Genomic DNA, 56,426 nt, shown 5'->3' with positions numbered 1-56,426 from the left:
TGCATACTCTCTTCCGAATATCCAACTGGTGACAAAACCAAAGACCAGAATGCCTCCAACAGCAATGATTTGCGCCAACATACTGAAGTAAGCCGGCCAATTCGCTTCACCCAGAATTTGAGCTTTTTCCCCTACCAACCCCGAACGTTCCGCAAGTTCAGGGTTTTTCAAAATGAACATAAAAAATCCACCCATTAAAGGAGCAACAGTAAAAGCCGCCAAAGTAATCCAAATCATTTTCGACTTGCGTACCTTCAGATTCTCAATCCAGAATGCTGTAAGTAAATTATTCACTGCCTCCCTCTCCTTTTTTGCCAATCGCCCTTAAGAAATAGGACTCCAGATTCTCTTCCTCCACCACTAATCGAGTTGGGGGACATCCTTTATTGACGAGCAAACGAGCGATATTGTCGGGATTTTGAATAGCGGATTGGTCATTGCTTTCGATTAATCCTTCTTCGTTCAGGAAGCAGTTGGTTCCCGCTTCCGACAAAGCCGATATAGCTAATTTTTTATGCCGGGAGTCGAGCAATAGACGCTGTTTCAAAAGCCGGCTTAGTCGGGATGATTCCACTTCCTGAAGCAGGCAGCCTTCATGGATAATACCGATTTTGGTAGCTATTTTTGCCACTTCACCAAGCAGATGGCTTGAGATGAAAATCGTCTTATTCTCATTCACGGCTAAATGCTGAAGCAGTTCCCGCACTTCGACTATGCCTGCCGGATCTAGTCCGTTGACCGGCTCATCCAGAATTAAGATAGCGGGATTGTGCAAAAGGGCTTTAGCAATTCCGAGACGCTGGGCATTGCCTAACGAAAGGTGTTTTGCTTTCTTGTCTGCATATGCCGCTAATTTCAGGTGGTCCATTACCCGCAAAATTGCCATAGGGTCGGATATCCTGCGAAGCCGGCAAAATATATCCAAATTTTCTTTGACGGTCAGTTCTGGATAAGCATACGGCGTTTCCACCATATATCCCACTTTTTCCCACAAACTGAAATTCGACAATTTAACTTGCTGCCCATTGAGAAAACAGCGCCCATGTGTCGGCCGGATTAATCCAAGCAGCATTCGGATAGTTGTCGTCTTTCCTGATCCATTCAGCCCGATAAAGCCGTAAATTTCCCCTTCGGCTACTTCCAAAGAAACATTGTCCACTGCTCTGATTTTTTGATAATGTTTTGATAAATGCTCCGTTTGAATAATTTTCTTCATAAGCCACCTCTTTCATCATTCAAAAACCTGAAATTCTCCTGTTTGAATTGAGGGCTTTATGCACACATTATGATCTTATTAACAAGAAAATTCAATTTATCATTTGCTGATCCGCCGCAGATTGAATATCTTGTATAAAAACGGGAATACAGAAAAGGAACTTTAAAATCAAAGGAGGCAGCTGCATGGATATCAAACATGAAAACGATCGATTCGTGGTAATGGAAGACTCAGAGGAACTTGGGTTTATCTCCTATGTTGCAAACGGGGATGTATTGACCGTGAACCATACCGAAGTTTCACCTCAACTGGAAGGCCAAGGTGTAGGAAAAAAACTGGTAGAGCGGGTTGTCCAGTATGCCCGTGAAGAAGGCAAAACCATCGATGCCCAATGCCCGTTTACCAGCGCCGTTATTGAAAAAAATTCAGAATTCCAGGACGTCCTGGCAAAATAATTCGAGCATCCGCGAAAGCGGGTGTTTTTATTTTGCCCGCCGCCCTGTTTCAGACGGCTCAGTGCGGGAACAATAGGAATAAGCAATTGAAGAGAAAGGGGGTTTTTAAGTGGAACAGTCACTTGAAGAGGCAGTGAAAATACACGCTCGTCCCTTTGATCCAAATGAAGATTTGTCTCCGATTATCGAAGCGATCGGAGACGCAAAAATTGTCATGCTTGGTGAAGCAAGCCACGGGACGTCGGAATTCTATACGGTCCGAGCCGAGCTATCCAAACGCTTGATCCAGGAAAAAGGTTTTTCGATTATCGCCGTAGAGGGAGACTGGCCATCAGCCCAGCAAGTAAACCGCTATATTAAAGGCTATGGGAATACTGGAAAAACTCCCCATGAAGTCTTGCAGGCTTTTACCCGCTGGCCGACCTGGATGTGGGCCAACGAAGAAATCGCCGATTTTATCGACTGGTTAAAGGAGCATAATGCACAAAGCGCCCACAAAACTGGATTTTATGGAATCGACATTTACAGCTTATGGGAATCTATGGACGAAGTTGTCCATTACTTGACCCATACCAATCCCGCTGGCGGGGACTTAGAGCTGGCCAAAAAAGCATTTTCCTGTTTTGAACCATTCAACCGTGAACCGGAAGGCTATGCCATTTCATCTGCTAATTTCTCAACCGTTTGCATCGATGAAGTCACTAAGCTGCTGTCTTCCATCCGAGCCAACGAAGAACATTATAGGGATAAGCAAGAAAGCGATTTGAATCTGGAAATCAATGCATTGGTCACAAAAAACGCGGAGGATTATTACCGGGCAATGGTAAAGAGCGGTGAAGTTTCCTGGAATATCCGCGATGAACATATGGTGGAAGCGATCAATGAAGTCCGTGATTACCATGGAAAAGACGCCAAAATCATTATCTGGGAACATAATACGCATATCGGAGATGCCCGGGCAACGGATATGAGAAATGACGGCATGCTCAATGTCGGGCAGGTTCTCCGTGAACAAAACCGGCCGGAAGATGTTTTCGCAGTAGGGTTTGGCACTTATGAAGGGACCGTAATCGCATCGGAAGCGTGGGGTGTTCCCTATAAGGTGATGGATGTTCCGCCTGCCCGCCTCAATTCCTGGGAAGAAATTCTGCACCGCACCGGAGCTCACAATAAATACCTCATTTTTGATGCCAACAACTTTTCATTGTTTGATCGATGGACAGGCCACCGGGCTATCGGAGTGGTCTACAACCCTAAATACGAAGCACGCGGCAATTATGTGCCCTCAAGAATTCCCAGCCGCTATGACGCTTTTATATTCATTGACCAGACTAAGGCGTTGACTCCTTTAGAAGTTAGAAACCCTATTCTTTAAATAAAAATTGATGAAATCAATAGCATAGCAATACACGAAAGGAGACCAAATAGCGATGAAAAAACCTATGGTTCTCTTATTGTTTGCTGCAGCCGCCATTCTATTGATACTATTTAATTTTCAAAACGACATAGGAACCTTCTGGGACAACCTGCTGAAAGAAAGTGAGCAATCCGAAGAGGCAATTCCGGCAGTAGACCAGAAAGTCCAGGCAGAAGAAGAAGCCTCGCTTGAGAAAATGTTTGAAGCGGAAAAAGAAGTGGTCATCCATATAGAAGGCATGGAAGAGAAAGTGAAAATGCAGTTGAACAAAGGAAAAAATGAAGACTATGTGATTTACATCGATGAAGAGCGCTACAAAATGATTAAAGGCGAAGCCGATGAACCGGATGTCATTATTACAAAAGAACCGCTCCCTGACCAATATCCGGAAGTGTTGATGACAATCGAACAAGTGCCAGAAATAGAACCTGACACTCTGGTTGATCAAATTGAAGCTGGTTTAAAAGAAGAGTTTCCGGATCTCCGGGAAGTCGAACAAGTGACTGAACCGGTGGAAGGCTATCAGCTTCATGGCATTGCAAACGGAGGACAGAAATGGGATGATCCGGTCGTCCATGTATATGTCATCAGCAATGGCCAATCCGGCAGTTTCGTCATTACGGAACGTTACTTCCTTGAAGCTGCAGAAGGGCATGGTGCCCGCTTCTACGCTACGCTGCAGGAATTCCATATTATTAAACCTGAATAAGTCAAAAAGGATGGCCTGGAACTGTGTCCCGGCCATACTTTTTTTGTTTATTAAATTTCGCTATCTGTATTATGGATGGAATACAGGTAATTCCAGCTATCCGACTTATATAAAGCATGGAAAGTCAATTTGTTTCCTGTTCCTAAGGTCACCATATCCTGTTCAATAGCCACGACCATTGCCGTCGAACCATTGTCTAAGTTCAAGTAAACGTCCCCGATAGAAGGTTTAATCGCATTTTCTTCTCTCAGCTTCTCTTCCAGCCGGGCATCTTCTTCTAACTGAGCCGGCGAAACTTTTGACTTGTCCAGATAAGTGATATCATTACTTCCTTCTTCTTCTCCCGGAACCATTACGAAAAACTCTTTGGCTTTCACTGTGTTTTGGCGAGTTGTCACGACATCCCGGCCTTCTACAGATTCTACTTTTTCAAACTCGTTCAGTGAATAATGATCCATATAATCCGGATCAGGCTTTACAATAAGGATATAGCCGCCTGGCTCTGCCGGAATATCGCCCCGGAGTGTGTACCTGGCTCCTAAGAACAGGAAAGAATCCAGATGCTTTGGTTTGTAATAAGTGATATCTTCCGCTTTGCTTGCGACTTGCTCCATGTCCTTTATCCGGAACATCAATACAGATTGCCTTGCTAACGGCTTCACTGAGTAGACTTTATGCAGTTCATTATTAAAATAAACAAGCTGTCCCTTTCTCACTTGAAGTAATTTCATTTTTTAGCCTCCGATACTATCATTGCTTCTGGCTTCATTCTAGAGGAAAAAACAAGAGAAGTCCATGCATCCACTCGAATTGTCTCGTTCAATGTGGTATAACGGGAAAAGAAACCTGTAAAGGAAGTGCCCGCATGGAATATGAAAGCCGTGATGAATATATTATCAAAAAGTACCAGCAAGATGAGAATACCATGATCCAGCTTTTCGTCCACTGGTGCATCAACCACCAATTGGACCCTCTTTCGCTCTATACACGCGCTTATCCCTATCAGGAAAAAAACGAAGCGCTCTTAAAGGCAGCAGAAGAAGCGGCAGCTGAACCTGAAGAAATTGAAATTAGTACTGGCACTTTGCTGGAAATTTTGCAGATGTTCGGCAATGACGACCTCGCTTTTGTGGTATCAGAAGAAATTGAAAAAAGTAAAGATTGAGTGCAACAGACACCCATCTTTACTTTTTTCTTTTCCGAAGCTCTTTCGCTTTGATTTCAATATAACTGGTGCGCAAGTTTTCATAACGGTTGGACGCTACATTGCTGTAAATTTTATCGAACTTCGAGTCATCTTCAACGGGTTCAGTTGCTTCTGTTTCGGTTTCTTCGGGTTTCAATTGCTCTTCTTTCCGCTCTTTTTCCATACTCCATCTCCTCTTCCCTTTTGTACTAGTATTTTCATTAAATTTCCCCTTAAGCTTGCAGTCTTAAACGCCAATAAAAATGGACATCACTGATCATTCGTGATGTCCATATTATTTTATGCAGTTACTTTTGCGCCTTTTAATTGTTTGCCTAGGAATTTCGCCAATTCCAGCATGCCATACGTTCCATAAGCCGCTTCGGCATCGGAATTATAATTGGTATTCGTGTTTACATCATAAGTGAAAACTTCACCGTCCGCATTGCGAATAAATTCAATCCCTGCCACTGCGATATGGTTTTGGCGAAGAAATTCTTCGTATTTCAAGATGATCGAATCATCAAATCCTTTAACCACTTGGAATTTCGGTTTTTCTTCCACTTGTTCACCGACCGGGCAGAACAAGTCATCAATGCGGCAAGCATCTGCTGGGCAAAGTTCAAAGCCTTCAGAAGTATCGACCTGCACTGCATAGACGAATTTTCCGCCGACAAATTCGCAGCGCGTGATAAACGGTTCCGGCGCTTGAATATACTGTTGGACCAGCGTAATGCCATCGATTGATGGTTCAAAACCACCGCCGTTTAAGTATTCATGCAAAGCTTCCATGGAATGGAATAATTGCACGCCCAGCCCTTTTCCAGCGCGATTGTGTTTGATGATGAAAGACGATTCATCCAGTTTTTCCGCTGCTTTCACGATTTGTTCCTTGCCGTTGGCTGCAATCGTTTTAGGCGTGCGGATGCCTGCAGCATTCAAAGCCATATACTGGTTCACTTTACTGACTTCAAGGCGCAGCGCACGGCTGCCGTTAAAGACTTTTCGGCCATGATGCTCCAGCCAGACAAGCAGCGATTCCGCAAGTTCCGGTGCGTAGCGATGACCTCTGGTATGGGAAGAAGCACTCATTCGGCTATAGAACACACCTTCCGGCGGAGCTTCGTTCAAGTCAACAAGCCCTTCGTTGATAAACCAGTTTTCATATGGCAATTCCAATTCATCCAGACGTTTGAAAAGGTGGGTTGTCCATTCTTCGTTTTCATGAATTACATATATTTTTTCAGTCATTTGGGTTCCTCCTAGTTGGAAAGTGTTTCGATGGTTTTGCGTTTTTCTTCCACCAGCGGCATCACTTTTTGTGAAAAGCGTTCCATCTCTTCCAGTTGCGGCGAGAATTGCAGCAGCAATAAATCCAGTCCAGCTTCTTCATAAGCAAGAATGCGGTCTGCAATCTGCTCTGGCGTGCCAATCAAATCCGGGCGCAACCCGCGATTTGAAACCGAATAGTCCTCCAGTTTCACTTGCTGTTCCAATTGCGATTTTGAGACAAAGTCATTGTAGCCAACATAGCCGCTGGCATCTTTCATATCCACGATGCGGGCATATTCCGCCTTCACTTCTTCTTCCGTATCACGGCACACGATATAAGCGGCCATGCCGAAAGATTGCAGCGGAGCTTTTCCGGCTTCTTTGCGCAGCTTCTTCATGTCTTCGATTTTCGTTTTGATTTCTTCGACGGTGCCGCCATGCATAACATAAGCATCACACGATTCCACAATCGACTTTTTGCCTCGAGGGCTTTCCCCTCCTGCATATAAAATCGGGTTGGGCTTTTGGACCGGTTTTGGTTCTAAGCGGGCGTTCTGGATATCGTAATACTTTCCTTTAAACGAAAATTCCTTTTCAGACCACATGCCTTTGACGACCTGCAGGAATTCGTCTGTCCGGTCATAGCGCTCATCATGCTCTGTAAACTCACCGCCGTATTGGCGCGCTTCTTCTGCCCACCAAGCGGAAACGACATTGAGAGTAAAGCGGCCATTGGAAATTTGGTCAATGTTAGCGGCCATTTTTGCAGTAACAGCGGGATTATGGAAGGCGGGGCGAATTGCCGTCATGATTTCGATTTTTTCTGTTACAGCAGCGAGTGCCGCAGCAGTAGACCAAGCTTCAAGCGAATCGGCTTCCATTCCTTTTATATCATTCAAGTTCAGTTCAGCGATCAATGTGGTATCGTACCCCCACTTTTCAGCTGACTGCACCACTTGTTTTGCATAATCAAATGTTGCCGGCATCTTCTCATCTTCTACATTGCGCAGCCATCCACCGAAAATCGGCAGCCAAAAGCCATATCTCATCTTGATTCGCTCCCTTTATCTTTGAAGTTCTAATCCTTGAAACTTTCAATTTATTCAAAAGAACTTCTTGATTATACTATAAACCCAGGTATTCTTACCAGTAAACTAGGTTATAAAATTTCACTCTCTTAAGACGGTAATATAGGCTTTTTTTCGGCTGCTCATTAATCTTTTATGCACTTTCTTATCACTATTTTGAAAACGATTCCGGCATTACGACTGCTTTTACTTCGCCTGTTGCGCAAAGCGTTTCATCGGCGAATACTTGTACCGCCACTTTAAATTTCTTTGGATGTATTTCTTCCACCGTGCCGATTGTTTTTAAAACTACCCCTTCAGGAGTCGGTTTTAAAAAATCCACATGTAAAGAAGCGGTCACAAAACGCGGCGGTTCTTCTCCGCTTCCAGGTTCAAAACCATTTTTCCGGTGCAAGGCAAGCGCAGCTGAACCGGTTCCATGGCAATCAATCAGGGAAGCAATCAACCCTCCGTAAACAAATCCCGGTATCGCTTTATGGGCAGAATCCGGCTTGTATAACGTAACCGTTTTTTCTCCGTCCCACCTTGTCCGGAAATGATGCCCTTCTTTGTTTAGACGGCCGCAGCCGTAGCACCAGGCAAATTCTTCCGGATAATCGTCTTGTATAGCATTCATGATTGCTTCATTCATTTGAGTCCCTCTTTTCTATGTATTTATTGATTTTACTCATCTTTTTTTAGTTTATCACATTGTTTTATGAATATAAAAATTATTCAGATTTCAAATTCTGCTTAGCCGATTTAAAAATAAAAAGGAAAAAGCATGATCCTTTTCATCAGATCATGCTTTTCCTTTTTCTGTCCCTCAATAAACCACAGAGGGATTTCGCACGCGGAAAATTTTTATTCAATTCCTTCTACAACTTGTTGATGCTCTGACGAATTTTTAACTCTCGCCAATGCAATTTGTTGCGCTAACTGTCATTTGCCATTAAGGCTGGTGCTTCGCATATACATCTCAGCGAATTTTTGTTTCTGCAGTTAGACGTTTAGGTGCACTTCCACAAAAAACTTACTTTTTTTACTGATTTGATACACTTCTTTCGGAGAGAAACCATCGGTACTATCGGTCTCTGACAAGAGTAACTATCGCCAGTAAAGCAAAATTTTCCGCCAAGGCTGTGCAATTCATCGTTTGGATGCGTTCATAAACTTACTTCGTTTATACGCGTTTCCCTACGTTAGTTCCGCCTTGTACTATATATATTCCACATCCTTTTATTCTTAAACCTGTTTTTTAAGAATTTTTAAATTTATTTTTAATTTTTTTTACTTTTTCTGTACCGAACTATATACTGGATATTAGTTCGATAACCGTAATAAAAAGGAGAGATACAATGGCTAAAAGTTTACCGCTGCGTTCAGAAGTGCCTGTAGAAGAGACGTGGAATTTGGAGAGCTTGTTTGCATCTGATCAAGCTTTCAATACAGCTTTGGACAGCCTGGAGCAGGAATCTGCTGCGTTTCAGGAACAGCATAAAGGAAATATCCAAAATACAGCGTCGGTCATTGAAGTGCTGACAGCTTATTTAGCGCTTTTGGAGAAACTGGTTCCCATTAGTACGTATGCAAGTTTGGCTTTAAGTACTGACCAGACAAACGACGTCGCACAAATGCGTTCCAGCAAATACAGCTCAGTCGCTGCAAAGATCAGCAGCCGTTTGTCGTTTGTCACAAGCGAACTTTTGGAGCAGCCGGAAGAAACACTGAAAGCTGCCATGGAGCAATCAGCTGATTTCGAAGTTTACCTGAAAAAGCTGATCCGCAAAAAACCTCATCAGCTGCATCCGGAAGTGGAAAAAACATTGGCCGCCTATTCTTCTACATTCAGTGCGCCTTATGGTTTGTATAACACCACTAAAATGGTCGATATGGCTTTTGAAGATTTTGAAGTGAACGGCAAACGCTACCCGCTCAGCTATGTATCTTTTGAAGGAGATTGGGAAGCGGAACCTGATGCGGAACTTCGCCGGACAGCCTTTACTGCTTTTTCGAATAAATTAAAAGAGTATCAGCATACGACAGCGAAGACTTATGATATGCAGCTGCAGATGGAGAAAACAACTTCTGATCTGCGCGGCTATGAAACGATTTTCGATTATTTATTGTTCAATCAGGAAGTGGATCGCTCGCTGTACAACCGCCAAATCGACTTGATTATGGAAGAACTGGCTCCACATATGCGGAAGTATGCGAAATTGCTGCAGAAAGCACATGGCCTTGAGAAAATGACATTTGCTGATTTGAAAATTTCCCTCGATCCTTCCTATGAACCGGAAATCACGGTGGATGAATCCAAGAAATACATTAACGAAGCACTTGGCATTATGGGAGAAGATTACCTGGAAATGGTGGAACGCTCATATTCAGAACGCTGGATCGATTTTGCTCAAAACACCGGGAAGTCCACCGGAGCGTTTTGTTCAAGCCCCTACGGCAACCACCCGTATATCCTGATTTCTTGGACCGGACGCATGAATGAAGTGTTTGTATTGGCTCATGAACTTGGCCATGCCGGGCATTTCTATAACGCCAACCGCGAACAAAATCTATTTAACGCACGCCCTTCCCTTTACTTTATCGAAGCGCCATCGACGATGAATGAGATGCTGGTGGCAAACCACCTGCTCCAGAATTCCGAAGATCCGAAATTCAAGCGCTGGGTGATTTCATCCATCGTAGCCCGAACGTATTACCATAACTTTGTCACGCATTTGCTGGAAGCCGCTTATCAGCGGAAAGTATATGAACGCATCGATGCAGGCCAAAGCGTCAATGCCGGTGTCTTGAATGCCATCAAGCGGGGTGTTCTGGAAGAGTTCTGGGGAGACGCAGTGGAAATTACGCCAGGCGCCGAACTGACTTGGATGCGCCAGCCCCATTACTATATGGGCCTATATCCATACACTTACAGCGCAGGGCTTACGATTTCCACACAAGTTTCAAAGCGGATTTTGAACGAAGGACAGCCTGCGGTTGACGAGTGGCTTGAGGTATTGAAAGCCGGAGGCACAAAAACGCCAGCCGAACTTTCAAAAATGGCGGGAGTCGACATCACCACCGAAGAGCCTTTGCGCGATACGATTGCCTATATCGGTAAATTGATCGATGAACTGGTTGTTTTAACAGAAGAAATTGAAGAAGTAAAAAAATAAAAAAAATGGAGGAGCACCGTCTGGGGCTCCTCCATTTTTTTATTTAGCGCGATCTTTTTCTCCAAAGCAGATACTGTTCTACAGCAATCGCAGCTAATGTCCCTGTAATGAGTCCGTTCGAAAATGTGGCGGCAACTACCGCTGGCAGCTCGGCTACACTTTCCGGCGGTAAAAACATGAAGCCTACTCCAATCATTAAGCCAAAAGCAGAGACTTTATAAGCTTGCTGGCTGTCACTTTCTTCTGACAGTTCATCAAAAGCCATTTCCACCATTTTTGTAAAGATGGCAAAAATCACTGCATAAGCGACCGGTGCCGGAAGTGCCGCCAGCAGCGTCATCAAATTCGGAAACAGGCTGATGAAAGCAACAATCAATCCACCTATGATAAACGGCTTTAAGGAAGGGTTCCGGGTTGCACTGACAAAGCCTGCGGCGCCTGAAATTGGTACTGGCCCAATTGCAGAGAACACCCCGGCCAGCATATGATTGATGCCGGATGCTACAGAAGCCTGCTTAACGCGGTCTTCCTGCTCAATGGAAAATGTATTTTTCAGCACCATTTCCATTACCCGTACGGATGCCATCATATTGGCAATGAGCAGGATGGTGAGAAACAGCGCAGTAACGAACATGCCGCTGTCCCAAATGAGCGGACCGAACACGAGCATTTCTGGAAACGCCACTACCGCATTCGATGTAAAAGTAATTTCCTTTGTTTTACCTAACAATCCAAAGATCAGCCAGCCTGCTGTAATTGCGAGCAGAATTGAGTAGCGGTTGACCCAGGCAATTTTGTGTCCCATCAGAAAAAATGTGATGCCTACGACTGCGATGCCTCCAAGCAAAACTAGCAGATCCACCGGCTGTCCTTCCTCAACTATGCCAAGCAAACCGCTTATAATGGATTCGCTCAATTGCAAAACAAGCAGCACCAAGTAAACAAATGTGATGGTTGGCGTGAGCAGGGATTTCATCTTCCTTACCACTCCGGTATAAGCGAAAATGATGAACAACAAACCGCTGTAAAGCAATCCGCTTTGCAGCGCTTGCAATGACGTCTCCATGGAAGGGTACATGACGCCAACCAGCCCGGCATAAATAACGAATATCCCCCACCATAATCCCGCTGGTCCTTCATTAATGGGCATTCTGTGCCCAAGCCATGCTTGTACCAGACAAGCAATGCCAAGGATAAAAATCGTCCGCTGGACAAATAAAGCGGTATCTCCGCTGTCCATTCCAAATACATTAGCGATGGCGATCGGAGCTGCAATAGACGAAGCCAAAAGAAACACCGCCCATTGTACTCCCCCAAATAAATTTTTCATCATCTCATTGCTCCAATTCCTGCTGTCTGCTATTTCATTTCAGTATACCCACTTTTTTCTCCATTAAAAAGAAGCCCTGATCGACTCAGGACTTCTTATCGCGTTCACTATTATTTTTTCCAGCAGAAATTTTGCGTTCTTCCGGTAATTCAATCTGGTTTTCCTGTTCACTGACAGCGTCGCTATTTTTATGATAAACAACAGGATACCCTTTTTCCTCCAGCTGTTTCACTTGTTTTCGAGATGCTCTTACTAAAAGCCATACGATTAGAATCGATAAGAGAAAAATAATGACTACTGAGATAATCCCAGGAATGTATTCTGATTTATCTTCAGGAAAATATAAAAAATCCATCGCTTTGTTTCCCGCCTTTATATGTTGAAGTTTCTCTTCATTATACAGGAAAGCAAATTCTACTTTAGAAAGGAACGTGAACATTTAGTGGCGAACTTTTGGCAACTCGCGTAACTATCCGGACATAACTTGCCAGGTGCCCTTTAAGGAAACGGACAGGCGTGCAGAGAGCGACTGCTCTGCCGTAAGAGAACCGGCTGCATCACATGCCTTCCTGTTAAAATTTCAGGATACTTTTCTGATCCTTGCAATGCTCCTGATATCAAAACTATAAGCTTCCGTTGTTCCCAGCATTTCACTTCATCCGTTAAACTCCAACATAAAAACCGGCTGCCTTCCGGAAAATTTCTCTTCCTTAAAGCAACCGGTTTGTTCAAAGTTCTTTAGTTGGACTCTGATACAACCGTAAATCGTTTGTTTATGTGTTTAGGATTTTCAATTTCATCCACTAATGCAATCGCATAGTCCGGATAGCTGACATAGCTTTTGCCTTTTTTGTTGACCATAATGCTGTCTTCACCAATTTGGTAATGGCCTGTACGCTTGCCTTCGGCATCAAAAAATGCAGCAGGGCTTAAGAAAGTCCAGCGAATTCCTTCAGCCTCTTCCAGATCGGCCAAGTTTTGCCCTTGGTTTGATGCAATCGCTTTAAAAGCATCCGGGAATTCCGGTGTTTCAATTAAACGGGTAGTTCTCGCTTCATCCACGAATAAGCTTCCGGCCCCGCCAACTACGATTAATCTTGTTTCCGGTGCGTCTTTCAGCGCCTGAATTAACTTTCTTCCTGCTTCTACATGCTGTTCCGCTTTTTCAGGCGGTACACCAAAAGCATTCACGACCACGTCAAACTGTTTTAAATCTTCAGCTGTCAGACTGAATACATCTTTTTCCAGATAAGCAATAGCCGCGTCTTCCATTTTCGAAGCATCTCTGACTATTGCTGTCACTTCATGTCCTCTTGAAACCGCCTCTTTTAAAATGAGGCCCCCTGCTTTTCCTGATGCACCGATAATTCCGATTTTCATCCTATTCGCCTCCATTGTTATAGTTGATCTACCGCTTCTTTTAATAATTCAAATGAACGCTTTCTCTTTTCCTGATCGTAAATATAAGAAACTGCCATCAATTCGTTGATTTGCAGCTCTTCAACAAATGGCCGCAGCTGGCGGCTAATTGTCTCGCGGTCGCCTATAAATGTATATTGTGACATACTGCGCGCTATGTTTTCTTCATACAGGCTCCATTTGCCGTCCATTGTATCAACCGGCGGCTGAAGAAGGTTTTTCGTACCTCTCACCACATTCAAATAAAACAATTGGCTGGAAGTCGATAGTATTTCCGCTTCTTTGTTCGTTTCTCCCGCTACCACATTCACGCAAACAATGACATAAGGTTCTGCCAAGTATTCAGAAGGCTGGAATTGACTGCGGTAAATCTGAATGGCTTGTTTTAGCTGCTGCGGCGCAAAATGGGCTGCAAAAGCATAAGGCAGACCGAGGCGTGCAGCAAGCTGCGCACTGGAAGTACTGGAGCCAAGAATAAAGATCGGCACTTCCGTTCCAACTCCAGGATAAGCATGGACCATGCCTTGGTGCTCAATCGGCTTCAAGTAATTCTGCAGTTCCACTACATCCTGCGGAAAGGCATAGGCTGTCTCTTGAGTGGTTCTGCGCAAGGCATGAGCCGTTTGCATATCCGTCCCCGGCGCGCGGCCAAGGCCTAGATTGACGCGATTCGGATACATCGTTTCCAATGTCCCGAATTGTTCCGCCACAACAAGCGGTGTATGGTTCGGCAGCATAATTCCTCCGGATCCTACTTGAATTGAGTTTGTATGATCCAGTACTTTGGAAATTAAAATCGATGTTGCGGAACTTGCAAGTGTCGGCGAGTTATGGTGTTCTGACAGCCAAAACCGGTGATACCCAAGTTTCTCGACATGCTGTGCCAAGCTGACCATATCTTCAAGTGCATTTTTTGCCGTTTGTCCTTCTGAAATGGCCACTAAATCCAGAACAGATACTGGCAATGTATTTATATTTTGGTCCATCAAATAACTTCCTTTCCATTAAAACTGCTATTTAACCATAGAACCAAAATATATTGAATACAAACTATCTGCTCGCCTTGTCGGTAATGCCAAAGTTTACTGAATCATTGAATTCAGGCAGGAGCACTCCGTTCACCTGCCAAAACCCTTCAGATGAAGAAAGCACATTAAAGCCATGACATCCTTCAAAACTCTTCTTTAATTAATTGTTCCCCGGTTTTTCATTGAAAACACATGAAAGAATTTCTATTGCCGGCTTTAATTTAAATTTCGCTGGAATAGCCAATCTTCGCAAATTGCACTTTTCCCGTATATGAAGTTTGAGCGGCTTCAAGAATCTCTCGGATATCGCCATATTGCGGCAGATGCGTCAGCCATAATTCTTTAACTCCAGCCTGCTCAGCAAGCTGCCCGGCTTGGCTTCCGCTCAGATGCCCTTTGATGATGCCCACATATTTTTCATATAAATTTGCTTCTGATATCAGCAAATCCGCATCTTTAGAAAAGGCAACCAACTCATCTTTCCATTCCGTATCTGCTGTGAAAACGACTGATTTTCCTTCTGCTGAAAACTTTAGTGCTAGACAATAAACAGGATGGATTGTTTCGCAAAAAGACACTTCCCACGGTCCAATCTGCACCTTTTGGGAAACGTCAATCACTTGCCCTTCTGTCACACCTTTATAAGATAAACTCTGAAACATTTCTGGGTCCCGGTCATGGCCATAAATTGGAAATGGCGTCTTCCACTCCTTTAATTGCATTCCAACCATGGCCGCATGCTGCAGCACCCCGATATCGGCAATATGGTCAGGATGGTAATGGCTGATGACCGCTGCATCCAAATCCCGCAGTTCCGTATAATTCTGAACGGCAGCCAAAACTCCGCTGCCGCAGTCTACAAGGCAGCGGAACCCGTCGTGTTCAAGCAAGAAAGAAGAAGTAGCCTCGTTTTTATTCGGATAACCTCCCCAAATGCCGATTGTTGTGATTTTCAAAAGAATCGCTCCTTTGCTGTTGTTTCTTTAGTATAACGGATTTGAAGACTATTCATCTTGTTTAATTCAAGCACCTTAGTGGTATGTATAGTAGTGAGATTAAATTTAACTAAAAAATCTGGAGGGATTATTTTGACAGTTAAAATGACCGTAGAAAATGCATTGCAAGCAAAAGCAGAAATTGAAAAATTAGAAGCCCAGGGCTTTACACACGATGATATTTATGTTTTTGCCCACGATAAACGCCGAGAAGCGGATATTGCTGATGCTCTAGATACTGAAAAAGTCGGCATGGTAGAACAAGGATTCTTAAATAACTTGAAAAATATGACGGTATCACGCGGTGATCAATTACGTGCCGAAATGGCAGCGGCTGGCTTAACCAAAGAAGAAGCCGAAGAGTATGAAGAAGAACTCGACAAAGGCAAGCTTGTTATCATTGCCAATAAAAATGCTTAATGTTTCTTAAAAAACCACCTTTCTTTTTGAAAGGTGGTTTTTTTGTGGGCATTAAAGGTTATATTAAAATAACTCGGCAACTACTGCCTTGATTTTTATTTCACCTAACTTAAACCGCTATATCCTCTGGAATCACAATTCCATATCTATAGTTGTATTGCATTATAAAAGCGTTTTCATTTTATACCTTATTCTATATTGTCACACTCAATAAATTTTGTTATATTTGAATAAGGTTAATTTTCTAATTATAGAAACAATAGTTTTCTGTGATTAGTAAATAACTTCAAGGGGGATATTTATGAAAAGTTTAAAAATGGCAAGTGCATTCATCGGCATTATCGTCGGAGCAGGTTTTGCGTCCGGCCAAGAAATTCTGCAATATTTTACAAGTTTTGGTATCATGGGAATTTTCGCCGCTTTCGTCTCGACCGTCATGTTTGCCTATTTGGGAATGAGCTTAACTCGTCTCGGAAGCCGAATGCAAAAGACTTCCCATAAAGACGTTATTTATGGCATTAGCGGAAAAGTTCTGGGCACTATTGTCGATTATATCATTATCTTTACGTTATTCGGCGTCGGCGTGGTGATGGTGGCAGGGGCTGGTTCTATTTTCACCCAGCAATTCGATCTTCCTGCTGCTCTAGGAAGTACTGTCATGATTGTTCTAGTGGTTCTTACCATCATGCTTAATGTCGATAAAGTGATTGGCATCATCGGCAGTATTACGCCTTTCCTTGTACTGACGGTTGTTATTCTAGCTGTTTACAGCTTATCTACAATGGATTCTTCGTTTTCAGTATTAGATCCCATTGCGAAAGAACAATTGAAAGCAGTTCCAAATTGGTTCTTGTCTGCGCTGAATTATGCATCTTTCAATATTGCAGTTGGTGCTTCAATGGCCATTGTTATGGGCAGTACTGAAAAAGATGAAAAAGTTGCTGCGCGTGGCGGGTTGCTTGGGGGCCTTGGACTCGGAGTTTTGATCATTTTGAGCCATCTGGCTATTTTTGCAAAAGTCGACGAAGTCGGAAGCGCAGAAATGCCTATGCTTCAAATTGCTAACGACATTTCACCGATTATGGGATTGTTCATGTCTTTCATCTTGTTTGGCATGATTTTCAATACAGCAGTCGGTATGGTGTATGCGTTTTCAGCGCGTTTTGTCCAATCCGGCACGCCTAAATTCAAGATTTTCGTAATCATCGTGGGAGTCGTTTCCTATGTATTAAGTTTCCTTGGCTTTACCGAACTTGTAAATATGTTCTATCCGGTTGTCGGTTACCTCGGGTTCTTCCTCGTGGCTGCCTTAATCTGGACGGATATTAGAAATTCCGGAAAACCTGTTGGTGTAAGTAGCAGCCTGAATAATAATTGAGCAAAAGCCGTCAAAGCATGCAATTCCCGCTTTGGCGGCTTTTCATGTTATGGTTTTATTAAACCATGATGGAAGGAGTGATTTTCATGGACACTTTTATCAAAACAACCGAACAGCAAAAACTGCTCGCTCAAATCCGGAAATTGCAGCCAATCTTTCAACAACGGGAACCGGAATTGGACGCACTTGGCTCTTTCCCTTATGAAAACATACAAGATTTAAAAAACATCAACTATCATACCTTAACGCTGCCGATTGAATATGGTGGGCAAGGGCTTGGCTTATATGAATACATACTGGTGCAAGAAGCGATTTCCGAAGCTTCCGGCCCAACCGGTTTATCGATTGGCTGGCATGTCGGAATTGTGCTCGAGTATGCCGAAAACCGGCATTGGCACCAAGTTTCAGCGGATTGGCTGATGAAAGAAATTGCCCAAGGGGCATTGATCAATACCGCCGCTACTGAAAGCAATGCAGGCAGCCCGGCTCGTGGAGCATTGCCGCGGACAATGGCTGTACGCGACGGTGATGAATGGATTATCAATGGAGAAAAAACCTACACGTCAATGGCTCCCGCCCTCGATTACATTTTCGTAACAGCTGCTACAGAACACGATGAAGTGATTACGGTCATCATTCCGCGCCAAGCACAAGGCGTTTCTTTCGATGAAACTTGGGACATGCTGGCGATGCGCGGGACTGCAAGCCACACACTCGTTCTTGAAGACGTGCGCATTCCGGTTTCTTATGTGCTGAAGCCTTCAGACGCCCAAGCGGCCGGAAAGGGGTGGCTGCTCCATATACCAGCCTGTTACATCGGTATCGCAGCAGCAGCACGCACTTACGCAATCAAGTTTGCCACTTCCTATGTTCCAGCATCCCTAGGAAAACCGATTTCTGAAACACCGAATATCCGGCAAATAATCGGGGAAATGGAATTGGAACTCGCAACCGCGCGCCATCTGTTATACGGCACCGTCGAACGTTATGAACATGCGCATGACAAAGCAGCGATGGACGAAGCGCTCAATGTGGCGAAAATAGCTGTGACCCATGCAGCGATGGGCATTGTCGACAAAGCGATGAAAATTGTTGGTTCCCGCGCCTTGTCCGAATCCAACCCGATGCACCGCCATTATTTGAATATCCGGGCGGGCCTTTACAACCCGCCTATGGAAGACATGGTAAAAGGGCAAATGGCCGGAAAAGCCATTGAATTCTTCAAAACCAAAGCCGGAGGCGAATCAAAAATATGAGCACTCAAATTCTTATCAACGATAGAGTCATCGATGCTTTTAGTTTTTCACAAGAAACAATGGTTGATCCTGCTTCCCAGCGAAATTTGCATAAAATCATTTTTGACTTTAAAGTAACCAGCAAAGAATATCATGACATCGCGGTGCTCCTGTATAAAATGGATTTTCGTATCCGCGTGCCTGAAAAAGGCCTGGATTTCCCTGCTTCCATTTCCAATTATTCAACTTCCGTGACCAACCTGTATAACGAAGGGGAAGTAGCTGATTATCATTTGGAATTGATAGAAAAAGCATAAAAGAACGTAAAAAATGGCCGGAGACTCTCTCCCGGCCATTTTTTACGTTTATGCCCAACTTTGGGCGGTATATGCTCAACTTTTTGATTTTATGCCCAACTTCAAGCTGGCTATGCCCAACTCTCCTTATTCCCGTTTAAAACGGCTGCTCCGGCGCCGTGATTTTAGTTTCTGCATCAAATCTTCTGCTTCGTTCATTTTCGACTCGGCCGTTTCTTCATCCAATGCAATGGAGATGATTTCCTCTCCGTCCATCACTATCTCAAACCATGAATGCACTCGGCTGCCTTCCGGCAAATACTGGACGGGCAACACAATTTCCCGCTGTTCTTCTTCCAGCAGAATAACGGCTAACTGGCCATCCTCGATCCGGTCTAATGTCCCTTTCATCCAATCACTCCCCTACACAGGCAAGGCCTTGTTCTTCAATCGCTTCAATTTTCCCTTTGCCAATCCCTTTGATTTCATCCAATTCTTCAATCTCTTCAAAAGGCCGTTCCTTAATGATGGCATCAGCCAGAGCCGGTCCTATTCCTTCGATTTCCTGAAGTTCAGCAGACGACGCCTTGTTGATATCGATGCAGCGATTCTTCCCTTCAACTGCTGTCCCTTCTTTTTCAGTATTTATATCATATGTCTTGCCATCAGTCTCAAGCACGATCGTTCCATGGACATCGGTACCGTATACTTCGGCTCCGGCATTTTCAGTCGCCGCAATCACTTCCGCGTGCGGATGGCCATAGGAATTATCAATCCCAGCGCTGTAGACCGCCACTTCGGGAGAGACCGCTTTTAAAAACTCCAAGCTAGTAGAGGTATTAGATCCATGATGGCCGAGATGCAGAATTTCCGCGTCCAAATCTGCTCCATTGTCGATCATCGCCTGCTCCTCCCTTACTCCAGCGTCTCCAGTAAAGACAAACCGGACATCACCGTAAGTCAGCTTCAGAGAAATGGATTCTTCATTGGCTTTGCCCGTGATTTCTTCGGGGTACAGCACTTCAACCTGCAAACTTCCGATATCGAAAACTTCTCCGCTTCGCGGTTCATAATAATCCGTTCCCGTTTCGTCAATTGCCTTTAACGCATCGATAAAAGTATTTGATGTACTGGCATTTCCAGACATCCATACTTCACCCACTTCAAACTGCTCGACGACTTGCTCTAATTGGCCAATATGGTCGGAGTCCGGATGGGTCCCCACAACGATATCCAGTTTTTTCAGTCCCAGTTTTTTTAAATAGTCGACTGCAGCTGTGCTATTCCAGTCACCGGTATCAATCAATAACGCAAATTCTTCAAATTGCAGCAGCGTCGCATCTGCTTGGCCCACATCGATAAAATGAACCGTTAAACCGCCTGGCTTTTTTTCAGAAGCAGCAGTTTTCGGGGGTTCAGCAGAGTCCTCTTGCGGTGTTGGAGTTTGCAGACATCCCGCCAGCATAAATACCAGCACTAAACTAGCTATCAGCAAAAATCTTTTTTTCATCTTCCCTCGCCTCTTTCTATAGTGAATTTTACCATATCAGCTACTATCCGTTCTCCAATGGGCTTATTCTGTGGTAAAATGAGGGAAACAATCTGCAGAAAAGGAGGTTGCCTGCATGGAGGACTTATTGAGGCAGATGCTTACTGAATTACGTGAATTCCGGGAAGAAACAAATGGCAAACTGGAGAAACTGGAAGCTGGCCAAAAAGAGCTTAAAGATATGCTGCGGCATAATTATGCCCTGACGGCTGAAAACCTGACAGATATCCGACAAGATGCCCGTGTGAAGCACCAAGATGTCCAGGCAGACGTCGACCTTCTTTTCAGAGAAGTAGAAGCCATTAAAAGGCAGGCCAATAAAGAAAGCTTTCAATCACCAGAAGGTTTCTCTACGTTACAATAATCGTACTTCCACTTATAATTTGAAAATTAAAAGAGGCTGGCCGGGGGAACCCCGGCCAGCCTCTTTTTCAAGTTTATTCAAGTAGACATATAGTCTCCGCCATTCATATGCAAGAATTGCCCGGTCATATAAGAGTTTTGCGGATCCGCCAAAAAGACAAAAGCTTTTGCAAGTTCATACGGCTGGGCTGGCCGGCCGGCCGGAACATCTTTTCCGAACCCTTCTTCCAGGTTTGAATCCAAGTGGCCGAAAGTCTTGGGGATCAACGGCGTCCAAACCGGTCCCGGTGCAATGCCATTCACCGCGATTTCTTCACGGACAAGGCGACGGGCAAGTGAGCGCGTCATTGAGACCATAGCCCCATTTGCTCCTGCGTAATCAATCAAATCTGAATGCCCGCGGTACGCATTGATAGAGGCAGTATTAATAATGCGAGCCCCTTTTTTCAAATGAGGAAGCGCAGCCCGCACAAGATAAAGCATCGCAAATGCTTTGATTTCGAATGTCTTCAATAAATGTTCATCCGTGATGTCTACAGGATTGCTTTGAGGATATTGATAACCTGCATTATTGACCAGGATATCAATTTGGCCAAAAGAATCCAAGGCGAATTGCACGAGCTGATTGCAGTTTTCCGATTTTCCAAGATCACCACTTAATGCTTTCGCTTCCCCACCGTAGTTTTCAATGGTTTCAATCGTTTTTGCAGTTGCTTCTTCGTCATCCAAATATCCAATGACGACTTTTGCCCCTTCTTTAGCGTAAGCAAAGGCTACCGCTTGACCAATTCCGCTGTTCCCTCCCGTAATAATAGCCACTTTCCCTTGAAGGGCTCCGCTTGCTTTATAGTCTTTCAAATCGGTATTATCGAAGTTTCCTTCAGCCATAGTCCCATCCTTCCCAGTATCCTTATCTACTGTATATTTTTTCTAAATCCCAAACTTCATCCGAATATTGCTGGATGGTCCGGTCGCTTGAAAAAATTCCGGACTGGGCGATATTGACCGCCGACATTTCCTGCCAGGCAAGTGTATCTTCATAAACTGCCAAAACCCGGCTGTGGGTTCTGGCATAATGCTGAAGATCTTTTAGCACAAAATATGGATCGTTTTCGTCAATAATCTGACTACGGATAAAATCGATGTTTTCCAGGCCTTTTGACAGCTTACCGCTCAATAGCTCGCTGATCAGCTGTCCAATTTCCCGATCCTTTTCAATTATTTCCCGCGCATGATAGGTTTTTTCTTCTTCAAACTGCATGACCTGCTGCGCTGTCACGCCAAAGATAAATGCATTGTCATCTCCTATTTGTTCGACGATTTCTATATTGGCTCCGTCGAAAGTGCCTAAGGTAATGGCGCCATTCATCATGAATTTCATATTTCCGGTGCCGGAAGCTTCTTTTGAAGCGGTCGAGATTTGTTCGCTGATGTCGGCTGCCGGAAACATTTTCTCTGCTCGGCTCACATTATAATCTTCCACAAATACAATATGGAGGTGTTTGCTTGCTACCGGATCGTTATTGATTTTTTCAGCAACTGTATTGATCAGCTTAATGACTTCTTTGGCAAATCGGTAACTTTTGGCTGCTTTACCGCCAAAGAAAAATGTACGGGGATAAGGCCGGTATGCCGAATCTTCTTTGATCCGATTGTAAAGCATTTGGATATGAAAAATATTCATCAGCTGCCGTTTATAGCCATGAAATCTTTTGATGTGCATGTCAAAAATGGATTCCGGATCAATTTTTATTGTTTGGTTTTTCTCTAGATATTCGGTGAGCTGGTTCTTTTTTTGTTGTTTCACAGATTTGAAATCCCCGAGAAAAACCGGATCCTGCACAAATTCATTCAATTGATGCAATTTCACCGGATCCTTTGTCCACTCATTTCCGATAACTGAAGTAATCAGGCTTGAAAGTTCGGGGTTTGCTTTCATCAGCCAGCGCCTGTGAGTAATGCCGTTGGTTTTGTTGTGAAATTTATGCGGAAAATGCTCATTCAGTTCTTTCATCTCCCGCATTTTCAGAATTTCCGTATGCAATTTTGCGACTCCGTTAACTTTGTAACTGCCCACTACAGCAAGTGTCGCCATTTTGACTATCCCGTCGTCAATGATGGAAAGTTTCTTCTTCGCTTCTGAATCTAAATTTTCCTGATGGCATTTTTCCTTGAAGCGACGGTCAATCTCCTGAATGATCATATAAATACGAGGGAGCAACTGTTCAAGCATGCTGCTGTCCCACTTTTCCATCGCTTCTTCCAGAATTGTATGGTTTGTGTATGAAATCGTATGAGTGGTGATACCCCACGCTTCTTCCCAGGATAACCCTTCGCCATCGAGCAAAAGACGCATGAGTTCAGGAATGGCCAAAGCCGGGTGGGTATCGTTGATCTGGATGGCTACATGCTTCGGCAAGGCGGAAACTGGAAAATCACGGTTTTTTAATATCGTCTGAAGGGAAGCACTGCACAAAAAATATTGCTGCTTCAGCCGGAGAATTTTCCCTTCTTCAGTCGAATCATCAGGATACAGGCGATCAGATATAGCTTCTACATGTTGCTTATAGGTTTCTACGTCAGCCTTCGGAAGCAAATGCTGTTCTGGAAGTTCCGCTTGCCAAAGCCTTAATGTATTGACCGTTTTCCCGTACGCTCCGACAATCGGCATATCGTATGGCACAGCTTTGACCCACTCGGCATTCGTGAGTGATGCTTTAAAGCGCTGTCCATGCTCAGGCTGTACTTCTCCAAAGAACGGGATATAGGTTGCCAATTCCTCTCGTCTCGTATCCCAACCTGCAGAATCATTGATCCAGTCTGTCGGATGCTCGGTCTGGAAACCATCTTTCAAAACTTGGCTGAACAGTCCGCCTCTGTAACGGATTCCACAGCCATGCCCAGGCATCTGCAATGATGCAAGAGAGTCCATAAAACAAGCCGCAAGCCGTCCTAGACCGCCATTGCCTAAGCCCGGTTCCGGCTCCTGTTCTTCCAGCTCCGCCAAATCATAGCCCAATTCTCCAAGTCCTTCGTTTACCAGCTCATAAATCGTTAAATTCATCAAATTCTGGCCCAGCATACGGCCGATTAAAAATTCAATGGAAAAATAGTACAATTGTTTCCGCTGTTCATTTTGATAAAAATGATTTGTTTCATCCCAGTCCCTTTTGACAAATTCCCGCACCATTCCGGCAAGAATTGAGTAGGCGGTTTGAAGGGCTACTGGCTGTTCTTGCTGTTCCAGGCGCATTGAAAAGTTTTCTTTGAATTCCTCTTTTGAATAAAACATCCGCCACCTTCACTTTCCGGCGAGTCTCTCATATACGCTAGCATATTCTTTTGCAGAACGTGACCAAGAGTAATCGCCCTGCATGCCGTTTTGTTTGATTGTTTTCCAGTGTTCCGGCTGATGGTACAGGGATAAAGCCCGGTTCATTGCTTCCGCGAAACTTTCTTGTTTTGAAAAATCACTTAAAAACCCATTGCCACTCCGTAAAGTCAGATCATATTCCGCTATGGTGTCCTTCAAGCCTCCAGTCTTGTTGGCTACGGGTACAGTGCCGTATCGCATCGAGACAAGCTGGCTCAACCCACATGGTTCGAAATGAGAAGGCATTAAAAAGATATCTGCACCCGCATACAGCAAATGGGCAAGTGATTCATCAAAACCGATATGGGCAACCACTTTTTTCGGAAATTCTGCGGCAAGTTCCCGAAAAAATTGCTCATATTGGCTTTCGCCGGAACCAAGCAAGACAAATTGCACGTCTTGTGTTTTCAGTATCCCCGGCAATGTTTGTTGCAAAACATCTATTCCTTTTTGGCCCGCCAGTCTGGAAATCATTGTTAGAAGCGGTACATCTCCACGCTCCGGCAGTCCGAAACGTGACTGGACGGCCCTCTTATTTACCGCCTTATTTTCTATCGAAGTCTGATCATATACCATTTCTATTGCCATATCAGCGGCCGGGTTATAGGCCTCTGTGTCCAAGCCATTCAAAATGCCAATTAAATCCGGCTCTCTTTCACGCAATAGTGAATCCAGCTTCTCACCATATTGTTCGGTTAAGATTTCGTCCCGATAAGCCGGACTGACGGTCGTGACTTTATCTGCGTGTAAAATGCCCGACTGCAAGAAATTCAGATTTCCGTTCCGAGACACGGCATCGCCATTAAGATAAGATTCATTCATTTCAAGCTCTTCCAACAGAAGCGATTTGGGAAACCACCCCTGAAACTGGAGGTTGTGAATGGTTAGCACCGTCTTCAATTTCCCTTTTAAAGAAGCATAGCGCGCATCTTCCTTCAGCAAAAATGGAATCATTGCCGTATGCCAGTCATGTATATGTAGAATATCCACGCCTTCTTTCAGGGATTCCACTACGGCTAAAACAGCCCGGTTGAAAAATGCAAAACGTTCACCGTCATCATGCTGGCTGTATATCTGATCTCGCGCAAAATAGTCTTCATTTTCTACCAGCACGTAGTGCACGCCCTGCAGTTCATATTCATAGAGTTTACAGTGTGTATTTCCCCCTTTAAAGGGGACTTCGACTTCTTCCTTTAACAAAAACTCATTTTTATATTCTTTGGGAATCAGGCTGTAATTAGGAAGAATTACCAGGACGTCGTGGCCAAGCGCCACTAACTCTTTTGGTAATACGCCCATCACGTCTGCAAGCCCTCCAGTTTTCACAAAAGGCACGCATTCCGCTGCAGCCATTACAATTTTCATCGGACTTCCTCCTTTGATACTCTCTCTCCTTTACGGAGAACCACCGGCTTTTCCGGTGTTCCTTTAAGGACTACCCCTTCTTCAATATGAACGTTTTTATCAGCAACGACATATGTTAAATCGCAATTTTCTTCAATTATCGATTTTTGCATGATAACACAATGGTCCAGTTTGGCATTTTTCTTTATGGCGACCGCCCGGCTGATGATGCTGTTTTCAACAGTGCCTTCGATGGTGCTGCCATTAGCTAATAAACTCCGGTTCACTTGTGAACCTGGCAGATAGCGGGTAGGCGGTTCATCTTTTACTTTTGTAAAGATTGGCTGTCCGGGCAGGAACAATCCGTTTCTTTTGTCGCTGTCCAACAAGTCCATCGAAGCCTGAAAATAACTTTCAATGGAGTCAATGACAGCGTAATAGCCTGTATATTCATAAGTTCCGTACGTATAAGGAGCTTTTTTCAGCTTAACCACATCTTCCACACTGATTACCCGTTTTTCCCGGTAAGTCTGAATCAATTCCATCAGCAGGCTTTTTTCTAAAATATAACTATTAAGCCCCACATCTCCACTGACTGCTTCCGTAATATCAACGCCGGAAGCCATGTGTGCATCGAGCATTTCTTCATAATCGATTTGGCATACCGTTGAACAGGTGGTCACGACTACATACTTCTGACGGCTTTTTTCAAAAAATTCCGTATGCTCTTCAAGTGCCGCAAATGCCCCTACGGTGACGTGCCCGCCGGCTTTTTGGGAAACGGGCAGGAAGAATAACCCATCTTTCCTGCGGTCCAGATCCCAGCTTTTCCCTACACCGATATGATCCAGCAAAGAAACAAATGGATACGAAGCGAAAACACCCACGGAATTGATATTGGCGTTTACGATATTGGATAAAGTAAAGTCGATTAAACGATAGCGTCCGGCAAAAGGCACTGAAGCAGTCGAACGGTACATCGTTAAATCCTCCAAGCCCGGCTTCTTAACAGCAGCATCTATAACTGCGACTAATTTCATTGGTCACCGCTTCCTTTCCACTCTTCTATAATATCTTGAGTCAGTAAGACAATTTCGTCATTCTGTTCTTTCAGCTCGAAATTTTCCGGAATTTCGAGATTCGGTTCAATGATGACTCTCGATAATTTTGCCCCGCTTCCTACCACCACACAGCTCATCACTACGCACTCGTACAGTGAAGCACCTTCTTTAACTTCGACATCCTGGAAGATAACGGATTTTTCAACTCTTCCATCAATGACACACCCTTCGTTGACCAATACTTCCTGCAAGTAGCCTGTTTCTCCAATTACTTGAGGAGGCAACTGGGGATTTGAAGAAAAGATTCGCCAAGCCGGATCGTTTAAATTCAGTCCAGAACCGGGATTCAGCAAATCCATGTTGGCTTCCCATAAACTTTCTACAGTCCCTACGTCTTTCCAATAACCTTTGTACGGATAAGCCACCATTTTTTCACCCTGCTCAAGCATCAAAGGAATAATGTCTTTTCCGAAGTCATGCGATGAATTTTCATTGTTGTTATCCATCAATAAATACTTCTCCAACTTATCCCAATCAAAAATGTAAACACCCATTGACGCCAGATTGCTTTCCGGTTCTGCCGGTTTTTCCACAAACTCTTTTATTTGCATGTTCTCGTCTGTGTTCATAATTCCAAAGCGGCTGGCATCTTTCCATGGCACTTCGATCACTGAAATCGTTGCTCCTGCATTTTGCTCAATATGAAAATCCAGCATGGTCTGATAATCCATTTTGTAAATATGGTCTCCGGATAAAATAATTACATATTTCGGATCTTGCTCCGTCAGGTATTTGATATTCTGATAAATGGCGTCCGCCGTGCCGTCATACCATTTGATGCCTTCCATTCCGGCATACGGCGTCAACATCGTGACTCCTCCAGAGCGTCTGTCCAGATCCCAAGGCGTTCCGAGCCCGATATAATTATGCAAAACATGCGGCTGATACTGCGTCAGCACACCCACTGTATGAATCCCGGAATTCACGCAATTCGACAAAGGAAAGTCGATGATCCGGTACTTTCCGCCAAACGGGAGAGCGGGCTTGGCAATATCATGTGTCAGCGATTTTAAGCGGCTTCCCTGTCCTCCTGCCAAAAGCATTGCAACTACTTTTCTTTTCATGCTTCTACACTCCCATCCTGTTTTTGTTTCCAAATGCTCATGGTAAACGCCGGCAATTCTATCTCCATCGAATATCGCTGCTTGTTCCACGAAACTTCCTGTGCCGCAAATTCTGTTTCTCTTCCATTCCCCGGCCCTCCGTATGCAGCATCTGCAGTTGAAAATATTTGCTGGTAAAAACCGGCTGCTGGCAGCCCTACTTGATATCCTTCATATTTACGATCAGAGAAATTACAAACGACAATGCAAGTATCTTCAGCCGAATGCCCTCTTCTGATAAAAGAAATCACGCTTTGCTCGCTGTTATCAGCTTCCAGCCATTCAAACCCTTTGAGCTCATAGTCCAACTCAAAAAACGCTTTTTCCTTTCTATAAAAAGTAAGCAGCTCTTTGGTAAACAGCGCCATTTGTCTGTGAACCTTTAAATCGAATAAATGCCAGTCCAACTGCGGACGGAAATCCCAAGGCTCAAAATGGCCAAATTCCTGGCCCATAAACAACAGTTTTTTCCCCGGATGAGCAATCCAGAGACCCAGCAATAGCCTTAGCTGATGAAATTTTTCTTCTAATGTTCCAGGCATTTTTCCTAATAACGACCCTTTTTCGGGAATCAGTTCATCATGGGAAAACGTAGAAATATACCGCTCTTCATGGTAATACGCCATCGAAAAAGTGATTTTCCGATGAACTCCGGAACGTTCAGAAGGCAGAGTTTTCATATACGTTTGAGCATCGTGCACCATGCCAAAGTTCCATTTATAGTGGAATCCGATGCCCCCTTCTTCCACTTCTCCCGTCACTTTAGGGTAATGCCAGGCATCTTCCGCAATCAAAATAGCCTCTGGATAGTGGAGTTTTAAGCTTGTCGTCAGAATCCGCAAAAATGCTGCCCCTTCTTCGTTATGCGGCCTTTCCGGCCGGTTCGGGATGAACAGCAGATTTACGAGTGCATCCATCCGGCAGCCATCAAATTTATACTCTTCAAACCAATAATGCGCACTCGATAAAATGAAACTGACGACTTCACCTTTTTGGACATCAAAATTCAATGTGCCCCAATCGGGATTACTCCTGCGCTCCGGCCGTTTTTCTTCGTAAAGATCTGTACCATTAAACGAAGCCAAGGCATGAGTATCAACACAGAAATGTCCGGGCACCCAATCGGAAATCAATCCAATGCCGTTTTCAGCACATTTGGCGATAAAATATTTTAAGTCATCCGCTGTTCCATAACGGCTGGTTGGCGCAAAAAAGCCGGTCGTTTGGTATCCCCATGATTCGTCCAGTGGATGCTCGGTAATCGGCAAGAGTTCAATATGAGTAAACCCCTGCTTTTTTACATAAGGAATCAATTCCGCAGCCAACTCACGGTAAGTTAGAAAACCACCTTCTTTGTTCCGCTTCCATGTTCCGATATGTACTTCGTAAATAGCCATCGGTTTTTCAAAATGATTTTTCACGATATTCTTCTTTTGGTATAGCGCAGCCTTTGACCATACATGCTTTGACTTAGCAGACACAATTGACCGGTGCTGCGGCCTTTTTTCATTTGCCCGTGCAAAAGGATCTGTCTTTCTGATCACATCCCCATCTGCGGTTTCAATTTCATATTCATAAATGAAACCTGCTAATTTCTCCGGTATTCGGACTTCCCAAATAGTTGTGTCGAGCGAAAGTGGAGCCATTTGATGACGCTCTTCATTCAGTTCCTGCGGATCTATAATGACGACTGCTACGCTTTTCACATCCGGTACCCAAACTGCAAAGAGAGTCTCGTTGTGATGAATATGCGAGCCGAAATATAAATAGGCATCTATCATCTTTCCATTGTGAAAATCCGATAATGTTTCAGGTGTAAAAGAAACCAAGGTATCGCTCAAAAAGAACACCTCCAAAAGTACTGGCAATTTTCTTGTTCCTATTACCATTATTCTACATTAAACAATAAAAATCCTTGCAAAAAATCGGAATATTTAAAAATTGAATCAGATAAGTAACAAATACTTGTATTAACTTGACGGGTGTTCGCAATTTTTACACATAATTGATGACCCAAGCCCTTGTTTGCCGGCTTATTTTCTACTAGGCTTAGGGAAGGCAGGTCATTTCAGAAAGGAAGAGGAATCTTGCGGAAAACCTTTTGGATTTCGTCACTTTTGCTATTCAGCTTATTGCTTGCCGGATGCGGTCAGGCAATTGAAGATCCCCTTAACTGGGAAATAGAAGATTTTACTTTTACAAATCATGAAAACGAAGAATTTGGATTAGCCGATTTAAAAGGCGAAGTATGGCTCGCTGATTTTGTCTTTACGAACTGCACCACCGTTTGTCTGCCGATGACATCGAATATGGTGGATCTGCAGCAACAGTTTAAAGATCAGGGGCTGGACGTGAAAATTGTTTCATTCAGCGTTGATCCCACTGTCGACAAACCGGAAGTCTTAAAATCCTATGCCGAGAATTATGGAGCGGATTTATCTTCCTGGAATTTGCTGACGGGTTATTCCCCTGAAACCATTGACAAATTCGCCATGGAAAATTTCCAGACACTCGCCAGAAAACCTGAAAATACCGATCAGGTCATTCACGGAACTTATTTTTATCTGGTTGATCAAAATGGAGTTGTGATGAAAGATTACGATGGCGTAAATCTTTCGGCTGAAGATATAATTGCGGACGCAAAAATCCTGCTTTCGGAGGAGTAGAGGATGAATAAAAGAATTTGGATAGCAGTTTCCTTACTTGCAACAGCCTTACTTGCGGCATTGATTTTCATGCCGCGTGATAATGAACCCCCTCCGAATACACGCATCGTGCTTGAACATACTTACCGGACATACATCGCACCTTCTTGCTTTGATGAAGCAGATGCCACAAATTTCTTGGAAGATGCAACTTTGATGGATGCCAAAGAACTTGGCTATCTTCCCCATTCAACTTGCACTGAAAAATCGCTGCAAGGCAATAACGACAGCTTTTTTATCGATTTGATGAAAGAACTTGGCATTATGGAAAGAGACTCCAAAGATTGGTGATTAGAAAAAGCAGGCTGTCGAGAAACTCTCGATAGCCTTTTCTCATTCCGCTCCAGGACGGACGCTTTTCGCGGGGGGCGGCCTAAGCCTCCTCGCTCGCTGGCGCTCCCTGCGGGGTCTCAGGACTCGCCCTATTCCCGCAGAAGTCGCCGCCTTCCGCTGCATGCAGCTTCCTTTTAACATTTCTAGAGACTCTCTAAAACTGTGAGTGTTTCGGAAAGCTCTCTAATGTTTGTTCCTGCTCTCCAGATATGGAGCCAACCGGCGGAGACGCCTGCGGGATAGCGAGACAGCCGAGACCCTGCAGGAGCGTAAGCGACGAAGCGGCTTGGCGCTCGCCCGCGGCAAGCGCAGCTGGTTGGCGGAATATCGGTTAAGGAAGGATCACTAATAGAAACTTTAACTTCCTCAACAAGCTGAGAAAAAGCAGGCAGAGAATTTTCTCTGCCTGCTTTTTCTTTAGCCAATCACTTTTATACAAACCGGCGCATTGGTGGAAACCGGCTCGATAATCTCTTCTGGAATCCCGGATGCACCAATTTTCAACATATTTATAGAATCCGATTTTTCATTTGCAACTGCCAGCCATTGTTTGCCGGGCAAGAGTGTGAAGTGGCGCGGTCCTGCTCCTCCTGTTGTTGCATAATCTTCAAACTTCAATATGCCTTTTTCTTGAATTGCAAAAACAGCAATACTATCATGACCCCGATTAGAGGCATAAAGATGCTGTCCATCTTCAGACACAACCACTTCCGCACTCGTATTTGTGCCGGCAAACTGCTTCGGTATCAGCTCAACCACTTGCACAAATTCCAAGAAATCCTCTCCCCCTATTTCATAGACCGATAACGTCGAACTCAGTTCTTCAAGAGAGTACACTACAGTCATTTCCGGATGGAAAGCCAGGTGGCGGGGTCCCGATCCCGGGGTAGTTAAAATCGATTTCTTTAATTTCAGCTTGCCCGTTTCTCTATCTAATTCATAAACAGCAATCATATCCGCTCCAAGATCAGAAACGAAAAAATCATTGCTTCCCGGCTGCTGAAAAACGGAATGGGGGTGGGGAGCATCCTGTCTTTCCACATTGGCTCCACTGCCTTCATGCTTTATCGAATCTGTCCTTTCTCCAATTGAACCATCCTCCTGAATGGGATAAACATTGACATTGCCGCCTGAATAATTGGTAGACAGCAGCCATTTTCCGGAAACATCAATACAGACATGTGACGGATGAGCCCCGTTAGCCGATTGACGATTAATCTCTGTTATCAAATTGTTTTCAAGATCCAGTCGATAAGACACCAGTTCTCCATCTTCCACTTCACTTGTGGCGACAAAATTAACACCATTTGGATGTGCCGCAATAAATGATGGGCGTTCAATGCCTCCAATGCCTGTTTTCTCTATACATGTTGCTTTTACTGGATTGAATTCCCAAAGCTTGATTCCTTGTTCATGTGAAGATGAGTAAGATCCAGTGAGCAAATATATACCAGTCATAAACTTCCTCCTTATTTTTTGAAAAATGAATGAATTTTTATACAAGCTAGTGTAAAGTAAAGGGTGTAAACTCAGCAATTCCATTTACTAATTACAAAGAAACGAGTGGTTGTCAGTGAGAAATTTTGGATTATCAATTCGTGAAAAAAGCATTGTTTGTATCGGTTTTATGGGAGTAGGAAAAACGACTGTCGGAAAACTGCTTGCCCAAAAACTTTATCGGAATTTTGTCGATATCGATGCGGAAATTGAAAAAGAATTCTCGATGCCGATTCCTTTAATATTCGAGACATACGGTGAAAAAGCCTTCCGTAAAAAAGAGAAAGAATTAATCGAGTATTATAGCCATCAGCCTCTTTATATCATTTCTGTCGGAGGCGGCGCTTTCTTACAAAAAGAAATACAAGCCATGTGCCTGGCAAACTGCATTGTGCTATTCTTGGATATTTCCTGGGATTCTTGGAAAGAAAGAATCCATATTCTTTCCGGCAACCGGCCATTGCTGCAGGGCAGGTCTATCGAAGACATCAAAGAGCTTTTTCTGGAACGGCAATCTATCTACTCACTCAACCATTCAAAATTTCAAATAGATCATTTTGAAGCAGAAGAAGCAGCGGAATACCTGTCAGACGCCTTAAAACTATCATGGGAAATCCACGCCCCTCAACCTTGAAAAGCGGAAAGAGCCATTTAGCTTCGACAGGTATAAGACGATCCGGTGAAGCGGCGTTTTTTGCCGCACAGCCGGAGTGGCTTATGACCCGAGAAGCTGGCTCTTGCAGCTGGACACTAGAAAAGCGAAGGCGGCTCGGTTAGCCCTTACAATCATTAGAGAACTCAAAAGGAATGGCGCTCTTTGCCATTCCTTTTGAATTTCAAAGCAGAGAATTTAGATTAAGGCGCATTATTTCTAAAACCGAATCCAATACACGGGACGTTTTAAGTGGTCATCCTGCTTACATCCGCTGTTCCCCCCGCTAATATTCCCTTTATATGAAAAGCAAGCCAATAAAGAAAACCTCATTCAGCAGGAATTATCTTTCCCCTCCCTGACCGCTAAAGTAGAATAAATCGTTCTGGCGATTTCAGCTGCTTCCATGTTAATTGATTTAATTTATTCGAAAGCGTGAATTTCATTAAAGTTTTTTCTATTTTTGAATTTATTTGTCTTCTTCCCTGCTATATAACGTTAGGAGGAATTTAAACTATCGATTATAATGAGTAAAAGGAATGAATAAAGTTCCTTTTTTTAATTGCTCTAGTGGATTTTTTTGTTGATAATCTATGCTTAGTAAATAAGCCTGGATGAAATATACCGTCTTTCACATCATTTAAGGGCTGCCTTGAATACGTTTTCATTAGCATAGGAGGAAAAACAGTGAGTTTAACACGAGATTTTTTTATTGCTTTATCTAAAAATCAATTATTGAATAACGGGGCAAAAAAATGGGGCTTAAAATTAGGCGCCAGTAAAGTTGTCGCGGGAACTGATATTAATAGCATGATGAAATCCGTGAAAGAATTGAATGCCAATGGCATTGGAGCTACAATTGATAATCTCGGTGAGTTTGTCTACAGCAAAGAAGAAGCACTTGAGGCAAAAGAAAATATCCTGGAAACATTGGAAGCGATCCAACAGCACGGCGTAACAGCCCACATGTCGATCAAACTGACACAAGTCGGATTGGATGTCGATTATACATTTTGCTTAGAAAATATGCGGGAAATTGTGGCGGCAGCTGCAAATTACGCAATTTTCATCAACATCGACATGGAAGATTACAACCATTTGCAACAGACACTTGATATTCTCCATGCGCTTCTAGAAGATTATGACAATGTCGGCACTGTGATTCAATCCTATCTTTACCGTTCTGAAAAAGATTTGGAAAGCTTGAAAAATGTACGCTTGCGTCTTGTCAAAGGAGCATATAAAGAGATTTCGGAAGTTTCCTATCAAAGCAAACAAGATATCGACACGAACTACTTGAAGTTGATTAAACTTCGTTTGCAGCAGCCCGCATTCACTTCTATCGCGACTCACGACCACCACATTATCAATGCTGTGAAGAAGTTTGCTAAAGAAAACAGCATTCCGCGTGATCGTTTTGAATTCCAGATGCTTTACGGTTTCCGTTCTGATATGCAAAAAGAACTTGCTGAAGAAGGTTATGCATTTACTACTTACGTTCCATTTGGCCAGGACTGGTACGGCTATTACATGCGCCGTTTGGCTGAACGGCCGCAGAACATCAATCTGGCTTTGAAGAGCCTTGTATCTAAGTAAGTTCCTTATAAAAAGAGCGTCGCGAGGAAGAATAACTTCCTCGCGACGCTCTTTCTTTTTTATCTCAATCCAATTCTTTGACGTTAATCGGCATCAAATCATCATTCAGCCGTGCCCGGTAATGCTCGTACTGCTTAGGCAGCATCAAACCTTCTCCCAGAGCTTCAGGTGCTTCGTCAATAGCAAAGCCAGGCGGATCTGTAGCGATTTCAAATAATAGATCGCCATATTCCCGGAAGTAAATCGCATTGAAATAATTGCGGTCTTGGACTGGGGTTACCTGCAGGCCATAATTTTCAATATGCCGCTTCCAGTCCAGCTGGTCTTCATCATCTTCTGCCCGCCATGCGATATGATGGACGGTGCCAACTCCCATTTGCCCTCTGCCGACAGAAGTGAGTTTTACATCAATCACATTTCCAAGATCTGCAGAAGCGTGGAAGCGCATCAAATCATCTTCTTCTCCAATTTTTTTCAAACCCAGGCCTACTTCCAGTAATTCCGTTGTTTTTTCGGCGTAGGAAGTAAGCAAAGTCGCTCCGCCAAACCCCTTGATGGCAGTATTCGGACTGATGTCACCAAAACTCCAGGCACTCGGTTGTCCCGCTTCCCTCGCCACCAGTTCCAACCGCAAACCATGAGGATCCTCAAAAGTTAGAAATTGCTCTCCGAAACGCTCTGTTTTTTCATAAGATACACCAAACTTCGATAATCGCTGTTCCCAAAAATGCAAAGCCCCTGCGGGTACAACATAAGATATTACACCAACTTGGCCATCGCCAATTCTGCCTTTATAAGCATTATCCCAAGGGAAAAAGGTAATAATAGTCCCCGGTTCCCCGGCTTGGTTGCCAAAATAGAGGTGGTATGTGCCCGGATCGTCAAAGTTGATGGTCTTTTTTACAAGCCGCAACCCCAGTATTCCTGCATAGAAATCCACATTTTCTTGGGGATTCCCTACAATTGCCGTAATATGGTGAATTCCTTTTGAACTTTTCGCCATACTGCATTTCCTCCAATTCAAGTAGTCTTCTTTTATAGTATCACTCACTTATCTCAAACTAAAGATAGTAAGCGCCATTCCTATTTACCCTTTTGCTTTTCTTTTATTTCTTCTTTTTCCTGTTCTTTCTGCTCTTTCAATACTTCCTTTTCTCGTTCTTTTTGTTCTTCAACTTGTTCTTTTTGATGTTCTTTCAATTCTTCTATTTTCTCCATCTCTTCTTGGTATTCTTCTTCTACCTCTGTTGTCGATGGAATAAAAGGTTCCTGATTGTAATCAGTGCGCCGGCCATAGCGCAGCATTTCATAAATAATAAGGCCATTATTGGGCATGCCATTCGCTGTCTTCATAGGCACTATATCAAATAACACGTAATAAAAAGCGTAAAAAACAAACCGGTCCCAAAACGTTTTATATTCTTCGAAATAGCCATTTGCTATAAGGGCGTTGATGACCAATGCCAGCACAAGGTTGACCAGAATTGGTCCGGCATAAATGGAGACATAAACAAACTTGCTTTTCCTTTTTAAAGAATCGTAAGAAAACCAACTGTATAGATGGTAATATTTTCGAATATCAAACATTCCTATTTTAATAAGCCGAGGGCCTGAACCAATAGTAAGTCTTGGATTGTTAACACCGAATATTGCACTGACAAGCAAATAACCAGTTTCACGGAAAAATACCACCACTGGCAAAATTATAAACGCAGAAATGATTAATGACAGTAAATCAGCGAGACCGAACATTTATTTCACACCCCTATATAAAGCTTCAACTCTTTAGATACCCTTAGTCAAGCACGGTAAATCATTCATCATGCAGAAAAATGTTCTTGTTTTCACTCCTTATAGGTATTTAGTACCTATCTTTTTATCGCTCTCACTCGATAATATAAAGCTATTGTTCTATCCAAAAATTTTTTATTAAAGGATGCTTGCCATGCCAGCCACCAAGAAACTTATTGTGCAAAAAAAATGGATAGTCCTTTGTTCTTTTATTGCCGTTTTAACGTTGATTATTATAATGGAACAAATACCCGCACCTCTGGACGCCTCTGCCTCTAAGCAGATTCCTGATGCTACTTTGTTTAATCTTGAAGATATTTATCAAGAAGTTCAGGTAGTCAAAAATCTAGTGTATAGCAACAAAAAAGATAGCCTCTTAGACATTTATTATCCAAAAACAGGAGGACAGAACCTTCCTGTTATTTTATGGATTCACGGTGGCGGTTATGTCGGTGGCTCAAAAGACAGCCGGCAAGAATATGGCATGGCTTTGGCTCACGCGGGTTATGTCGTAGCGAACATTGATTATGCACTGGCACCCGAACAGCGGTATCCTGGCCCAATCATCCAAGCGAATGAGGCCCTCAATTACCTGCAACTGCACGCCGCGAAATATGGAGGGGATATGGACAAGGTATTTATTGGCGGCGACTCAGCCGGAGCTCAGATATCAAGCCAAGTTGCAGCCGTTATTTCGAATAATAACTTATCCCAAGCAATGAAGATTTTCCCTGCCATTCAAGCAGAGCAACTTCAAGGAGCCCTCCTTTTTTGCGGATTATTTAATATGAAAACGGTACGCGCAACAGAATTCCCCAATATCGACGGTTTTTTAAATACATATACCGGAATTGAGCCTTTTGAGAATTTTGAAGCGATTGATCAATTATCAACTGTGAACCAAATTACACCAGCTTATCCGCCGGTGTTTATCACGGCTGGAGATGCTGATCCGCTTGTATCACAATCGGTTGAATTTGCCGAAGCACTCCAATCCTCAGGCATTTCGGTTACCAGTGTATTTTTTAATGGCACGGACAAAGAGTTAAAGCATGAATTCCAATATGCTTTGGACACGCTTGAAGCACAGGAAACTTTAGCAAAAGCTCTGGATTTCCTATTCATTAACAGCAATTGAACCACAAAAAACGAGCCGTTGCTTAATGCAGCGGCTCGTTTTCATATATCATATGGAACTGTGGTTTATAGCAGCGCTTTTTTGCACTGAGACCGCAGCTTTCGCTTTTCTTTTAGAAGGAATCATATGGAAGAGGATGTTCAGGACGATTGCCGTAACGCTTCCTGCCACAATCCCGTTGCTTGTCAAAATTTGAAGGCTTCCAGGCAGTTGGGCAAAAATTTCCGGTACCACTGTAACGCCAAGGCCGATACCGACCGAGCAAGCAATGATCATTGAATTTTCCTGTGATTCCGAAATGACTTTGCTGAGCATTTTAATGCCCTGTGATATAACCATTCCAAACATGGCAATCATGGCTCCGCCGAGAACAGCAGTTGGAATAATGGTCGTAGCTGCTGCCACTTTTGGCAAGAAACCAAGAGCAATCAGCATCAATCCGGTGATTAAAATAACTTTTCTCGATTTGACGCCGGACATTTGAATGAGTCCCACGTTCTGAGAGAAAGCTGTGTAAGGGAAAGAATTGAAAATCCCTCCAAGAATAATGGCAAGCCCTTCGGCCCGATATCCTTTTGACAAATCTTTCTCCGATAGTTTCTTTCCGGTGATATCACTCAGTGCAAAATAGGTGCCCGTCGATTCAACCAAAGAAACTAACGCAACTAAGGTCATTGTAATGATGGCAGACCATTCAAATGTTGGCAGACCGAAGTAAAAAGGTTCCACCATGTGGAAGTAAGAGGCTTCATTGATTGCAGTGAAATCGACAACTCCCATTAAGGTTGCTGCAATTGTTCCTGCTGCCAAACCAAGTAAAATAGAAATGGCTTTTACAAAACCAGTAGCAAATTTATAAACCAAAATGATGAACAGCAAGGTACCGAAGGACAAACCAATATTGGTTAATGAACCAAAGTCGCTCGCCCCTTGTCCACCGCCCATATTATTGACAGCAACGGGAATCAGCGTGATACCAATAATTGTTACAACAGAACCTGTGACAACTGGCGGGAAAAACCGGACAAGGCTTCCAAAAAATCCGCTGATCAGAACTACGATCAACCCCGAAACCAGAATAGAACCGTAAATAGCTGAAATTCCGTATTCCCCGCCAATAGCAATCATCGGTCCAACTGCTGTAAACGTGCAGCCTAATACAACAGGAAGGCCGATACCGAAAAAGCGGGTGTTAACAATTTGCAGAATAGTGGCGACACCGCAAAGCAAAATATCTATAGCTACTAAGTAAGTCAATTGTTCTGATGTAAGTCCAAGGGCTCCTCCGACAATTAACGGCACCAATACTGCCCCTGCATACATTGCCAGCAAATGCTGCAATCCTAAAGCTGCGCTTTTCATTTCGCACTTACCTCCCCAATGAATTCTACTTTTCCATTGGCTAAAGAAGAGATGATTGCCAAAGATTCTACTCGAACGCCTCGCTCCCGGATCATTTTACCGCCATTCTGAAATCCTTTTTCAATCACAATGGCAACTCCGCTAAGCGCTGCATCTGCTTGTTCGATAATATCAATCAAGCCAAGGACTGCTTGTCCATTTGCCAGGAAATCATCCAAAATCAACACCACATCGCTGCTGTTAATATAATCTTTTGAAACAGAAATATCGTTCGTTTCATTTTTAGTAAAAGAATGCACACTTGCTGTATATAGATCATTGACCAAGGTCAGTGATTTGCGTTTTCTGGCAAAAACCACTGGAACTCCTAACACAAGGCCTGTCATCATGGCAGGTGCGATTCCTGAAGACTCGAGCGTCAGAATTTTAGTGATGCCTTCATCCGCGAACTTGGAAGCAAATTCTTCTCCTATTGCCTGCATGAGCACCGGGTCGATTTGATGGTTTAAAAACGAATCCACTTTTAATACCGAATCGGATAAAACCTTTCCTTCTGCCACTATCTTTTTCTGTAATTTTTTCATGCTGTCAGCACTCCTTTCGTCACGCCGAAGGCATAAAAAATAGCCCTCAGAACGTGCATCCATTCATACCATGAGCGGAGCAATGTCCTTCGAGCTAAAAATTCGAAAGGAAATGAAAAGAAGCATGCCCTTTTACAAAAGGCACTTTTCCATCATTTCGTTGCTTCTCATAGTCAGTTTGTTTACGGCAAACCGGTAGAAACTTGCGGACCATATTTCCGCTATTATATGAGTGAATATTATTAGAATGGTCTTATTATAGCACGTCAAAAAGCCATTTCAAGACACCGGAAAATAAAAGAGAATTCAATTAATTCCATAAAGAAACAGCAATCGTTTCAATGATGGCTGCGCTAATCCAGCCAATTAAAACTTGCGGAAACAAAAAAGAACGGCTCATCAACTGAGCCATTCTTTTTGAAGACCTTATTTCACTTTTTTGCTTTTGGAAGTCAAACGGCCCAATACAAAAGCTCCGGCAAAAATGCCAAGCGCGGTATTTGTGCGTTTATTGAACACTTGTTTTGCCACAAGATTCAAGTTCTGTGGACGTTCTGCCAAGCGGCGCATGAAGTAACCATACCAATCATCCCCAAAAGGAACGTATGTGCAGAAGTTATATCCTTGTCTCGCTAAATCCAACTGCATATCTTTACGGAAACCATAAAGCATCTGGAATTCGAATTTCTCGCGTGGAATATTGTTTTCTTCTACAAAATCAATAACATGGTTGATGATATGGTGATCATGAGTAGCGATTGATGTAAATTTCCCATTCAGCAAATGGTATTCGATTAACTGGATGAAGTTCGCATCAATTTCTTCACGCGTTTGGTAGGCGTATTCAGCAGGCTCTTTATAAGCTCCTTTTACAATACGCAAACGCAGATCTTTATGTTTTTTGATATCATCTTCTGCCCGGTAGAAATAGGCTTGGATAACTGTTCCGACATTGTCGTAGTCTTTCAAAAGCGTTTCCAACAAATCGTACGAAGGCTGAACGTGGCCGTAATCTTCCATGTCGATGTTGATATGCATATTGTATTTATGGGCAGCAGCCACGATTTCTCTCAAGTTTTCATAACAGAAATCGTAATCGATATCCAAACCGATTTGGGTAGGTTTCAAAGAAACGTGCGCGTCCACTCCATTGGCATGAATGCTTTCGATGACTTCAAGAATACTTTCTTTCGCTTTTAAAGCTTCTTCTTTTTCGAAAACGAATTCCCCAAGGTTATCCACTGTGCAGCTGATTCCTTGAGCATTCAGTTCCCGGATGCTGTTGATCGTTTGTTCAATATTGGTGCCAGCAACGACGGTTTGAGCACCTAATTTCAAGCCATACTTTTTCGCCGCGCTCGTTAAAAATTGGTTTTGTGACAAGCTGATAAAGACATCTTTTAACATTTTTTTCCCTCCTGATACAATTCACCTAAAAGTCGCTTATAAGAGTAGACAACAGTGTGGGACTTTATCCTTCGATACAAGCAAGTCTTATTGTAATCCTTTTTTTGAAAACCTGCATTAAGAAAATTGAACAAAATAAAGAGCCTCAAAGTTATTGAGGCTCTTTGTCTTTGAAGATTAAATTGTTTTGTTATAGAACGTAATAAAGTTGTCAACAACCTGGTCCAGGAACCCAAGAGTCCCGGAATCGATAATCTCGTTGTTTTCATTCAATTTCTCATGGACTGATCCGATGTAAACTTCATTGCCTGGAAGCAGCAAGGGTGATAATGACGGATTTGACAGCACTTCCCTCAAATGGATCTGGGCACGGACACTGCCTAGAACCCCCATGGAAGAACCGACGATAAACGCTGGCTTTTCACGAAGTACAAAGCCTCCGCGCGACAGCCAGTCAATGGCATTTTTCAATGACCCGGGAATCGAATAATTGTACTCAGGAACGGCAAAAAGAACAGCATCTGCTTGTTTTATCTTATTTCTGAAATCCACAACTTCCTGTGCTACATTTTCTTCAACATCCGGATTAAATAATGGAATATTGTTGATGGTTACGGGTTCGATATCCAGACGGTCTGCATATCGCTTTTTCATAAATTCTACGAGTCTTAAATTCATGGAATCTTGTCTTACGCTGCCAATAACCGCTGCCACTTTTATTGCCATGATCATCTCTCCTTTATGGTAAGTAATATGTAACCAGAAAATTACCTCTAATTAAAAAAATTTTCTATAATTCAGTTTAACATGAAGGTATTTTTGTCAGCGAGATTAGGCATCAGAAAATTCAAAAAGAGTCTTTATTCCTTCTTCCGCTAAGAAGAAAGACCTGAACCAGCTCAATTGTTTATGTATTTTTCGAAAACATCCCCGAAATCTTTTACATGGTATTGGTTGCGCACTGAAGTCATCCAAGTAAATCCGAAATCCGTCAATTTCGAGTATTGCACATCTAATGCTACATCGTTCGGCCGTGAGTTTTGCAAAACGGTTACTGCTTTATCCAGGCTTTGGTTCGCCATAGAAATGAGGATGGCGTTTTCATGTGTCATTTCCGCGATGCGCAACAGCGACTTATAAAGATCTTTTAGCCGTTCAATCTGGTTTTTCTGAACGTCAATTTTAAAAGGGATTTGACCTAGTGTAAATCCGATTTCAATATCCAAATCGATTTTACCCGCCGTTTCCATTACTACCTCCGAGATAGAATGCTGAGAATACGGATATCTTTTTAATGTGCGTTTAGAGGACATCGCACTGTCGCCATCTACATGAATCAATGCAAGATTGGTAAAGCAATATTCATCTGCTTTTGTTTTAATCAAGAAAAAAATCTTCTCTTCATCTTCATGCATCACATAATCATCTGCATCTGTCTTGTCGTAGTCCTGAGGATCGATGATTTTCCCTACGTCCGATAAACCTAAAGCATCTGCTGCCATTTTCTTAAACATATGTATACACTCCTCCTATTGGAAAATATTAGTTTTCTTCTATATATTAGTTTATCAAAAAAATCGTGGGGCCAACATGGATTAATATAAAATACTCAAAACAACCAGGACTCCGAAGCGAGTATTTTCTTCGAAGTCCTGGTTTGGGTTTCCAGCAATTTCATTACCGCCAAAAAGTTGAACAGTCAGCTTTATCCAAAATATTAAAATCAATCATTTTCTCAAGCAATATAAAATCAATCGGATGCTTCCACTGAATGCGCATTAACTCTTTGGTGTGATCATAGCCTGCCTGTACAATCTCATCAGAAAAACGATCCATTGCTGCCCTTTCAGGAGCAACAGACATATGCTTTTTAGCCACGCTAAAGCCGATAATATAGGTGCCATGGTCGGTAAACATAGGTTGATTCCACTTAATCACTGGTGTTAAGTTCGGGAATTCCTTAATTATCCAGGCAAATACTTCTTCCATTCGGTCCCGGTGTTGAAGGTCGTCAATACCTGATAAAAATTCTTCAAAAACTTCCATTGTACTCTCTCCTAAAAAAGTTCTTTTTGATCACTGTAATTCTTCTAATTCGTATGCCAAAGAATCAATTCTTTATTCTTCAGCAAACCACTTGTTCAACAGATAGGAATCAACTGCAGGTTTTCTCATTTTAAAAAAGATCTTCTATAGGCAATCATAGCTAACAGAGGGAAACGGCGCAAACTTTTAAAAATAGCCTCTTTCTCACATCCATAAAAACCCCTGGAGACAAGATGCTCCGGGGGTTGCCTAAACTATGATTTTTCAAAGAATTTATGGACGCTCTCAATATGCTGCTCCATCAACGCAGATGCTTTTTCACTGTCTTTCGCTGCAATTGCCTCATAGATGTTCTGGTGAAAATCCAATGATTCTTCCATTACCCCTGGCACCAGAGCTGCTTTTGTCTGAGCACGCAATACGAGGCTCGTGATGGAGTTGTACAAATCAATCATCACCCGGTTATGAGAAGCCTCAGCAATTTTTTCATGAAATTGCATATTCGAAGAAACGTATTGGGTGCCGTTATTTTCCTCAATCGCTCTTTCCATGTCGCCAATGGTTTGTTTGATTTCAATTAGGTTTTCAGGAGTAGCCCGTTTGGCAGCCAATCCAGCCAATTCTTTTTCGATAAATCGACGGGCTTCAAACAGATCTGCCCATTGCACTTCCGAAAAATACAATTGATAAATGAGTGAATCTGAATAAACGTCATTAAAGCTAGGGGAAATGAACGTTCCTTTCTGGGAACGGACAATCAGCCCTTGTGATTCGAGCACGGCCAAAGCTTCCCTTAAAGACGTTCTGCCCACTTCAAACATTTCCATCAATTCTCTCTCGGGCGGCAATTTATCGCCTGTCTTTAGTTTACCGTCCAAGAAAAGATCTTTGATTTGATTCACAATATTATCTCCGACATTTAAACGCTTGATTGGTTCCATCATGGGTTTCACCTTTTCATTTTTGAATATAATACCATATTAAGGCTTGTTCGCTTCTAGCGCCATACTGCTTGTTCCGGCTTTTTCTCGGGCTTTCACTAACGCAAAGACTATGAGCGCCAGAGATATCAGCATAGCAGCAAGGCCGACAAAGAGGTTCTTGGTTAAGCCAAGCGTTATATAACCGATAATCGAGACAAAACTTGAGACCATGGCATATGGCATTTGAGTCATCAAATGGTCAATCGGGTGGACGCCTCCGCCAATGGCTGCAAGGATAGTCGTATCAGACAACGGCGAACTATGTTCCCCGAAAATACAGCCAGCAAGAACTGCACCGAAAACCGGGATTAAGTAAGCAATATCCACGATTGCCACAATTTCAGCACCAATCGGCAGCATCAAACCGAAAGTCCCGAACGTACTTCCCATTGAAAATGACATGAATGCCGAAATGACAAAGAAAATAACGGGCAGCCACATGAGTGACAAGTTGCCGTCGATCAAGGAAGCCAAGTATTCCCCTACTCCCAGCAGTCCGATGACTTGAGCTGTCATCAACGCCATGAACAAAATGACGATGCTTGGTAATACTGATTTTGCACCGATAAACATGGCTGTTGCAACTTCTTTGCCCGCTGTTTTTCTAAGCAGCAGGCGTATAACGGAAACTGCACAAGCGACTAAACCGCTGTAAACCAGAGCCGTAATGACATCTGCGTTCATTAAAACGTTTAATGGTGTTAGGGCTCCTTCCGCACTTGTAATTCCACCCCATCCAGCAATGATAACCGTCAGCACTACCAGAATGACTACCGGTAAAAATAAATCAAGGAGGTTCCCGCCTTCTTTTGTCGGAAGCTCTGCTACGCTTTGTCCAGGCACGATGCCTCTTGAAGTATCAAATAAAATCCCTTCTTCTTTTGCCCGCTTTTCATCACGCTTCATCTGGCCAAGATTGATGTTAAAATAAGCTACTGCAAAAACCAGCAAAATGGTGGAAAGTGCATAATAGTTAGTCGGAATCGTCAACAAGAACGCTTCATAACCCTGGTATTGCGTAATGCCATTATCCACAAAAATGGTTGCCATTAACGCTGCGATAAATGCCGCCCAAGCTGAAATCGGCATTAGAATAATGACTGGAGCTGAAGTTGAATGCAGTAAGTAAGCTAATTTGGAATGTGAGATATTATGTTGGTCAGTCAGTGGTTTAATGACACTCCCGCGGAACAGACAGCTGAATGCGTCATCAAAAAAGCTGACAAACCCGAGCAGAAGAGTCACAAGCTTTGCTTGGAACGGTGTTCTCACTTTCGTGACCGCCCATTCAGAAAAAGCCTGAATCCCTCCCGACAGATAGATCAATGCACTCATAGCTCCTACAATTAAGATGAAGACAAAGATATTGCCTTCGGTAAGCACTGTACCGATAATACTTAAGATCGTGCTCACACTCGCTGCAGCATTCCAGCCGTTTGCAAGCAGAGCGCCAAAAATGATCCCCACCCCTAGGGACAATAAAATTCTTTTTGTAATAATTGTTAAAGCAATCGTAATGACTGGCGGCAATAGTGACAAAATTGAACCTTCCATTTACAGGACCCCTTTGTAATTTAGTCACAAACTTTTCTTTCACCGGAACCAGCAACATAAATTCGGTAAGCGCTTACATTTTTATCACAGAGAGAAGTCTCTCTCCGATTTCACAAAGACACGGCTTGTTCTTTTTCTTCTCTGCTTTTCACAGCGACCAGACGGTTCTCAAGGCGCCCCAAGCCTTCCACTTCACAAGCAACTTCATCTCCAGGTTTTAACCAGACGGGTTCTTCCATTCCTAGGATAACGCCTTCTGGAGTACCTGTATAAATTACATCTCCAGGTTCAAGAGTCATGATTTGAGACAAGTCACTGATAATTTCCGCTATAGGGAAAATCATATCTTTTGTATTAGCATGCTGTCTCAGTTCCCCGTTCACCCAGCAGCTAAGTGTCAGATTTTGAGGGTCTGCCACTTCTTCAGCTGTCACCAGATAAGGTCCAATTGGCGCAAAACCATCAATCGCTTTCCCAAACATCCATTGATTGCTTCTGAACTGCTGTTTACGGGCAGACAAATCATTTCCAGTGGCATAGCCATAAACTTTTGCCAGCGCTTGTTCCTGTGTCACTTGATGCGCTTGCTCGCCGATGACGGCGACCAATTCCACTTCGTAATCGCCTTGGTCAACAAACTCAGGCAGCACGACTTCTTCTTCATGAGCGGCTAAACTATTCGCAAATTTAGCAAAGTAAATCGGATATTCCGGGGCAGCCATATTGGCTTCTTCCGCATGGGCTTTGTAATTGGCTCCCACACAAATGATCTTCCCTGGATTTTGTACAGCCGGAGCGTATCGGAACTCTCCTTCTGGCACAATGACAACAGCAGCTGAGAGAACCGCTTCAAGTTCCCGGCGCCCTGTTTCCCCTTTTGAAATCAACTCTTGAATGTTTTGACTGACCGGCAAGCCGGCAGCTTCAGCAGTCGCTTTTACATCCACAATACCCTGATCTGTTTTAACCCCGTAACTTAAACCCTTGGAAGTAGTAAATGACAATAGCTTCATTCTTCTTCACGCCCCTTTTGTTTTTTAAAATCGATGGATAGTGAGAAAAGACTCCTCCTTTTGGCCAAACTGCGTTTTCGAGTATTCGTTGTCGTATGGTCTGACCATCATCTTATGAATAGTATAAATGAATATTTTACTTTTGCAAGTTGTTTTTTAAATTTTCTGATTACTAATCTTGAAAGTGTTAAACTGATGATAAAAGCGGATTAACGAAAGGCAGGCAAACGGGATGGATATACAATTGAGGCCAGTGACAAGGGATAATTGGGAAGAATGCCTAAACCTTAAAGTCAGCGGATTACAAACTAAATTTACTCCGCCTGTAGCGGTTTCTTTAGCCAAGCCTTATATTAAGCCAGACGGAGAACATGTGGAATATCTTCCATTTGCCATTTATTACGGAGAAGTGATTGTGGGGTTCATCATGCATGCTTTTGAAAAAGAGACAACGGATATGTATTGGATCAACGGTTTTATCATTGATGAAAAATATCAAGGAAAAGGATATGGAAAATCTGCTTTAGCGGAAATGATCCGCTGGATTACCTCTCACTCCCCACAATGCAAAGAAGTCCGGCTGACTGTCTATCCAGAGAATCATATGGCCCGCAGCCTTTACATCAACTTTGGATTTCTTCCAACCGGGTATTTTCACGGAGAAGAAGAAGTGCTGGCTTTTTCGATGTAGCAACAGTTGGCCAGTTTAAAACGGTAGCTTCTGTTCATCTGAATACACAAAAAAATGCGGAGCTCTTCTCTCCGCACTTTCCTTTATTTCTTATTGGTGCGGTCATCCACTTTATAAGTGAATTCCACTATGGCCGACTTACCGGCAGCAATCCGTACGCTAAATTCTACTTCACTAGTATTTTTGACTTCGTAATCATGGGATGACGATTCCATTTTCCAAAATGGTTCATAAATGGCGTGGCTGATGTCGATGCGAACATTTTCGTTCTTACCGTTTCGCAATCCATAACGATACGTCACGTATTCTATCCCATCACGTTTTTCACGTACAGTTTCCCGACTCTCCGAGACAATATCAAAAGCCTCTCCAATGGTCAGAGATAACTTCTCCTTTACCGGAGTATGGCCAATTGCATCTTCCCCGGTAAACTCCAGCTCCCCGTCACTATCAAGCTCATAAACTTTCGCAATACCTTTAGGCAAAGGAACGCCAAGGCCGTTTTTTTCAGTATTTTCAATCATTATGGTGACTTTCGCATGCTTGCTTGTCTTTTCTACTTTATAGACTTTCTTGAAAGAGCCCTCTTGCGCAGATAAAAAGCTGATTTTCTTAGATTGCCCATCCACTAAATCTACTTCCCTCTCAAGCGTATATACATGCTTGTCTGCAAAACGGCGCTCTTCGAAAGATTCTCGGGCAGGCAGGCTATTTTGAAGCATCATATGTGCTTCTTCGTATAAATGAGCCGGGCTATGCCGGTTTACTTGGCCCGCAATCAATTTTAGCCGTACATCGCGAAAATCAGTCCCTGTCTCATTCACGATATTGATCCAACCTGCAAGCTTAAAATTCTCTCCTCGAATCTCCATTATATAAATCGCTTCCCAGTCCAATCCGTCCGTTAAATACGATACATGCACTTTGTGGTTTAATAGTTCCGGCATTATTCTCCAGACAAGCGCCGGCTTTATGCTGAATCCTTCCGGCAGCGGCGGAAGGATCAATTCACCCGACGGATTCAAGAGGATTTCACGGGTATCAACACGCTCTCCGATGATGCCAGCCACTGTGCTCAATAACCGGATTTGCGTTTCATCTCCCAGCTCCGGATTGCGCACGGTCACGACATCCCCGATATACGATTCCAGCAGTTTCCCACTATCTACAAGGCCGTAATCATATACTTGTTCCAGCACCTGCAGACCATGAACAACAATGGAATCCGGTTCAATTCGCTTGGCAACATCAGAAAACTGGACTTCTTCAACCGCTGACTCTGATAAAAGCTCCCGCACTTCTTTCACAACGCCAAACCCATCCCTGTAGACAGTCAAACTGACAGATTTCTGCGCTTTTCCAGTAGATTCGAATTTCATCTCAACACATCCTTCAAGTGGTATGAATGCCTATTTCCATGGTCTCCATTTTCTTCATGCTACCATAGAAGGAATCTCGCATCACGATTTAACTGAATATTTACATGCTTCAAATTGAAATTTACAGAATAACTATCCGAGGCAGAAAATCTGTTTTACACTGTAGAAAGGAGGCGAATGCAATGACGAAGAAAATGTTTGCAAGTGACAATAATTCAGGCATCCACCCTGCTATTCTGGAAGCAATTTCCCAGGTGAATGACGGACATGTCCCAGCCTACGGAGACGACCCTTATACGGCAGCAGCCCGCCATAAATTCAAAGAACATTTCGGTGAAGAATGTGAAGTTGCATTTGTTTTCAACGGCACGGGGGCCAACATCACGGGGTTAAAAGCGATGGTGCGCTCTCATCAAGCTATCATCTGCACAGATGGTGCTCATATTCATGCTGATGAAGGCGGAGCAGCTGAAGGCTTTATCGGCGGAAAGCTGTTGACTGTCCCTTCTGAGAACGGCAAGCTGACCGTCAACCAAATTGCGCAGCAGCTGCATCATATCGGCAACCAGCAGCGAAGCCAGCCAAAAGCCGTTTCCATTTCCCAATGCACGGAACTCGGGACGGTTTATACGCTTGAAGAAATTAAAGAAATCACTTCTTTTGCCCATGACAATGGCCTCTATGTACATATGGACGGTGCCCGGCTAAGTAATGCCGCTGCCCATCTCGGCTGCAGCTTTGCGGAAATGACAGTGGATGCTGGCATCGATATGCTGGCGTTTGGCGGAACTAAAAACGGCCTGATGATTGGCGAAGCAGTGGTCTGCTTTAACAAAGAGCTGGCATCTGAATTGAAATACATTCGCAAGCAAGGCATGCAGCTTGGCTCGAAAATGCGCTTTATCGCCGCTCAGTTTGACTGTTTGCTGACGGATAATTTGTGGCAGGAAAACGCCAGCCACGCGAACCGTATGGCTCGTTTGCTGGCAGACGGTCTGCAAAATTTCATTGGCATCACTGTTACTCAGCCAGTTGAATCGAATGCTATTTTTGCTTCGATGCCAAAATCCCAAATTGAAGAGCTGCAAAAAACCTATGCGTTTGCCTTGTGGAATGCAGCCATTAATGAAATTCGCTTGGTGACATCGTTCGACACGACAGAAGAAGACATTGAAACCTTTCTTTCCCATGTCGAGAAAGCCTACTCCTAAAAACATAAAAACCACTTCAGCGATTGAAGTGGTTTTTTAAATACGCTATAACTGCTATACGACAGGTTTCCGATAAAGGGGATTTTTCTGGATGTACCAGTTCACCGTAAAGCAAATCATTCAAAAACCGCACTTCTTCCCGGTACTTTTTTTCTGTTTGCGCATCCCATATGTCCAATTGAATGTAAAGAGAGCTTCCCCGCTCCGCATAATCAATGACGGAAATCTGATGTTCCATGTGATCATCTCCTTTATTTAATGATGAGCGACTTTCACCCATTTACGAGCAAGTCAGCTCCAAAAAATCAAAAAGCCCAAAAGCTCAATAGCTTTCGGGCTTCTGTCCTTAAAACAAACCAATCGCTTCTCCGGCTGCTCCTACATCCATTTTCAATGCAGCCGGCTGCTTCGGCAAACCGGGCATCGTCATGATGTCACCTGTTAAGCAAACCAGGAAACCGGCACCGAGTTTCGGTATAATCTCGCGTATCGTAATCGTAAACCCTTCCGGACGGCCAAGCAGTTTCGGCTGGTCGGACAATGAATATTGGGTTTTTGCCATGCAGATCGGCAAAGCATCCCAGCCATATTTCTTCAACTCCACTAATTGCTTTTGAGCACTGTCCGTTAACTGGACATCCGCACCTCCGTACACTTTCTGCACAATGGTACGGAGTTTTTCTTCTACAGAATCGGCTTCGTCATAAAGATGGGCAAAGTCTGTAGGGCGCTCCAATTCTTGCTTCACAAGCTTCGCCAGAGCCAGTCCGCCTTTACCGCCTTGTTCCCAAACATTGGTCAAAGCAATTTTCACACCTTCTGTCTCAGCCCAGTTGAAGATTTCTGCCAGTTCTTCCTCTGTATCTGTTATAAACCGGTTTAATGCCACGACCGGTTCAATGCCGAATTGGCGAATGGTGTCCACGTGTTTCGCTAAGTTGACCATGCCGCGCCGCACTGCATCACGGTTCACTTCTGCCAATAAATTCTTTTCGACACCACCGTGCATCTTCAAAGCCCGCACTGTTGCCACAATCACCACAGCATCCGGATGAAATCCGCCTTTACGGGATTTGATGTGCATAAATTTCTCAGCACCCAGATCCGCACCAAAGCCGGCTTCCGTCACAACTACATCAGCCAGCTTTCTAGCTGTTTGCGTCGCCATCAGCGAGTTGCAGCCATGGGCAATATTAGCAAACGGTCCACCGTGGATGATTGCCGGTGTTCCTTCGATGGTCTGTACCAGATTAGGTTTAAAGGCATCTTTCAGCAATAGCGTCAAGGCGCCTTCTACACCTAAATCACGAACTGTTACAGGCTCTTTTTGGTACGTATAGCCGATGACCATGCGGGCAAGGCGCTCTTTCAAATCTTCCAAAGAAGTTGCCAGGCATAATACGGCCATAATTTCAGAAGCAACGGTAATGTCAAAACCGTCTTGACGCGGAACGCCCTGCGCAGGACCCCCGAGGCCGATTGTCACTTGGCGAAGCGCCCGGTCATTGATATCGAGTGCCCGCTTCCAGGTGATGCGCCGAGGATCAACATTCAAAGAGTTGCCTTGGTGCAGGTGGTTATCAATAAATGCAGCTAACGCGTTGTTTGCCGACGTGATGGCATGGATATCACCTGTGAAATGGAGGTTGATGTCTTCCATCGGCAGCACTTGTGCAAACCCTCCGCCTGTGGCTCCTCCTTTTACGCCCATTACCGGCCCTAAAGAAGGCTCACGCAAAGCGACAACGACCGATTCGTTCAATTGCCTAAAAGCATCAGCAAGCCCTACCGTTACGGTTGATTTTCCTTCTCCTGCTGGAGTCGGGCTGATGGCTGTCACTAATACGACTTTTCCAAGGCTTCCTGGAGGCGGCAATAAATCGACATTAATTTTCGCTTTATAATTTCCGTATAGTTCAAGAGCTTCGCCTGGAATCCCAGCACGCTCTGCAATTTCCTGTATCGGTAAAATTTTTGCATCCGTAGCTATCGATAAATCCGTCAATGCCATTCATTCCCCAACTTTCAATTTTTCTTTTATTATAACCCGTTGATTGTAAAAACAAAAAAATAACCGCCCCTCGCATCAGCAAGGGACGGTTCATGAAAGATATTATTTTTTCGTTAATTCTACTTGTTTTTCTTGGTTAGGCTCTTCGATCACTTTAGTCTCTTCTAGTGTGTCGTCCATGATGCCTTTTGTCGAGTTTTTGAACTCTCTCAAAGTTTGTCCAGCAGCACGGCCCAACTGTGGCAATTTAGCTGGTCCAAAAATGATCAAAGCAATGATAAGGATTAAGATTAATCCCGGTACGCCGATATTTGGCATTAGGTTCCCCTCCTGTCCGTAAGTAATATTATTCTTTTAAAGCCATTTCTGCAAGTCTTTTGTTTGAACGTTTCAGCGTCCAGCTCGAAATGACAATGCTGATTTCAAACAAAATGAAAAGCGGTACGATAATCAGAATATCCGAAACGAAATCCGGAGGTGATATGAGTACCCCGATTACCACAAGCGCAAAATACGCAACTTTCCGCATTTTTCTTAACGATGTTGGCGTCACAATCCCCAATTTCGTCAAAAACATAATGACGATCGGCATTTCAAAAACGATGCCCACTGGTATCACCAGATTAAACAGAAAACTGAAATACTGGTTCATCCCATACGTTTCAGTCGCCCCGATGGATTGGTTGATATCCGACAAGAAATTCAACATCATCGGGAACATAACGAAATAACTAAAGCTCACCCCTGCCAGGAACAAAAAGAAAGAAGCTGGAATGAACCATACCGTGCCTTTCGCTTCCGCTTCTGATAATCCCGGTTTTACAAAAAGCCATATTTGATGCAAGGCGATCGGCAATGTGATTAAAATAGCTACCAGCAGTGCACACTTGAAGTAAATCATGATGCCGTCCGTAAAGCCAAAAACGTTCCATTCTACATTTACGGCGGTAGGCTGCATTTTGATGAAATTTAACATTTTCGTCGCTGTGGCAAATCCGATGCCAAGAGAAACGATCAAGGCTGCTGCAATAATGACCAGGCGCTTTCTTAACTCGGCTAAATGCTCAACAACGGTATATTCTTGCTCCATATTTGTTAACCACCTATTTTGCTAAATATAAAATTCAGTCACTGGGCATCTACAAAACAGCTGTATTTTAACAAAACTGATCTATCGTCGTCCATGCTTACTAAAATTTTGATTTACTCTTTAATTCAATTGTTATTATACTCCACATGGGCTATTTGTAAATCATCTAACCCGTATTTCCTCCAATAAACGATTGCAGCTGTGAACAAAATGACAAAATATAACAACAAATGCATTTATAGAGCGCAGCAAAAAGATCTTTCTCTTGCCGCTGCCGATAATCGCAGCGAACTCTTTTCTTTATAACTTACATTTATAAAGCACAAAAATAACCGTCCCTCAATTTCTTTGGGCGGTTATTTTAACCTTCACTAGTCTCTTGCTCATTTTTCTTTTTCTGTCTTTTCTTCAATTTTAAACTCTTCTTTCACGTCTCCCATTATTCCTTTAGTGGAGTTTTTAAATTCCCTCAGCGTTTCTCCGACAGCACGGCCCAACTGCGGCAACTTGGCTGGCCCAAAAAGGAGCAAAGCGATGACAAGTATTATTATCCATTCCGTTGCACCAATATTCGCCATAATGGTTCCTCCTTAAGAAAGAAATAAATTTATACCAGCAATTACGCATTTGAAACAATTGCGCCAAATATAACACAAAAAATCCCTGCCGAATCGGCCAAAGTAAGTTCTTCATAGATAAGTTATACCACGTTCAGATAGAATATTGAAACTTTTCCGTTAATTTTATATTAGAATCTGAAATCTCTGCTCGTTCCTAATTCCGGGAAGTCTTTCTCTATTACCTTGTTCAAATCGTGTTCTTCCAAATGCTCATATAGTTCTTCTTCATCCGCTATGTGTACGCTTGGATTTTCTAAGTATTCACTAGCATGGTATTTCAAAATGTATTTTTTAAGTCCATTTTTCCCAACAATATATACATCGAACGGTTCATACTTTTTCACGTTCCGGAGATTCTGGTTTTCAATTACAGAAGCGGCATCCATTTTTTCCAAATGGGTATAGAGAAAAGCTTCCGAGCGCACGCGCTCCGCCGAAATAAAGCTCATTTTTACGTGGTGGCGGTTAATGAAGCGCTCAGACAAGTCCTGATGGAAAGATATTGTTTCCCATTCCACACGGCTGCGATGTTTCTCGATAAACCGCTCTGAAAGCGCTTGAACTCTTGTAATCGCATTCCAATCCACCTTATCAGAATGCCTGTCGATCAATGACATGGGCAAGATTTGGCACAACGATAAACAACTCCATGATAACTTCTCCTGATGCTTTTCGATGAACGCAGGCGATAATCCTTTTGAATTCAACAACTCCCGTTTCCTTGAAACAATTGTCCAATACACCGTTTCATCAAATTCCCGGCTTTCTCGTTCCCATGTTTTCAACTGGCGTTTACTTAACCTCTCTTTGGCAGGGTTCCATTTTTCTTTTGCCGCGAACTCTTCGATAAACTGCTCTGACACTTTTTGCCCGAACATAACCGGCTCCCAGAATAACCTATCGCTGAATTCCCGGATAAAGTCTTCTGACAGCGATTGGTATGTTGAAACCAGTTTCCAATTGACTTGGTCCCCATTTTCCCGGATAAACGGTTCGGACAGTTTTTCTTCCTGGCAGACTTCATTCCACCGAACACCCCGTTTATCCTTATATCCTTTCGCTTCCATCAGTTCCTTTAAAGAATTGAACATGGCAACCACTCAACTTTCTATGTATAGATTGTGTACATTCTATCATCCTGATAAACCTTTTCAACAAAAAGCCCTGTATGCCGGTAATCCGGCATACAGGGTGTAATGAAAGATGTTATTTTTCTTGTTTGTCATCATCTAAATCATTCTGTTCCCGCCGTTCGTCAGGAAAACGTGTCTGCTCTTTTACTTCCTGTATTTCTTCCCTGAACTCCTGTTTCCGTACACTGTCTTTTAGTTCTTCTAAGTTTTTATCTCTAGCCATGTAATCCCTCCTCTTGTTTTTATTATTCCCCATTCCAATTTAATAAAACTGTCAAAAAAACTTTATTTAAGAGTTTCGTTATCTTGCTTTTCCATCATTAAAAGGTTATTTATCCGGCGTTAAAGTATATACTATTTATAGAGGTGAACGGTTCATGGCAAAACAAAAACCAACCGCTATTCCTGCTGCCTACTGGAAAGCCATTATGGAAAATGACGCCTCATTTGATGATAAGTTTTTTTACGGATTCCGGACCACCAGAATTTTTTGCCGCCCTTCCTGCAGCTCGCGTGTACCGAATAAAGAAAATGTGCTTATTTTTAACAATGCCTTTGCCGCATTGAACAAAAATTTTAGGCCATGCAAACGGTGCAAACCAGATGGGTTGAATTTGCCGGCCGAAGAATGGATCGGCCAAATTGCCGAGTGGATCGATGAACATTTTACAGAACCCGTTACATTGGAACGGCTGGCAGACATTTCGCACGGCAGCCCCTACCACCTTCAGCGGTTGTTCAAACGCCTTAAAGGCAGTTCACCACTGGAGTACATCCAGCAGCTGCGTCTTGAAAAAGCAGTTTGGCTGCTTGAAGAAACGGATTATCCAATTGCAGAAGTTGGCCGATTAGCAGGTTTTCCGAATGCTTCTTATTTTATTACGTTATTTAAAAAGAAAAACGGACAAACACCGGCAAGTTTCCGGCAAGCACGAAAGGCAAAGAAAGGAGAGAACACGCATGAATTCTTTAATTGAATGGTCAATTCTAGAACACAGCCACTGGAAGTTATATGTTGCTAAAACTTCAAAAGGGCTTTGTTACGTCGGTTCTCCAGGCCAAACATTTGAGGATTTCCAAAAGTATATCAATAAGCGGTTTCCGGCAGCCGAACTGCGGGAAAACCGAGACGCGCTGTCTCCTTATATCCAGGAACTGAATGACTATTTTGATGGCTTCCGAACTGCCTTCACCTTGCCAATTGACGTTAAAGGAACACCTTTCCAAGAAGAAATCTGGCAAGCTCTCCAAGAAATCCCTTACGGCCAGACCGTTTCCTACTCGGAAATCGCTGCACGCATCCAGCGTCCAGCAGCTGTCCGGGCAGTCGGTACGGCGATTGGTGCCAACCCTGTACTGATCACCGTGCCTTGCCATCGGGTTATTGGAAAAAAAGGAACCATCGCTGGTTATCGGGGCGGTTTAGAACTTAAGAGCTTTTTACTTGAATTGGAAACTGCCGATAAAGCCCATCATTAATTTGAAAACCTCCAACCGCCTTTTAATAAGGGCTGGATTGGAGGTTTTTTAATCGGACGAGATTTCTTGCCTCTATTGAGAGCCGCTGGTTACTTTTAAAGAAGCAAGGTAGCTCTGGACAGAGGGCATAAAGCTATCTTTCTTTGCTGCGGACCGCAAAGAACAGTACGCTGAATTTCGCCATCGAACCGTCCACCTTTTATCTATCGGCTTTTTTTAACAATCGCTACTGTGCATCTTGATACGCAAATCAGCTTCTCTTCTTCATCTATGATTTTTATATCCCATATCATTGTCGTGCGGCCTTTATGGAGCGGCGTTCCGATAGCCGTAACAACCCCTTCTTGTTTACCGCGGATATGGTTGGCGTTTATTTCTAAACCGACCGCAATTTCATTTTCCTGGTCGATTAAATTCCACGTTCCGAAACTCGCCACTGTTTCCGCTAAAACGACCGATGCCCCGCCATGCAAAAGACCTATCGGCTGATGGGTGGCATCATGTACCGGCATCGTCGCTGTGACACGGTCGGCTGTTGCCTCTCCCATCTCAATGCCGAGCGCTCCCATAATCGTTTTATCATAGGGTTTCTGATTCATAACATCCCGCCTCCATTTTTCTTAATATTCCAAACTTACCATATTGAGTATCAACTGCCCACTATTAACTAGAACCCTCAGTCACACAAAAACTTGAATG

Annotated in this window: 60 protein-coding genes and 1 riboswitch (1 of these 61 only partly in view); of the genes, 19 read left to right on the top strand and 41 right to left on the bottom strand. The window is 43.4% G+C overall.

All coding sequences use genetic code 11. The features are described from left to right. Positions 1 to 294 carry the beginning of an ABC transporter permease gene (locus ACSFXN_RS13605; RefSeq protein WP_437150644.1) on the bottom strand. Its footprint begins 486 nt before the window's first position, so the window shows 294 of its 780 coding nt (coding positions 1–294); it begins with the start codon at positions 292 to 294; the stop codon falls past the left edge of the window. After that, positions 287 to 1,216, bottom strand: a complete 930-nt coding sequence (locus ACSFXN_RS13600; RefSeq protein ID WP_437150643.1) for an ABC transporter ATP-binding protein — start codon at positions 1,214 to 1,216, stop codon at positions 287 to 289. The genes ACSFXN_RS13605 and ACSFXN_RS13600 overlap by 8 nt, the downstream gene beginning before the upstream one ends. 185 nt (positions 1,217 to 1,401) lie before the next feature. Between ACSFXN_RS13600 and ACSFXN_RS13595 the strand changes: the two genes are divergently transcribed. From ACSFXN_RS13595 to ACSFXN_RS13585, 3 genes are all read left to right on the top strand, one after another. Then, on the top strand, positions 1,402 to 1,671 hold the full coding sequence (locus ACSFXN_RS13595; protein WP_437150642.1) for a GNAT family N-acetyltransferase: 270 nt from the start codon (positions 1,402 to 1,404) through the stop codon (positions 1,669 to 1,671). A 109-nt stretch (positions 1,672 to 1,780) separates the two neighbouring features. Then, positions 1,781 to 3,046, top strand: coding sequence for an erythromycin esterase family protein (locus ACSFXN_RS13590; RefSeq protein WP_437150641.1), 1,266 nt, complete (start codon positions 1,781 to 1,783; stop codon positions 3,044 to 3,046). 55 nt (positions 3,047 to 3,101) lie between these two features. Then, positions 3,102 to 3,797 (top strand): hypothetical protein, encoded by a 696-nt coding sequence (locus ACSFXN_RS13585; RefSeq protein WP_437150640.1) that lies wholly within the window; start codon positions 3,102 to 3,104, stop codon positions 3,795 to 3,797. Between the two features lie 50 nt (positions 3,798 to 3,847). Here the strand turns inward: ACSFXN_RS13585 and ACSFXN_RS13580 are convergent, their stop codons facing one another. After that, a complete protein-coding gene (locus ACSFXN_RS13580; protein ID WP_437150639.1) occupies positions 3,848 to 4,528 on the bottom strand; it encodes a hypothetical protein in 681 nt (226 codons plus the stop codon). Positions 4,529 to 4,662: 134 nt separating this feature from the next. On the opposite strand from ACSFXN_RS13580, the gene ACSFXN_RS13575 reads away from it, so the two are divergent. Then, positions 4,663 to 4,962 carry a hypothetical protein gene (locus tag ACSFXN_RS13575; protein WP_437150638.1) on the top strand — a complete coding sequence of 100 codons (300 nt, stop codon included), beginning with the start codon at positions 4,663 to 4,665 and terminating at the stop codon, positions 4,960 to 4,962. Between the two features lie 19 nt (positions 4,963 to 4,981). On the opposite strand, the gene ACSFXN_RS13570 is transcribed toward ACSFXN_RS13575, so the two are convergent. The 4 genes from ACSFXN_RS13570 to ACSFXN_RS13555 form a co-directional block, all read right to left on the bottom strand. Continuing rightward, positions 4,982 to 5,167, bottom strand: coding sequence for a hypothetical protein (locus tag ACSFXN_RS13570; protein ID WP_437150637.1), 186 nt, complete (start codon positions 5,165 to 5,167; stop codon positions 4,982 to 4,984). Positions 5,168 to 5,283: 116 nt separating this feature from the next. Continuing rightward, positions 5,284 to 6,234, bottom strand: a complete 951-nt coding sequence (locus ACSFXN_RS13565; protein ID WP_437150636.1) for an ATP-grasp domain-containing protein — start codon at positions 6,232 to 6,234, stop codon at positions 5,284 to 5,286. 11 nt (positions 6,235 to 6,245) lie between these two features. Then, positions 6,246 to 7,304 (bottom strand): LLM class flavin-dependent oxidoreductase, encoded by a 1,059-nt coding sequence (locus tag ACSFXN_RS13560; protein ID WP_437150635.1) that lies wholly within the window; start codon positions 7,302 to 7,304, stop codon positions 6,246 to 6,248. 190 nt (positions 7,305 to 7,494) lie between these two features. Then, entirely contained in the window at positions 7,495 to 7,974 is a 480-nt protein-coding gene (locus ACSFXN_RS13555) for a PaaI family thioesterase (protein WP_437150634.1), read from the bottom strand. Positions 7,975 to 8,680: 706 nt separating this feature from the next. Here ACSFXN_RS13555 and pepF point away from each other — a divergent pair. Beyond that, a complete protein-coding gene (gene pepF / locus ACSFXN_RS13550; RefSeq protein WP_437150633.1) occupies positions 8,681 to 10,498 on the top strand; it encodes an oligoendopeptidase F in 1,818 nt (605 codons plus the stop codon). Positions 10,499 to 10,541: 43 nt separating this feature from the next. Here pepF and ACSFXN_RS13545 read toward each other — a convergent pair whose 3' ends face one another. The 5 genes from ACSFXN_RS13545 to ACSFXN_RS13525 all read right to left on the bottom strand — a co-directional run bounded on the left by ACSFXN_RS13545 (position 10,542) and on the right by ACSFXN_RS13525 (position 15,231). Next, positions 10,542 to 11,831: a purine/pyrimidine permease gene (locus ACSFXN_RS13545; protein ID WP_437150632.1), complete on the bottom strand. Its 1,290-nt coding sequence runs from the start codon at positions 11,829 to 11,831 to the stop codon at positions 10,542 to 10,544. Positions 11,832 to 11,913: 82 nt separating this feature from the next. Then, on the bottom strand, positions 11,914 to 12,183 hold the full coding sequence (locus ACSFXN_RS13540) for a hypothetical protein (RefSeq protein ID WP_437150631.1): 270 nt from the start codon (positions 12,181 to 12,183) through the stop codon (positions 11,914 to 11,916). A gap of 383 nt (positions 12,184 to 12,566) precedes the next feature. Then, complete coding sequence (locus ACSFXN_RS13535; RefSeq protein WP_437150630.1) at positions 12,567 to 13,208, bottom strand: NAD(P)-dependent oxidoreductase; 642 nt, start codon at positions 13,206 to 13,208, stop codon at positions 12,567 to 12,569. Between the two features lie 17 nt (positions 13,209 to 13,225). After that, entirely contained in the window at positions 13,226 to 14,233 is a 1,008-nt protein-coding gene (locus tag ACSFXN_RS13530) for an LLM class flavin-dependent oxidoreductase (protein WP_437150629.1), read from the bottom strand. 263 nt (positions 14,234 to 14,496) lie between these two features. Further along, positions 14,497 to 15,231: an MBL fold metallo-hydrolase gene (locus ACSFXN_RS13525; RefSeq protein ID WP_437150628.1), complete on the bottom strand. Its 735-nt coding sequence runs from the start codon at positions 15,229 to 15,231 to the stop codon at positions 14,497 to 14,499. Positions 15,232 to 15,363: 132 nt separating this feature from the next. Between ACSFXN_RS13525 and ACSFXN_RS13520 the strand changes: the two genes are divergently transcribed. From ACSFXN_RS13520 to ACSFXN_RS13505, 4 genes are all read left to right on the top strand, one after another. After that, complete coding sequence (locus ACSFXN_RS13520; RefSeq protein ID WP_437150627.1) at positions 15,364 to 15,690, top strand: general stress protein; 327 nt, start codon at positions 15,364 to 15,366, stop codon at positions 15,688 to 15,690. A 301-nt stretch (positions 15,691 to 15,991) separates the two neighbouring features. After that, on the top strand, positions 15,992 to 17,068 hold the full coding sequence (locus tag ACSFXN_RS13515; RefSeq protein ID WP_437150626.1) for a YkvI family membrane protein: 1,077 nt from the start codon (positions 15,992 to 15,994) through the stop codon (positions 17,066 to 17,068). A gap of 86 nt (positions 17,069 to 17,154) precedes the next feature. Then, positions 17,155 to 18,324 (top strand): acyl-CoA dehydrogenase family protein, encoded by a 1,170-nt coding sequence (locus tag ACSFXN_RS13510; RefSeq protein ID WP_437150625.1) that lies wholly within the window; start codon positions 17,155 to 17,157, stop codon positions 18,322 to 18,324. Beyond that, the gene (locus tag ACSFXN_RS13505) at positions 18,321 to 18,620 is read left to right on the top strand and encodes a DUF3219 family protein (protein WP_437150624.1); all 300 of its coding nucleotides are present in this window, start codon (positions 18,321 to 18,323) and stop codon (positions 18,618 to 18,620) included. The genes ACSFXN_RS13510 and ACSFXN_RS13505 overlap by 4 nt, the downstream gene beginning before the upstream one ends. A 126-nt stretch (positions 18,621 to 18,746) precedes the next feature. On the opposite strand, the gene ACSFXN_RS13500 is transcribed toward ACSFXN_RS13505, so the two are convergent. After that, a complete protein-coding gene (locus ACSFXN_RS13500) occupies positions 18,747 to 19,010 on the bottom strand; it encodes a DUF3006 family protein (RefSeq protein WP_437150623.1) in 264 nt (87 codons plus the stop codon). A 4-nt stretch (positions 19,011 to 19,014) separates the two neighbouring features. Further along, entirely contained in the window at positions 19,015 to 20,109 is a 1,095-nt protein-coding gene (locus ACSFXN_RS13495) for an MBL fold metallo-hydrolase (RefSeq protein ID WP_437150622.1), read from the bottom strand. A gap of 115 nt (positions 20,110 to 20,224) precedes the next feature. On the opposite strand from ACSFXN_RS13495, the gene ACSFXN_RS13490 reads away from it, so the two are divergent. Beyond that, positions 20,225 to 20,512 carry a hypothetical protein gene (locus ACSFXN_RS13490; RefSeq protein WP_437150621.1) on the top strand — a complete coding sequence of 96 codons (288 nt, stop codon included), beginning with the start codon at positions 20,225 to 20,227 and terminating at the stop codon, positions 20,510 to 20,512. A 77-nt stretch (positions 20,513 to 20,589) separates the two neighbouring features. On the opposite strand, the gene ACSFXN_RS13485 is transcribed toward ACSFXN_RS13490, so the two are convergent. From ACSFXN_RS13485 to glgB, 6 genes are read right to left on the bottom strand one after another with little or no spacing between them, the layout of a single operon-like run. Then, the gene (locus tag ACSFXN_RS13485) at positions 20,590 to 21,399 is read right to left on the bottom strand and encodes an SDR family oxidoreductase (protein ID WP_437150620.1); all 810 of its coding nucleotides are present in this window, start codon (positions 21,397 to 21,399) and stop codon (positions 20,590 to 20,592) included. 22 nt (positions 21,400 to 21,421) lie between these two features. After that, a complete protein-coding gene (locus tag ACSFXN_RS13480) occupies positions 21,422 to 23,803 on the bottom strand; it encodes a glycogen/starch/alpha-glucan phosphorylase (protein ID WP_437150619.1) in 2,382 nt (793 codons plus the stop codon). A 9-nt stretch (positions 23,804 to 23,812) separates the two neighbouring features. After that, positions 23,813 to 25,249 carry a glycogen synthase GlgA gene (gene glgA, locus ACSFXN_RS13475; RefSeq protein ID WP_437150618.1) on the bottom strand — a complete coding sequence of 479 codons (1,437 nt, stop codon included), beginning with the start codon at positions 25,247 to 25,249 and terminating at the stop codon, positions 23,813 to 23,815. Next, the gene (locus ACSFXN_RS13470; RefSeq protein WP_437150617.1) at positions 25,246 to 26,268 is read right to left on the bottom strand and encodes a sugar phosphate nucleotidyltransferase; all 1,023 of its coding nucleotides are present in this window, start codon (positions 26,266 to 26,268) and stop codon (positions 25,246 to 25,248) included. The genes glgA and ACSFXN_RS13470 overlap by 4 nt, the downstream gene beginning before the upstream one ends. Then, on the bottom strand, positions 26,265 to 27,413 hold the full coding sequence (locus tag ACSFXN_RS13465; protein WP_437150616.1) for a glucose-1-phosphate adenylyltransferase: 1,149 nt from the start codon (positions 27,411 to 27,413) through the stop codon (positions 26,265 to 26,267). Before ACSFXN_RS13465 ends, ACSFXN_RS13470 begins: the two co-directional genes overlap by 4 nt. Then, positions 27,410 to 29,293, bottom strand: a complete 1,884-nt coding sequence (gene glgB / locus ACSFXN_RS13460) for a 1,4-alpha-glucan branching protein GlgB (RefSeq protein ID WP_437150615.1) — start codon at positions 29,291 to 29,293, stop codon at positions 27,410 to 27,412. Before glgB ends, ACSFXN_RS13465 begins: the two co-directional genes overlap by 4 nt. 243 nt (positions 29,294 to 29,536) lie before the next feature. On the opposite strand from glgB, the gene ACSFXN_RS13455 reads away from it, so the two are divergent. Further along, positions 29,537 to 30,118 (top strand): SCO family protein, encoded by a 582-nt coding sequence (locus ACSFXN_RS13455; protein ID WP_437150824.1) that lies wholly within the window; start codon positions 29,537 to 29,539, stop codon positions 30,116 to 30,118. A gap of 3 nt (positions 30,119 to 30,121) precedes the next feature. Further along, a complete protein-coding gene (locus ACSFXN_RS13450; RefSeq protein ID WP_437150614.1) occupies positions 30,122 to 30,448 on the top strand; it encodes a hypothetical protein in 327 nt (108 codons plus the stop codon). 459 nt (positions 30,449 to 30,907) lie between these two features. Here ACSFXN_RS13450 and ACSFXN_RS13445 read toward each other — a convergent pair whose 3' ends face one another. Beyond that, positions 30,908 to 31,948 (bottom strand): lactonase family protein, encoded by a 1,041-nt coding sequence (locus ACSFXN_RS13445; protein WP_437150613.1) that lies wholly within the window; start codon positions 31,946 to 31,948, stop codon positions 30,908 to 30,910. 115 nt (positions 31,949 to 32,063) lie between these two features. Here ACSFXN_RS13445 and ACSFXN_RS13440 point away from each other — a divergent pair, with 115 nt between their 5' ends. Together ACSFXN_RS13440 and ACSFXN_RS13435 are read left to right on the top strand one after the other, a co-directional pair. Next, positions 32,064 to 32,621, top strand: coding sequence for a shikimate kinase (locus tag ACSFXN_RS13440; protein ID WP_437150612.1), 558 nt, complete (start codon positions 32,064 to 32,066; stop codon positions 32,619 to 32,621). 705 nt (positions 32,622 to 33,326) lie between these two features. After that, entirely contained in the window at positions 33,327 to 34,235 is a 909-nt protein-coding gene (locus tag ACSFXN_RS13435; protein ID WP_437150611.1) for a proline dehydrogenase family protein, read from the top strand. A gap of 64 nt (positions 34,236 to 34,299) precedes the next feature. Here ACSFXN_RS13435 and ACSFXN_RS13430 read toward each other — a convergent pair whose 3' ends face one another. Beyond that, positions 34,300 to 35,238: a ring-cleaving dioxygenase gene (locus ACSFXN_RS13430; protein WP_437150610.1), complete on the bottom strand. Its 939-nt coding sequence runs from the start codon at positions 35,236 to 35,238 to the stop codon at positions 34,300 to 34,302. An 80-nt stretch (positions 35,239 to 35,318) separates the two neighbouring features. Next, a complete protein-coding gene (locus ACSFXN_RS13425; RefSeq protein ID WP_437150609.1) occupies positions 35,319 to 35,987 on the bottom strand; it encodes a hypothetical protein in 669 nt (222 codons plus the stop codon). Between the two features lie 193 nt (positions 35,988 to 36,180). Here ACSFXN_RS13425 and ACSFXN_RS13420 point away from each other — a divergent pair, with 193 nt between their 5' ends. Then, the gene (locus ACSFXN_RS13420) at positions 36,181 to 37,164 is read left to right on the top strand and encodes an alpha/beta hydrolase (protein ID WP_437150608.1); all 984 of its coding nucleotides are present in this window, start codon (positions 36,181 to 36,183) and stop codon (positions 37,162 to 37,164) included. Between the two features lie 48 nt (positions 37,165 to 37,212). On the opposite strand, the gene ACSFXN_RS13415 is transcribed toward ACSFXN_RS13420, so the two are convergent. The 9 genes from ACSFXN_RS13415 to ACSFXN_RS13375 all read right to left on the bottom strand — a co-directional run bounded on the left by ACSFXN_RS13415 (position 37,213) and on the right by ACSFXN_RS13375 (position 46,113). Continuing rightward, complete coding sequence (locus tag ACSFXN_RS13415; protein ID WP_437150607.1) at positions 37,213 to 38,526, bottom strand: nucleobase:cation symporter-2 family protein; 1,314 nt, start codon at positions 38,524 to 38,526, stop codon at positions 37,213 to 37,215. After that, positions 38,523 to 39,110: a xanthine phosphoribosyltransferase gene (locus ACSFXN_RS13410; protein ID WP_437150606.1), complete on the bottom strand. Its 588-nt coding sequence runs from the start codon at positions 39,108 to 39,110 to the stop codon at positions 38,523 to 38,525. The genes ACSFXN_RS13415 and ACSFXN_RS13410 overlap by 4 nt, the downstream gene beginning before the upstream one ends. A 150-nt stretch (positions 39,111 to 39,260) precedes the next feature. Further along, positions 39,261 to 39,362, bottom strand: a riboswitch (purine riboswitch). Between the two features lie 174 nt (positions 39,363 to 39,536). Then, a complete protein-coding gene (locus ACSFXN_RS13405) occupies positions 39,537 to 40,517 on the bottom strand; it encodes a proline dehydrogenase family protein (RefSeq protein WP_300991098.1) in 981 nt (326 codons plus the stop codon). Between the two features lie 177 nt (positions 40,518 to 40,694). Further along, on the bottom strand, positions 40,695 to 41,243 hold the full coding sequence (locus ACSFXN_RS13400; RefSeq protein ID WP_300991097.1) for an NADPH-dependent FMN reductase: 549 nt from the start codon (positions 41,241 to 41,243) through the stop codon (positions 40,695 to 40,697). A 173-nt stretch (positions 41,244 to 41,416) separates the two neighbouring features. Continuing rightward, positions 41,417 to 42,031: a PH domain-containing protein gene (locus ACSFXN_RS13395; protein WP_300991096.1), complete on the bottom strand. Its 615-nt coding sequence runs from the start codon at positions 42,029 to 42,031 to the stop codon at positions 41,417 to 41,419. 163 nt (positions 42,032 to 42,194) lie between these two features. Next, a complete protein-coding gene (locus ACSFXN_RS13390) occupies positions 42,195 to 42,563 on the bottom strand; it encodes an iron chaperone (protein WP_437150605.1) in 369 nt (122 codons plus the stop codon). Between the two features lie 254 nt (positions 42,564 to 42,817). Next, on the bottom strand, positions 42,818 to 43,504 hold the full coding sequence (locus tag ACSFXN_RS13385) for a FadR/GntR family transcriptional regulator (protein WP_437150604.1): 687 nt from the start codon (positions 43,502 to 43,504) through the stop codon (positions 42,818 to 42,820). A 39-nt stretch (positions 43,505 to 43,543) separates the two neighbouring features. Next, positions 43,544 to 45,100: a Na+/H+ antiporter NhaC family protein gene (locus tag ACSFXN_RS13380; RefSeq protein ID WP_437150603.1), complete on the bottom strand. Its 1,557-nt coding sequence runs from the start codon at positions 45,098 to 45,100 to the stop codon at positions 43,544 to 43,546. A 110-nt stretch (positions 45,101 to 45,210) separates the two neighbouring features. Further along, on the bottom strand, positions 45,211 to 46,113 hold the full coding sequence (locus tag ACSFXN_RS13375) for a fumarylacetoacetate hydrolase family protein (RefSeq protein ID WP_437150602.1): 903 nt from the start codon (positions 46,111 to 46,113) through the stop codon (positions 45,211 to 45,213). Between the two features lie 232 nt (positions 46,114 to 46,345). Between ACSFXN_RS13375 and ACSFXN_RS13370 the strand changes: the two genes are divergently transcribed. Then, a complete protein-coding gene (locus ACSFXN_RS13370) occupies positions 46,346 to 46,804 on the top strand; it encodes a GNAT family N-acetyltransferase (protein WP_437150601.1) in 459 nt (152 codons plus the stop codon). A gap of 83 nt (positions 46,805 to 46,887) precedes the next feature. Here ACSFXN_RS13370 and ACSFXN_RS13365 read toward each other — a convergent pair whose 3' ends face one another. Further along, on the bottom strand, positions 46,888 to 48,183 hold the full coding sequence (locus ACSFXN_RS13365; RefSeq protein ID WP_437150600.1) for a DUF4139 domain-containing protein: 1,296 nt from the start codon (positions 48,181 to 48,183) through the stop codon (positions 46,888 to 46,890). Positions 48,184 to 48,365: 182 nt separating this feature from the next. Here ACSFXN_RS13365 and ACSFXN_RS13360 point away from each other — a divergent pair, with 182 nt between their 5' ends. Continuing rightward, a complete protein-coding gene (locus ACSFXN_RS13360) occupies positions 48,366 to 49,394 on the top strand; it encodes a threonine aldolase family protein (protein ID WP_437150599.1) in 1,029 nt (342 codons plus the stop codon). A gap of 16 nt (positions 49,395 to 49,410) precedes the next feature. Here the strand turns inward: ACSFXN_RS13360 and ACSFXN_RS13355 are convergent, their stop codons facing one another. The 7 genes from ACSFXN_RS13355 to ACSFXN_RS13325 all read right to left on the bottom strand — a co-directional run bounded on the left by ACSFXN_RS13355 (position 49,411) and on the right by ACSFXN_RS13325 (position 54,471). Further along, a complete protein-coding gene (locus ACSFXN_RS13355; RefSeq protein WP_437150598.1) occupies positions 49,411 to 49,632 on the bottom strand; it encodes a hypothetical protein in 222 nt (73 codons plus the stop codon). Positions 49,633 to 49,740: 108 nt separating this feature from the next. Further along, positions 49,741 to 51,405 (bottom strand): formate--tetrahydrofolate ligase, encoded by a 1,665-nt coding sequence (locus ACSFXN_RS13350; RefSeq protein WP_437150597.1) that lies wholly within the window; start codon positions 51,403 to 51,405, stop codon positions 49,741 to 49,743. Between the two features lie 102 nt (positions 51,406 to 51,507). After that, complete coding sequence (tatA, locus tag ACSFXN_RS13345) at positions 51,508 to 51,723, bottom strand: twin-arginine translocase TatA/TatE family subunit (protein ID WP_437150596.1); 216 nt, start codon at positions 51,721 to 51,723, stop codon at positions 51,508 to 51,510. 28 nt (positions 51,724 to 51,751) lie between these two features. Then, positions 51,752 to 52,495, bottom strand: coding sequence for a twin-arginine translocase subunit TatC (gene tatC, locus ACSFXN_RS13340; RefSeq protein ID WP_437150595.1), 744 nt, complete (start codon positions 52,493 to 52,495; stop codon positions 51,752 to 51,754). Between the two features lie 383 nt (positions 52,496 to 52,878). Continuing rightward, on the bottom strand, positions 52,879 to 53,073 hold the full coding sequence (tatA, locus tag ACSFXN_RS13335) for a twin-arginine translocase TatA/TatE family subunit (protein ID WP_437150594.1): 195 nt from the start codon (positions 53,071 to 53,073) through the stop codon (positions 52,879 to 52,881). 170 nt (positions 53,074 to 53,243) lie between these two features. Next, entirely contained in the window at positions 53,244 to 54,206 is a 963-nt protein-coding gene (locus ACSFXN_RS13330) for a hypothetical protein (RefSeq protein WP_437150593.1), read from the bottom strand. A gap of 115 nt (positions 54,207 to 54,321) precedes the next feature. Next, on the bottom strand, positions 54,322 to 54,471 hold the full coding sequence (locus tag ACSFXN_RS13325) for a hypothetical protein (protein ID WP_300991083.1): 150 nt from the start codon (positions 54,469 to 54,471) through the stop codon (positions 54,322 to 54,324). Between the two features lie 154 nt (positions 54,472 to 54,625). On the opposite strand from ACSFXN_RS13325, the gene ACSFXN_RS13320 reads away from it, so the two are divergent. Together ACSFXN_RS13320 and ACSFXN_RS13315 are read left to right on the top strand one after the other, a co-directional pair. Then, complete coding sequence (locus tag ACSFXN_RS13320; protein WP_437150592.1) at positions 54,626 to 55,225, top strand: bifunctional transcriptional activator/DNA repair enzyme AdaA; 600 nt, start codon at positions 54,626 to 54,628, stop codon at positions 55,223 to 55,225. Continuing rightward, entirely contained in the window at positions 55,209 to 55,727 is a 519-nt protein-coding gene (locus ACSFXN_RS13315; protein ID WP_437150591.1) for a methylated-DNA--[protein]-cysteine S-methyltransferase, read from the top strand. The genes ACSFXN_RS13320 and ACSFXN_RS13315 overlap by 17 nt, the downstream gene beginning before the upstream one ends. A 203-nt stretch (positions 55,728 to 55,930) precedes the next feature. Here the strand turns inward: ACSFXN_RS13315 and ACSFXN_RS13310 are convergent, their stop codons facing one another. Further along, positions 55,931 to 56,326, bottom strand: a complete 396-nt coding sequence (locus ACSFXN_RS13310; RefSeq protein WP_437150590.1) for a hotdog fold thioesterase — start codon at positions 56,324 to 56,326, stop codon at positions 55,931 to 55,933. Positions 56,327 to 56,426 lie beyond the last annotated feature (100 nt).

The sequence above is a fragment of the Planococcus sp. 1R117A genome (assembly GCF_051417975.1).
GTDB lineage: Bacteria > Bacillota > Bacilli > Bacillales_A > Planococcaceae > Planococcus > Planococcus shenhongbingii.
This window is presented reverse-complemented; position numbering and strand designations above follow the sequence as displayed.

Excerpts from the sequence above, each read along its gene's own strand:
- ACSFXN_RS13405 (WP_300991098.1), bottom strand. The coding sequence starts at position 40,517 with ATGTTAAAAGATGTCTTTATCAGCTTGTCACAAAACCAATTTTTAACG.
- ACSFXN_RS13565 (WP_437150636.1), bottom strand. The coding sequence starts at position 6,234 with ATGACTGAAAAAATATATGTAATTCATGAAAACGAAGAATGGACAACC.
- ACSFXN_RS13575 (WP_437150638.1), top strand. The coding sequence starts at position 4,663 with ATGGAATATGAAAGCCGTGATGAATATATTATCAAAAAGTACCAGCAA.
- ACSFXN_RS13390 (WP_437150605.1), bottom strand. The coding sequence starts at position 42,563 with ATGGAAGTTTTTGAAGAATTTTTATCAGGTATTGACGACCTTCAACAC.
- ACSFXN_RS13365 (WP_437150600.1), bottom strand. The coding sequence starts at position 48,183 with ATGAAATTCGAATCTACTGGAAAAGCGCAGAAATCTGTCAGTTTGACT.
- ACSFXN_RS13380 (WP_437150603.1), bottom strand. The coding sequence starts at position 45,100 with ATGGAAGGTTCAATTTTGTCACTATTGCCGCCAGTCATTACGATTGCT.
- ACSFXN_RS13500 (WP_437150623.1), bottom strand. The coding sequence starts at position 19,010 with ATGAAAGGGACATTAGACCGGATCGAGGATGGCCAGTTAGCCGTTATT.
- ACSFXN_RS13410 (WP_437150606.1), bottom strand. The coding sequence starts at position 39,110 with ATGAAAAAATTACAGAAAAAGATAGTGGCAGAAGGAAAGGTTTTATCC.
- ACSFXN_RS13465 (WP_437150616.1), bottom strand. The coding sequence starts at position 27,413 with ATGAAAAGAAAAGTAGTTGCAATGCTTTTGGCAGGAGGACAGGGAAGC.
- glgA (WP_437150618.1), bottom strand. The coding sequence starts at position 25,249 with ATGAAAATTGTAATGGCTGCAGCGGAATGCGTGCCTTTTGTGAAAACT.
- ACSFXN_RS13560 (WP_437150635.1), bottom strand. The coding sequence starts at position 7,304 with ATGAGATATGGCTTTTGGCTGCCGATTTTCGGTGGATGGCTGCGCAAT.
- ACSFXN_RS13320 (WP_437150592.1), top strand. The coding sequence starts at position 54,626 with ATGGCAAAACAAAAACCAACCGCTATTCCTGCTGCCTACTGGAAAGCC.
- ACSFXN_RS13350 (WP_437150597.1), bottom strand. The coding sequence starts at position 51,405 with ATGGCATTGACGGATTTATCGATAGCTACGGATGCAAAAATTTTACCG.
- ACSFXN_RS13585 (WP_437150640.1), top strand. The coding sequence starts at position 3,102 with ATGAAAAAACCTATGGTTCTCTTATTGTTTGCTGCAGCCGCCATTCTA.
- ACSFXN_RS13480 (WP_437150619.1), bottom strand. The coding sequence starts at position 23,803 with ATGTTTTATTCAAAAGAGGAATTCAAAGAAAACTTTTCAATGCGCCTG.
- ACSFXN_RS13545 (WP_437150632.1), bottom strand. The coding sequence starts at position 11,831 with ATGATGAAAAATTTATTTGGGGGAGTACAATGGGCGGTGTTTCTTTTG.
- ACSFXN_RS13445 (WP_437150613.1), bottom strand. The coding sequence starts at position 31,948 with ATGACTGGTATATATTTGCTCACTGGATCTTACTCATCTTCACATGAA.
- ACSFXN_RS13555 (WP_437150634.1), bottom strand. The coding sequence starts at position 7,974 with ATGAATGAAGCAATCATGAATGCTATACAAGACGATTATCCGGAAGAA.
- ACSFXN_RS13600 (WP_437150643.1), bottom strand. The coding sequence starts at position 1,216 with ATGAAGAAAATTATTCAAACGGAGCATTTATCAAAACATTATCAAAAA.
- ACSFXN_RS13370 (WP_437150601.1), top strand. The coding sequence starts at position 46,346 with ATGGATATACAATTGAGGCCAGTGACAAGGGATAATTGGGAAGAATGC.
- ACSFXN_RS13420 (WP_437150608.1), top strand. The coding sequence starts at position 36,181 with ATGCCAGCCACCAAGAAACTTATTGTGCAAAAAAAATGGATAGTCCTT.
- ACSFXN_RS13310 (WP_437150590.1), bottom strand. The coding sequence starts at position 56,326 with ATGAATCAGAAACCCTATGATAAAACGATTATGGGAGCGCTCGGCATT.
- ACSFXN_RS13595 (WP_437150642.1), top strand. The coding sequence starts at position 1,402 with ATGGATATCAAACATGAAAACGATCGATTCGTGGTAATGGAAGACTCA.
- ACSFXN_RS13495 (WP_437150622.1), bottom strand. The coding sequence starts at position 20,109 with ATGAAAAAAAGATTTTTGCTGATAGCTAGTTTAGTGCTGGTATTTATG.
- ACSFXN_RS13450 (WP_437150614.1), top strand. The coding sequence starts at position 30,122 with ATGAATAAAAGAATTTGGATAGCAGTTTCCTTACTTGCAACAGCCTTA.
- ACSFXN_RS13430 (WP_437150610.1), bottom strand. The coding sequence starts at position 35,238 with ATGGCGAAAAGTTCAAAAGGAATTCACCATATTACGGCAATTGTAGGG.
- ACSFXN_RS13375 (WP_437150602.1), bottom strand. The coding sequence starts at position 46,113 with ATGAAGCTATTGTCATTTACTACTTCCAAGGGTTTAAGTTACGGGGTT.
- ACSFXN_RS13540 (WP_437150631.1), bottom strand. The coding sequence starts at position 12,183 with ATGGATTTTTTATATTTTCCTGAAGATAAATCAGAATACATTCCTGGG.
- ACSFXN_RS13530 (WP_437150629.1), bottom strand. The coding sequence starts at position 14,233 with ATGGACCAAAATATAAATACATTGCCAGTATCTGTTCTGGATTTAGTG.
- ACSFXN_RS13535 (WP_437150630.1), bottom strand. The coding sequence starts at position 13,208 with ATGAAAATCGGAATTATCGGTGCATCAGGAAAAGCAGGGGGCCTCATT.
- ACSFXN_RS13355 (WP_437150598.1), bottom strand. The coding sequence starts at position 49,632 with ATGGAACATCAGATTTCCGTCATTGATTATGCGGAGCGGGGAAGCTCT.
- ACSFXN_RS13315 (WP_437150591.1), top strand. The coding sequence starts at position 55,209 with ATGAATTCTTTAATTGAATGGTCAATTCTAGAACACAGCCACTGGAAG.
- ACSFXN_RS13330 (WP_437150593.1), bottom strand. The coding sequence starts at position 54,206 with ATGTTCAATTCTTTAAAGGAACTGATGGAAGCGAAAGGATATAAGGAT.
- tatA (WP_437150594.1), bottom strand. The coding sequence starts at position 53,073 with ATGGCGAATATTGGTGCAACGGAATGGATAATAATACTTGTCATCGCT.
- ACSFXN_RS13515 (WP_437150626.1), top strand. The coding sequence starts at position 15,992 with ATGAAAAGTTTAAAAATGGCAAGTGCATTCATCGGCATTATCGTCGGA.
- ACSFXN_RS13505 (WP_437150624.1), top strand. The coding sequence starts at position 18,321 with ATGAGCACTCAAATTCTTATCAACGATAGAGTCATCGATGCTTTTAGT.
- ACSFXN_RS13360 (WP_437150599.1), top strand. The coding sequence starts at position 48,366 with ATGACGAAGAAAATGTTTGCAAGTGACAATAATTCAGGCATCCACCCT.
- ACSFXN_RS13385 (WP_437150604.1), bottom strand. The coding sequence starts at position 43,504 with ATGGAACCAATCAAGCGTTTAAATGTCGGAGATAATATTGTGAATCAA.
- ACSFXN_RS13325 (WP_300991083.1), bottom strand. The coding sequence starts at position 54,471 with ATGGCTAGAGATAAAAACTTAGAAGAACTAAAAGACAGTGTACGGAAA.
- ACSFXN_RS13415 (WP_437150607.1), bottom strand. The coding sequence starts at position 38,526 with ATGAAAAGCGCAGCTTTAGGATTGCAGCATTTGCTGGCAATGTATGCA.
- pepF (WP_437150633.1), top strand. The coding sequence starts at position 8,681 with ATGGCTAAAAGTTTACCGCTGCGTTCAGAAGTGCCTGTAGAAGAGACG.
- ACSFXN_RS13485 (WP_437150620.1), bottom strand. The coding sequence starts at position 21,399 with ATGGCTGAAGGAAACTTCGATAATACCGATTTGAAAGACTATAAAGCA.
- ACSFXN_RS13510 (WP_437150625.1), top strand. The coding sequence starts at position 17,155 with ATGGACACTTTTATCAAAACAACCGAACAGCAAAAACTGCTCGCTCAA.
- ACSFXN_RS13425 (WP_437150609.1), bottom strand. The coding sequence starts at position 35,987 with ATGTTCGGTCTCGCTGATTTACTGTCATTAATCATTTCTGCGTTTATA.
- ACSFXN_RS13580 (WP_437150639.1), bottom strand. The coding sequence starts at position 4,528 with ATGAAATTACTTCAAGTGAGAAAGGGACAGCTTGTTTATTTTAATAAT.
- ACSFXN_RS13570 (WP_437150637.1), bottom strand. The coding sequence starts at position 5,167 with ATGGAAAAAGAGCGGAAAGAAGAGCAATTGAAACCCGAAGAAACCGAA.
- tatC (WP_437150595.1), bottom strand. The coding sequence starts at position 52,495 with ATGGAGCAAGAATATACCGTTGTTGAGCATTTAGCCGAGTTAAGAAAG.
- ACSFXN_RS13470 (WP_437150617.1), bottom strand. The coding sequence starts at position 26,268 with ATGAAATTAGTCGCAGTTATAGATGCTGCTGTTAAGAAGCCGGGCTTG.
- ACSFXN_RS13395 (WP_300991096.1), bottom strand. The coding sequence starts at position 42,031 with ATGTTTAAGAAAATGGCAGCAGATGCTTTAGGTTTATCGGACGTAGGG.
- ACSFXN_RS13490 (WP_437150621.1), top strand. The coding sequence starts at position 20,225 with ATGGAGGACTTATTGAGGCAGATGCTTACTGAATTACGTGAATTCCGG.
- tatA (WP_437150596.1), bottom strand. The coding sequence starts at position 51,723 with ATGCCAAATATCGGCGTACCGGGATTAATCTTAATCCTTATCATTGCT.
- ACSFXN_RS13400 (WP_300991097.1), bottom strand. The coding sequence starts at position 41,243 with ATGGCAATAAAAGTGGCAGCGGTTATTGGCAGCGTAAGACAAGATTCC.